This is a genomic window from Pseudolysinimonas sp., from assembly GCF_049651805.1.
In the GTDB taxonomy this organism is placed as follows: Bacteria; Actinomycetota; Actinomycetes; order Actinomycetales; family Microbacteriaceae; genus Pseudolysinimonas_A.
Genome location: NZ_JBASCU010000017.1, coordinates 1 through 55,612, shown reverse-complemented (window position 1 = coordinate 55,612; position 55,612 = coordinate 1). Strand labels below are relative to the sequence as shown.

Here is a 55,612-nt window from a genome sequence, read left to right as displayed (position 1 = left end):
GGTGCCGACCGACTTCGTGGTGATCTCGGTCGGCGGGGTGGAGACCGCCGCCGACATCGCAGTACGCTTGGCCGCCGGCGCAACCCTGGTGCAGGGCTACACAGCGTTCCTCTACCGCGGCCCCCTCTGGGCTCGAAGCATCAACCGCGGGCTCGCGGCTAGCTGGGGTACTGGCCGCGCTTGACCTGGGGCTTCGGCAGACGCAGGATCCGCATCTGGATGGCGCGCATCGCCGCGTACCAGCGCACCCGCTCCACCTTGTCCTTGCCGAACTTCGCGACGAGGCGACGCGTCACCTGGAATCCGAGCACCACGCAGTCGATGACGACGAGCAGGAAGACGCCCCAGAAGGCGAGGAACGCGTAGTCGGCGATCTGCGGCACGAACCAGGTGAGGATGACGAGCACGAGCGTCGGCATCAGGATCTCGCCGGCACTGAATCGAGCGTCGACGAAGTCACGTACGTAGCGCTTCTGCGGGCCCTTGTCGCGAAGCGGCAGATACTTCTCGTCGCCGCGCGCCATGCCGAGGCGAGCCTTCTCCCGCTCGTTGGCGACCGCCTGCTTGTTCTGCTGCGACGCGAGCTTGCGGTCTTTGGGCACCAGCGGGCGACGCTGAGCGGCCTCGCGCTCCTTGCGGGTGGGAGTCGCATGGCCCTTGCCGACCGGGGTCGGTTCCGGCTCGACCTCGGCAGAGGCGGGAGTGTTGGGGGTCTTGGCCACGACTTAAGATTACGGGATGCCTGCAACGCCGCCGTCGACCCCCTTCGCCGCCGAACTTCGGGAGACGATCGCGGCTGGCTTTCCGCTCGCCGTCGCCGATCTCTCGCGACTCGTGCGCATCCCGTCGGTCTCGTGGGACGGCTTCGACCCGGAGCGGGTGCAGGCGAGTGCGGAGGCAGTGAAGGCGCTGGCAGCCGAGACCGGGGTCTTCGACGAGATCGACATCGTGCAAGTGCCGATCGGCGACGCCGGCAAGCTCGGGCTCCCCGCCGTCATCGGCACCCGCGCTGCGCGCAACGGCCGACCGACGATCCTGCTCTACGCCCACCACGACGTGCAGCCGCCGGGGGAGGACGAGCACTGGGACTCGGTGCCGTTCGAACCGACGCTGCGCGGTGATCGGCTCTACGGTCGCGGGGCCGCCGACGACAAGGCGGGCGTGATTGCGCACATCGCCGCGATCCGGTCACTTGTTGCGGTCTGCGGAGAAGACCTGGATGTCGGCCTCGTGCTGTTCGCCGAAGGCGAGGAGGAGTTCGGGTCGCGGTCGCTGCCCGAGATCCTGCGCCGCTACCGCGAACGCCTCGCCTCGGACGTGATCGTCGTCGCCGACTCGGGCAACTGGGACCTCGCCACCCCGGCTCTCACGATTGCCCTGCGCGGAGCCGTCGCGTTCAACCTGCGGATCACGACGCTTGCCCACGCGTCGCACTCCGGGATGATGGGCGGCGCTGTGCCCGACGCTCCGATGGCCGCGATCGAGTTGCTCGGAACCCTGTGGAAGAAGGACGGTTCGGTCGCCGTGAAGGGCCTCACGAGTCACGACGAGGAGACGCCGAAGTACAGCGAGAAGAAGCTGCGCGCGGAGTCGGGTCTTCTCGAGGGAGTGAGCCCGATCGGCACCGGCGACATCCTCTCCCGGCTCTGGTATCAGCCCTCGATCACGGTCACGGGCATGGACATCCCCAACGTCCGCAACGCCTCCAACACCCTGGTGCCAAGCGTGCGGGTGCGGATCAGCGCGCGGGTCGCTCCCGGGCAGACCGCGCAGGAGGCGTTCGCAGCCATCGAGGCGCATCTGCTCGAGCACGTGCCGTTCGGCGCCGAGATCTCGATCGAAGACCTCGACACCGGCAACCCGTTCCTGGTCGACTCGAGCGGGTGGGCGGCAGCGGATGCCGTGGAAACCATGGGGGAGGCGTGGGGCACCGAGGCGGTCGAGATCGGAGCCGGCGGGTCGATTCCCTTCATCTCCGACCTGGTCGAGATGTTCCCTGCCGCGCAGATCCTCATCACCGGCGTCGAAGACCCCGACTCGCGTGCGCACAGTCCCAACGAGTCGCTGCATCTGCCGACCCTGCAGCGCGCGATCCTCTCCGAGGCGCTCCTGCTCTCGCGCCTCAACGCGAGGTCCGGCGAATGACCAGCCGGCTCGCATACACTCGATGACATGACCGACACCGCTCTCACCTCGACCGACGTTTCAACGCATGGCGTGAAGCTCACCGACACCGCGGCGACCAAGGTCAAGAACCTGCTTCAACAGGAGGGCCGCGACGACCTGCGACTGCGGGTCGCCGTGCAGCCCGGCGGATGCAGCGGCCTCATCTATCAGCTCTACTTCGACGAGCGCCTGCTCGACGGCGACGCGACCGTCGACTTCGACGGTGTCGAGGTGGTCGTCGACAAGATGAGCGTGCCGTACCTCGACGGTGCGGCGATCGACTTCGAAGACACGATCCAGAAGCAGGGCTTCACGATCGACAACCCGAACGCAGCCGGCTCGTGCGCCTGCGGCGATTCCTTCCACTGAGCTAGTTTTGCGCGCCGCCGCTCCTGCGGCGCGCGACGATCCAGGGGCCGAGCGCGGTCGCCCCCTTCCGCTAATTCAGTCCTGCGCCTGCGCGACTCTCCGTGGGCTGCTGCGGTTCCGACCCCTCGGCGGGTAGATAGACTGGGGCCCTGGTCATCCACGTTCCTGAGAGGTCACCGGTGCGCTCTACTCGCCCCCCCTCGCCGAAGCCGGCGAAGTCGAAACTGGCGCGTTGGGCGGTGGTGCCCATCGCGGCCGCCGTCACCGTCATCCTCGCCGGCTGCACGCAAGCGCAGCTCACCGGCTTCCTCCCCGAAGGCTCGGCCGGTGCCACCGACCACACCGACCGCATCACCGGCCTGTGGGTGACCTCGTGGATCGTGCTGCTCGCGGTCGGCATCGTGACGTGGGGCCTCATCATCTGGGCCGCGGTCGTCTACCGGCGCCGCAAGGGTCAGACCGGGTTCCCGGTGCAATTGCGCTACAACATGCCGATCGAGATCTTCTACACGATCGTGCCGCTCATCCTCGTCATCGGGTTCTTCGCCTTCACGGCACGTGACCAGTCGGCGATCGAGCAGCCGATCGCCGACCCCGACGTCAAGATCGAGGTCGTCGGTCAGCGCTGGTCGTGGACCTTCAACTACCTCGACGAGAACCGCTACGAAGTGGGCATCCAGGGTCAAGAAACAGAAGACGACTTCGCGGATGTCGACGCGCTGCCGGTGCTCTACCTGCCGGTCGACCAGTCGGTGGAGATCAAGATCGAGTCGCGCGACGTCATCCACTCGTTCTGGATCGTCGACTTCCTCTACAAGAAGGACATGATCCCGGCGCGGTCGAACTACATGTACTTCACCCCGCTCAAGGAGGGCGAGTACGCCGGCAAGTGTGCGGAACTCTGCGGCGAGTACCACTCGAAGATGCTCTTCACCGTCAAGGTCGTGTCCCAGGCCGAATACGACCGGCAGATGGCCCAGCTGCCCGAGGGCCAGATCGGCACCGAATACAACGTGAACCAGAATCTGCCGGGCACGGGCGGAACGGGCGAGGGAGACCACTGATGACGACCACGGCCACAGCCCCCCAGCAGGCGTTCGGCACCCCGCGCGTCGCGCGCAAGGGCAATATCGTCGTCAAGTGGATCACCACCACCGATCACAAGACGATCGGGTACCTCTACCTCATCTCGTCGTTCATCTTCTTCTGCCTCGGCGGCGTGATGGCACTCATCATCCGCGCCCAGCTCTGGGAGCCGGGCAGCACGCTGGTCGCCAGCGGTGAGCAGTACAACCAACTCTTCACGATGCACGGCACGATCATGCTGCTGCTGTTCGCGACCCCGCTGTTCGCCGGCTTCGCGAATGTCGCGATGCCGCTGCAGATCGGCGCCCCGGATGTGGCGTTCCCGCGCCTCAACGCCTTCGCCTACTGGCTGTTCCTCTTCGGCGGAATCGTCACCGTCGCCGGCTACCTCACCCCGCAGGGCGCGGCGTCGTTCGGATGGTTCGCCTACGCGCCACTGTCGAATACCACCTTCACCCCCGGGCTCGGCGGAAACCTCTGGGTGTTCGGCCTGGCGATGACCGGTTTCGGCACGATCCTCGGTGCCGTGAACTTCATCACCACGATCATCACCATGCGGGCGCCCGGCATGACCATGTTCCGCATGCCGATCTTCAGCTGGAACATCCTGGTCACGTCGATCCTCGTGCTGCTCGCCTTCCCGATGCTCGCGGTCGGCCTGTTCGCCCTCGGCGCGGACCGGGTCTTCGCGTCGCACCTACTCGATCCGGCGAACGGCGGTGCCATCCTGTGGCAGCACCTGTTCTGGTTCTTCGGGCACCCCGAGGTGTACATCATCGCGCTGCCGTTCTTCGGCATCATCTCCGAAGTGCTGCCGGTGTTCAGCCGCAAGCCGATCTTCGGATACAAGACCCTGATCTATGCGACGATCGCCATCGCAGCCCTTTCTGTGACCGTGTGGGCCCACCACATGTATGTGACCGGGTCGGTACTGCTGCCGTTCTTCGCCCTGCTGACGATGCTCATCGCGGTGCCGACCGGGGTGAAGATCTTCAACTGGGTCGGCACGATGTGGCGTGGATCGGTCACCTTCGAAACGCCGATGATGTTCGCGATCGGCTTCCTCATCACGTTCACCTTCGGCGGTCTGACGGGCGTCATCCTGGCCAGCCCTCCACTCGACTTCGCCGTATCCGACACCTACTTCGTGGTCGCGCACTTCCACTACGTCGTCTTCGGCACCGTGGTGTTCGCGATGTTCTCGGGCTTCTACTTCTGGTGGCCGAAGTGGACCGGCAAGATGCTCAACGAGAAGCTCGGCAAGGTGCATTTCTGGATGCTGTTCATCGGATTCCACACCACGTTCCTGATCCAGCACTGGATCGGCGTTCAGGGCGGTGCCCGCCGCTATTGGAGCTACCTGGAAGAAGACGGGCTCACCTGGATGAACCAGATCTCGACGATCGGCGCAATGATCCTCGCCGCCTCCATGGTGCCGTTCTTCCTCAACGTGCTCGTCACCGCCCGGCGCGGGGAGAAGGTCACGGTCGACGACCCGTGGGGCAACGCCCGATCGCTCGAGTGGGCGACCTCTTGCCCGCCGCCGCGCCACAACTTCGTGTCGATCCCGCGCATCCGTTCGGAGTCGCCGGCGTTCGACCTGCACCACCCCGAGTTGAGCGGCGCGCAGGTTGGAATCGGCCCGCTGAAAGATGCCCCCGACCGTCCCGTCGTCGACCTCGTCGACGGAGAGGTGAAGTAGCGTGCGCGTCAACACCAACCTGTTCTGGATCCTCGCGGTCTTCTTCGGCCTCTCGGCTGCGGGCTACACGGTCTGGTCGCTCATCGACTTCGCCAGCACCCCCGAACAGATCGAGCCGTTGACGCACACGGGTGTCGAGTGGGTCGGCACGATCGGCATCGCACTCGGGGCGCTGTTGTCGATCCTGATCGCCTTCTACCTGACGATCACGAAGCGGGCCCAAGGCGGCGAGCTGCCGGAAGACATCATGACCGCCGAGATCGACGATGGCGATCCCGAGGTCGGGCACTTCAGCCCGTGGAGCTGGTGGCCGATGGTGCTCGCGCTGGGCCTGGCCTTCATGTTCTTGGGCTTCGCCGTCGGCATCTGGCTGGCGTTCATCGGTGGGCCGATCGTGCTGATCGCCATCGTCGGTTGGCAATTCGAGTACTACCGCAACTTCTTCGCGCGCTGATCGGAGCTCGTTCTCGATGACCGAAGTCGTGATCCGTGAGGCGCGTCCAGGCGACGAAGACGCGATCTTCGACCTCGTGCAGATGCTGGGGCACGCCTTCACGCCGGACCGCGCGGCATACGATGAGACGATCGCCGGATACCTCCGCGGGGACCAGCCCACCGTGTTGCTGCTGGTCGTCGACGACGGGTCGCCTCGACTCGGCGGATACGCGCTGACGACGATCGTGCCGCTGCTCACCACCAACGGGCCGTCGGCTCAGTTGCAAGAGATCGTCGTCGACGAGGCGGCCCGGGGCCGCAACTTCGGAACCCTCCTGGTACGAGCGGTGGAGGCGGCCTGCGAGCAGCGCGGGGTGACCCAGCTGACGGTGGCGAGCCGCCGCGCCGGCGGGTTCTACGACCGTCTCGGTTTCGCTGACGCGGCCGAGTACATGCGTCGCTTCTTCCCGGCAGACCGGGCGGTCGCCGGGCGCGTTCTGCCCTGAGCGCCGATCCGCCGCTCTGGGCAGATCGTCGCTCGGCAGATCAACGTCGACGACTCAGTGGTGCGACTGCGACTCGATCTCGCTCTTGGTGACCGGCGCGATGCGGTCTTCGAAGAACAATCGCGAGGCGACGGCGCGCACCCGCTGCAGGATCGAGATGCGCCCGCGCTTGTCGGGTCGCACCATGAGGGGCTGGTAGTCGGTGTACGACACCAGACGCCACCGCTCGTAGTCGCTGAGCGGCTGGTGCACTTCGACGTACTCGCCGCCGGGCAGGCGCACGATGCGGCCGGACTCGTAGCCGTGCAGCGCGATCTCACGATCTTTCTTCTGCAGGGCGAAGCAGATGCGGCGGGTGACGACGAAGGCGAAGATCGGCCCGAGGATGAGCAGACCTTGCAGCGTATAGGTGACTCCCTCGATCGCCAGCTTGAAGTGCGTGGCGATGAGGTCCGACGATGCCGCAGCCCACATGACCGCGTAGAACGTCACGCCGGCGGCGCCGATCGCGGTGCGCATCGGGGCGTTGCGCGGACGGTCGGCGATGTTGTGGTGGCGCTTGTCGCCGGTCACCCACGCTTCGAAGAAGGGGTAGAGCGCCACCAGCACGAGGAAGAGCCCCAGTACGACCACCGGGATGAGGATGTACCACGTGACCGTGAAGCCGAAAATCTCCGACTCGAGCCCCGACGGAATGAGCCGCAGAATCCCGTCGGCGAATCCGATGTACCAGTCGGGTTGCGTTCCCGCCGAAATGGGGGAGGGGTCGTATGGGCCGTAGTTCCAGATCGGGTTGATCGTGACCGTGGCGGCGATCAGGACGATGACGCCGAACACGATGAAGAAGAACCCACCGGCCTTCGCCGCGAACACCGGCATGACGGGAACACCCACGACGTTGTCGTTCGTGCGGCCCGGGCCCGCGTACTGGGTGTGCTTGTTGACGAACACCATGATCACGTGGATGCCGACGATCGCGACGAGGATCGCGGGCAACAGCAGGATGTGCAGCGAGTAGAACATGCCGACGACGGTGACGCCCGGGAACTCTCCGCCGAACAGCAGATACGAGATCCAGGTTCCGACGATCGGGAAGCCCTTCACCATGCCGTCGATGATGCGCAGGCCGTTGCCCGAGAGCAGGTCATCGGGTAGCGAGTAGCCGGTGAATCCTTCGGCCATCGCCAGGACGAAGAGCGTGAACCCAAGAAGCCAGTTGATCTCACGCGGCTTGCGGAATGCGCCGGTGAAGAACACGCGCAGCATGTGCAGGCCGATCGAGGCGACGAAGAGCAGCGCCGCCCAGTGGTGGATCTGACGCACGAGAAGGCCGCCGCGCACATCGAAGGAGATGTCGAGCGTCGATGCCATCGCCGCCGACATCTCAATGCCCTTGAGCGGCACGTAGGAGCCTTCGTAGGTCGTTTCGACCATGGAGGCCTGAAAGAAGAAGGTCAGGAAGGTTCCCGAGAGCAGCACGACGATGAGGCTGTAAAGGGCGACCTCGCCGAGCATGAACGACCAGTGGTCCGGGAAGATCTTGCGACCGTAGTCGCGAATCCAGCCCGAGAGCTTGAAGCGCTCGTCGACGTAGCCGGCGGCCCAATTGGTGAACCGCATGCCGGCACCGACCTCGGCGGTGGCCGGCTCGGTACCGGGGCGGTTGGTGGTGATTTCGTCGGGTTCACTCCGACGGATATCGACGGTCACAGCTTGCGCTCCCAGAAGCTCGGGCCCACGGGCTCGGTGAAGTCACTCTGCGCGACGAGGTAGCCCTCGTCGTCGACCGTGATCGGCAGTTGCGGCAACGACCGCTTGGCGGGACCGAAGATGACCTTCGCCTCCTGCGTGATGTCGAACTGCGACTGGTGGCACGGGCACAGCAGGTGATGGGTGCGCTGTTCGTAGAGCGCCACCGGGCACCCGACGTGCGTGCAGATCTTGGAGTACGCGACGATGCCCTGGTAGTTCCAGTCTTCGCGCCCCTCGGAGATGTTCAGATCTTCGGGCTTGAGCCGGGTGAGCAGCACGGCCGCCTTGGCCTTCTCTTCGAGCTTGCCGTGGTCGAGGTCTTCGAGACCTTCCGGAATGACGTGGAACACCGAGCCGAGCGTGACGTCGGCTGCGCGGATCGGGGTGCCGTCGGGGTCCTGCGCGAGACGGGTTCCTTTCTTCCACAGCGTGTGCTTGAGCAGGGTCACCGGGTCTTCAGCCGGGGCGAGGTCGCGAAACAGTACGACGGCCGGGAGTGGGAAGACGACGAGCGCACCGATGAGCGAGTTGCGGATCAGCTTGCGGCGCGTGAAGCCCGACTCCTGGTTTCCCGCGGTGAACACGGCGGCAGCGCCTGCACGCTTCTCGTACTTCTCCTCCGGCGGGTGGCCGGCGTTGCGGTCCTCGACGAGATCGTGCCCGTCCATCAGCGACTTCGACCAGTGCACGGCACCGAAGCCGATCCCGAACAGCGCGAGCGCCATGCCGAGCCCGAGCAGAGCGTTGTTGGTCTGCACCGAGGCGGGGTTGTCGGTGTCGATCGGGAACACGAAGTAGGCGACGATCGCGAAGACGCTGCCGACGATCGACGCCCAGAAGAACCAGGCGACGCGGCGCTCGTTCTGGCGCTCCTTCTTGGGGTCGACGTCGCTGACGCGCGGTCGGTACGGCGGGAAGCCGGGGTTCTCGATCGCGTCCGTGGACACGACGGCAGTTCCGGGTGCGTCGGACGGGATATCCCGTCGCACGACCGCACGACCGGGTTCCGCGCTGCCGTGGTCTGCCATGCTCGTGTGCTCTCTTATCTCTTCGTGATTCGGAGTCTGGGAACCGGTGGGTCTCAGTTCGACTTCGCGGTGAGCCAGACTGTCACCGCGACGATCGCACCGAGAGCGAAGATCCAGACGAACAGGCCCTCCGAGACGGGGCCGAGGCCACCGAGGTCGAGGCCGCCGGGGGACGGGTTGTCGTTGAGGTACTCGAGGTAGGCGATGATGTCGGCCTTCTCCTCGGGACTGATGTTCATGTCGTTGAAGACCGGCATGTCCTGCGGTCCGGTGACCATCGCTTCATAGACGTGGGCGGGGTCGACATCTTTGAGGTCGGGGGCGAACTTGCCCTGCGTCAGAGCGCCACCGGCGCCTGCGACGTTGTGACACATTGCGCAGTTGATGCGGAAGAGTTCGGCGCCCCCGGCGACATCGCCCTCGCCGGTGAGATAGCGGGCGTCGGGAATTCCGGGGCCCTCACCGAGAGTGGCGACGTAGGCGGCGAGCGCCTGGATCTGTTCCGCGGTGAACTGAACCGGCTTGGCTTCGGCCTGGGGCCCCGAGGCGGCCATCGGCATCCGACCGGTGCCCACCTGGAAGTCGACCGCTGCCGCGCCGACGCCCACCAGGCTCGGGCCGTCGGTTGTTCCCACAGCGCCCCAACCGTGGCAGGAGGCGCAGTTCGCGACGAACAGTTTCTCGCCCTCTTCGACTCCGGACGCGGTCGCCGAGGTCGGACTCGCGGTCGCGCTCGAGGTGACGAGTGCGTAGGCGCCGCCGGTGGTCAGCAGCCCGATGACGAGCAGGGCGACCGAGGCGAGCGGAGAACGGCGGCCCGTGCGGCGAGTGCGTGACATGTGGGCTCAGACTCCGATTTGCGGGAAGACGTAGATGATGACGAAGAGGCCGATCCAGACCACGTCGACGAAGTGCCAGTAGTACGAGACGACGATCGCGGTCACGGCTTCTTTGTGCGTGAAGTGCTTCACCGCGAAGAACCGGCCGATCACGATGAGGAACGCCAGCAGACCGCCGGTCACGTGCAGGCCGTGGAAGCCGGTCGTGAGGTAGAACGCAGAGCCGAAGGAGTCGGAGGTGAACCCGACGCCCTCGGCGACGAGGATGGCATATTCGTAGACCTGACCGATGATGAACAGCGCGCCGAGAAAGAAGCTCAGGAAGAACCACTCGACGACGCCCCAGCGCCGCATGTTCCACCACGCGCCGGTGCGCCACTTCTGCAGGCGTTCCGCGGCGAAGACGCCGAACTGGGCGGTGAACGACGAAGACACGAGGATGATCGTGATGGTCGCGGAGAAGACGATGTTGAGCTTCGACGACTGGTCGGCCCACAAACCGGGTGACGTCGACTTCAGCGTGAAGTAGACAGCGAAGAGGCCGGCGAAGAACATCACTTCGCTGCCGAGCCAAACAATCGTGCCCACCTGCACGGAGTTCGGGCGGTTGATGACCCCAGCGGCAGGGCGGTGCGAAATCGGTGTCGAGGTCACGACTCCATTATGGCCGATATCCAGGGTCGCTACGATCGACGCCATGCCGACGGAACTCACCTGGCCAGCTCTGCTCACCCAACTCCTGGCCGGGGCCGATCTTTCGATCGCCGAAGCCTCCTGGGCGATGGAGCAGGTGATGGAGGGCGAGGCGTCGTCCGCACAGCTCGCGGGATTCCTCGTCGCGCTGCGTGCCAAGGGCGAGACGGTCGACGAGATCGTCGGATTCCGTGACGCGATCCTCGCTCACGCGCAGCCGCTCGAGGTCGACCCGATGGCACTCGACATCGTCGGCACGGGCGGCGACCGCTTCGGCACCGTCAACGTGTCGACGATGGCGTCGATCGTCGCCGCCGCCGCGGGGGCGAAGGTCGTCAAACACGGAAACCGCGCGGCATCGTCGGCGTCGGGCTCGTCGGACGTGCTCACGGCGCTCGGCGTCGATCTCCAGATCCCACCCGAGCGGGTCGCCGCCGTGCTCGATGAAGTCGGCATCACGTTCGTCTTCGCGGCACTGTTCCACCCCGGGTTCAAGCACGCCGGCGCGGTTCGCGGCGAGCTCGGCATCCCGACGGTCTTCAACTTTCTCGGGCCGCTCTGCAACCCGGCGCGGCCCGAAGCGTCGAGCGTCGGCGTCGCCGCGCTGGACAAGGTTCCCCTGATCACCGGAGTGTTCCGCACCCGAGGTGCGACCGCGCTGGTCTACCGCGGTGACGACGGGCTCGACGAACTCACCACGACCGGGCACAGCCGCATCTGGGAGGTGTCGCGCGGCGACATCCACGAGCACGACCTCGACCCCGGAGAGCTCGACATCGCGCGGTCGACGATCGACGACCTGCGCGGTGGGGATGCCGCACACAACGCGGCGATCGCGCGCGGGGTGTTCGCGGGCGACGCCGGTCCCGTACGCGACATCGTGCTGTTGAACGCGGCCGCGGGTCTCGTGGCCTGGGAGCTCGCGCACGACGCCACCCAGCAGGAGCGCGACATCCGCGAGCGCTTCACCGAGAAGCTCGTGGTCGCCGCCGAAGCGATCGACACCGGGGATGCGACAGCCAAGCTCGATGCCTGGATAGCGGCGACGACCCGGTAGGGTCTCGATGCGCCCGCTGCGCGGGCTACTCGACCCGCGGGGTGGGGTCGACCCAGTCGAACGTGCGGGTGACGGCTTTACGCCAGATGCGCATCCGCTCGGCTCGTTCCCCGGCATCCATCGTCGGCTCCCACCGGCGGTCTTCGCGCCAGTTCGCGCGCAGCTCGTCGCGGCTCGCCCAGAACCCGACCGCGAGACCCGCCGCGTAGGCGGCACCCAGCGCCGTCGTCTCGATGACCTCCGGTCGCACCACCGGCATCCCGAGTACGTCGGCCTGGAACTGCATGAGCGTGTCGTTGGCGGCCATCCCGCCGTCGACGCGCAGTTCGGCGATGGGGGCGGGCAGGTCGGCGCCGGCGGCGTCGAGCACGTCGACGGTCTGCAGTGCGACCGCCTCGAGGGCGGCGCGGGCGATGTGCGCCTTCGTGGCGAAGCGGGTGAGGCCCAGGATCGCCCCGCGCGCGTCGGGGCGCCAATAGGGGGCGAAGAGACCCGAGAAGGCCGGCACGAAGGCGACCCCGCCCGTGTCGGGTACCGAGAGCGCGAGCGGTTCGACATCCGCCGATTTCTCGAAGAAGCCGAGGTTGTCGCGCAGCCACTGGATGAGCGACCCGGTCACCGCGATCGAGCCCTCGAGGGCGTAGCGCGGCGCCTCGGCGCCGAGCTGGTAGGCGACGGTCGTGATGAGCCCGTTCGCGGAGTGCACGATCTGGGTTCCGGTGTTGGCGATGAGGAAGTTGCCCGTGCCGTAGGTGTTCTTGCTCCCGCCGGCGTCGAAAGCCGCCTGGCCGAAGGTGGCGGCCTGCTGGTCGCCGAGGATGCCGGCGATCGGTACACCCGCGAGGGGCGCGATCGCGGTGCCATAGATCTCTGACGAGGAGCGGATGTCGGGCACCAGCGCGCGAGGGATGCCGAACGCCGCCAGCAGGTCGTCGTCCCAGGAGAGGGTGGCGAGATCCATCAGCAGGGTGCGGCTCGCGTTCGTGACATCGGTCGCGTGCACGCCGCCGTCGACGCCGCCGGTCAGGTTCCAGAGCAACCAGGAGTCGGTCGTCCCGAACGCGAGCTCGCCTGCTTCGGCTCGCGCTCGGGCACCCGCGACCGAGTCGAGCAGCCAGGCGATCTTCGTCGCCGAGAAATAGGTGGCCAGCGGGAGCCCGGTCTGTGCGCGGAACCGGTCGACCCCGCCGTCGGCGGCGAGGCGATCGACGAGATCCTGCGTGCGGGTGTCTTGCCAGACGATCGCGTTGGCAATCGGTTCGCCGCTGAGGCGATCCCAGATGACCGTCGTCTCGCGCTGGTTGGTGATGCCGACCGCGGCGATGTCGTCGGGGTTCGCACCTGCGGCCGTCAGCGCCTCGGCGAGCACCTCGAATGTGTTGTCGCGGATCTCGATCGCGTCGTGCTCGACCCACCCCGACTGCGGGAAGATCTGCCGGTGTTCGCGCCGGCCGCTCGCGACGGGGATCCCGGTGTGGTCGAACAGGATCGCCCGCGTGCTGGTGGTGCCCTGATCGATCGCGACGACGTACCTCGACATGCCACAACGGTACGCCGCACGGCGCGTGTCGCTCGTAACCGATCGCCTCGCGGGCATGACCGACGTCGAAGCCGGCCCGCACTGGAAGCGCGACGTCGGGGTTTCCTGACCGGGCAGACCGTGTCGATGTTCGGCTCGATGCTCGTGCCCCAGGCGGTCGTCTCGATCTTCGGCGGGGGGTGGGCCGACCGGCTCAACCGCAAGATGCTCATCATCGTCGCAGACGCGGCGATCGCGGCGTCGAGGCTCGGGCTCGCGCTCTTCATGCTCTCGGGTGTCGACTCCTTGCTCCTGTTCGGCGTCATCTCTCGATCTGGGGCGGCACGAAGAACAAGGTGCTGATGATCATCGCGTCGTCGGTGGTGTTCGGGGTGCTCTCGGTCGCCCTGGGCCTGTCGACGAACCTGTAGCTGTTCTTCGGATTCATGTTCCTGGTCGGGCTGGCCGTGCCGTTCTTCTCGACGCCCGCGATGACCCTGCTGCAGTTGCGCGTCGAACCGGAGCGCCAGGGTCGCGTGTTCGGGTTCGTCGGCATCGTGATGGCGGTGTCGATGCCGATCGGAATGGTGGTGTTCGGTCCGCTCGCCGACGTGATGCCGGTCGAGACGCTGCTGGTGGTGGCAGGCATCATCACGTTCGTGGTCGTGCTGATCGCGGTCTTCGTGCCCGCGGCCCGCCAGGCGATCAGGGAGGGCAGTACCGAGACGCCGGAGGGCGAAGAGCCCGTCATGCCCGAGCCAGGTAAACCCCGAGTTTCACCAAGAGCCGGGCGCGTAGTCCTTCAAGAAGACGCCGAACAGGTCCTCGCCGGCTTCGCCGCGCACGATCGGGTCGTAGACCCGCGCGGCGCCGTCGACGAGGTCGAGCGGAGCGTGGAAGCCCTCTTCGGCGAGCCGCACCTTCGTCGGGTGGGGGCGTTCGTCGGTGATCCAGCCGGTGTCGACGCTCGTCATGAGGATGCCGTCGGTCTCGAACATTTCTCGGGAACTCGTCCGGGTCAGCATGTTGACGGCCGCTTTCGCCATGTTGGTGTGCGGATGCCCCGGTCCCTTGTAGCCCCGGCCGAAGACGCCCTCCATTGCGCTGACGTTGACGATGTAGGTGCGCCGGGCGGGGGAGGCGGCGAGCGAGGCGCGCAGCTTCGAGATGAGGATGAACGGGGCCGTCTCGTTCGCCAGCTGCACTTCGAGCAGCTCGAGCGGGTCGACGGCGTCGACGCTCTGCGTCCAGGAGTTGATCGACTCGAGGTCGGGCAGCAGACCGCCCGCGTCGATCGCGGTGCCGGCGGCGAGTCGCTCGAGCGAGGACGATCCCGGCGCCATCGCGGCTTCGGTGAGCTCGTCGGCTTTGGCTGCGGCCGCCGCGAGGATCGGATGCGCGGCCACCGAGCGGGCGAGGGCCTGCGGGTGCGCGTCGTTGGTGTGACCGAAGGTCTCCATCTCGGGAAGCGGGCCGTCGGGGAGCGGGGCGAGCTCGGCATCCACGAGTCGCGAATAGGCACCGGGGGAGCGGCGCACCGTCTGCGCGGCGTTGTTGATGAGGATGTCGAGCGGGCCCTGCTCGGCGACGGACTCGGCGAGCGCGATCACCTGGGCCGGGTCGCGGAGGTCGATGCCGACGACACGCAACCGATCGATCCAGTCGGGGGAGTCGGGGAGGCTCGTGAAGCGCCGTACCGCGTCGCGGGGGAATCGCGTCGTGATGGTGGTGTGCGCCCCATCCCGCAGCAAGCGAAGCGCGATGTACATGCCGATCTTCGCGCGGCCGCCGGTGAGCAGGGCGCGCTTCCCGGTGAGGTCGGTGCGGGCGTCGCGTTTGGTGTGACTCATCGCCGCGCAGGTCGGGCAGAGCTGGTGGTAGAACGCGTCGACGACCGTGTAGTCCTGCTTGCAGATGTAGCAGGGCCGCGGCTTGATGAACACGCCAGCGACCGCGTTGGTCGCCGCCCCCGAGATCGGGATGCCGCGCGTCTCGTCGTCGATCCGGTCCGGCGCTCCCGTGGCGGTCGCGGCGACGACGGCCTTGTCGGCTTCGGCGACCTGCGCGCGCAGTTCGAGCCGACGCTCCCGCTTGACCGCTTTGAACATCGCGGCGGTGGCGCGACGGACCGCGACGAAGTCGGGATCGGCGGGATCCACGCCGGGCATCGCCGCGAGAACGCGGAGGGTGGCCTCGAGATCCGCCGGGTCGATGCCGGTGCGGGAACGGGGGTGGTCGGAGGGCACGGGTGATTCTCTCACCACCCTGGATCGCGCGCCGCCCGACGGGCTCGGAGTCGCTCGGGCGCGTGCCTCGTCGACCACACCCTCGTTGGCGAGAACGACTAAACTCGCACACACATCATCGTCGCCCTGCCGGGGTCCCGACCGAGGCGGCCGAGGTCCCGCGACCAGTGTGTTTCGTGGCGCGGGGCCGCGATGTCCGCCGGAATTCGAGATAGAGCCAAGACGATGACCAATCACCACAAGCCGGGCAACTGGCAGCCAGGGGCGTCCTTCCAGCGGCGACCGGCGGCTTCTGCCACGAAGTCTTCCGCCACGAAGGTTGAGCCGAGCCACCCGGCACCTCCGCTGCCGGATCCAGATCGCGGCAGCGACGCCGCGCCGACCAACGCGTTGCGGGTTTCCGCGTTCAACTGCGATGCGTTGGCAGAGGTCAAACCGCATGCGTTGGGACTGACGTATGAGTTTCTCGCCGCGCCTGAGGGCGATCCGTATTCGGTGACCATCGCGTTCGAGGGGCGCCGCACCGGCGTCAAACACCAACCCCGTCCCGGTGACCGGTTCACCCTCTCCACGACCGTGGAGAAGGTGCTGCCCGGGAGCGGGCGGGTCGCGGTCACCACTCGAGTACCCGATGTGACCCCCGGTTCGTGGCATGTGGTGGCGCGCCCTTCGGTACACCCCATCGGATCCGATCGCAAGCCCTCCGGCGGTGCGCGCCCGGTGCTACCACGTCTGGCGGGGGGCTCCGCCGAGGGCTCGACCGGCTGGGCGCCGGTGATCGCCCAGAAGGCCCCGGGGGTGGTGCTGGGCTCCTGGGCCGCGCTGGTAGGTCTGGGGGCGGGGGTCGGGCTGATCGTCCAGGCGATTCTCGCCGGCCTCCTGGGGCTCCCTGTGTTCGGTGTCTTTCTGGTGTCGGTGTTGGCGAGCCTGATCGGGCTGGTCGGCGCGAAGGTCTACTACCTGGCCGTGTACCCGGCCGCTCGACGACAGCCGCTCAACGGCGGTGGGATGTGCATCCAAGGGTTCGTCATCGGTGCCGCTGTCGGATTGATCGTCGGGGCGTTGGCCGTCGGCGTCGGGATCGGTTCGCTGCTCGACATCACCGCGCCGCCGCTGATGTTCGGAATGATGATCGGGCGCTTCGGGTGCTTCTTCAGCGGATGCTGCGTGGGCCGGCCGACGGCGTCGCGTTGGGGTCTGTGGTCCTCGGACCGACGGCTGGGAGTGCGCCGGATCCCCACACAGTTGTTCGAGTCTGCGCTGGCGGCCACCGTCGGCGTGATCGCGCTGGTCGTACTGGTCACGGCCGGGCTCCCGGAGCTGGGCGGCACCATCTTCGTCGGAGCACTGGCCGCCTACGTCGGGGGTCGTCAGTTGCTGTTGCCGCTGCGTGCCGAGTCCAGCAAGACCCGGCACGGCCGGGCGATCACGCTCGCCGGCGCGGCAACTGTTCTGCTAGCCGCCATCGTTGTTGCGATCATCACGTACGCGAGCTGAGGTCGGGACCGGGACATCGACCGTGCCGGCTCGGGCGTCGGCGAATCGTCCTACCGCCCTTCGGGCGGGAGGACGCGGGCCTGATCCTGGCGGCTGTCTCGACGGCCGACAACGGAAGGCCAAATGCCGAGGCGGGTACCACGGGGGACCGTGCGCGACGCGTGCCGATGCCGGGACTTTCGACACTTGCTCTCCACGCCCGGAGGGGGCGGAATGGTCATGCCGGTCGGGCATTTGCCAAGCCGAAGAGACGGATCGCAAGAAGGGGGCCATGAGCGCGGACGGGACGAGGCCCTCAACAGGGCACCGATGGATGGGGCTGTCCGCGATCGCGATCGCGATCTTCCTCGCGGTAGAGGCTGTGACCAAACTCACGATGGGCGCGCGCCCGGAACTCGATGACTCCCTGGCGCTCGTCGAATACATCCGGGAAAGGTCGACGCAAACCTTCATCGTGATTCTCGCTGACACCTTCTTGTTGGCGTTTCTCATCGTGTTTCTGGCATGCTTCCAACACCTCGTCACGGCTTCGCGGCCCGACCTCGCGTGGGTTGCTCAGATCACTTTTGGCGCTGGGCTCGTCTTCGTCGCTGTGACCCTGGTGGGCGATTCGATGGAGGGCGGGGCAGCGCTCGATGTCATCGCGCTAGAGCCCGACCCTTCTGTCATCCGTGCGCTGATCGTCGGGCAGAGCATCATGTTCGGCTCCACAGGGGCTGTTCTCTTGGCGCTCGTTTCGGCAACCGCGGCCTATCTGACCTTTGCGTCGGGCGCCCTCCGGAGATGGACGGGGATCCTTGCCACACTGACGGCGGCCGCAAATCTTGCCCTGGCTGTCCTCGGCTTCGGTGGTACCTCGCCGAGCAGCTTCTTTGCGTCGGGGGGCATCGGCAACGCCCTCCTCGGGATCTTTCCGTGGTTGGTCTGGGTGTTCTGCGCGGGTGTGACGACTCTGCGTGGGCATGGAACTGATGTCGGGCATCTCGCCGACCCACCGTCGTCGGTCGGGGGTGAGAGCGATGCGCACCGGTGACGACGCGCCCGGGGGTGCCATTGTCGATGGGTGCTCGGTTCGGCACCCGCGGTCGATTTGACGTTCCTCGGCTCTTCGGACATTCGGTGGGCCGAAGGAGCTGGTGCTTCGGTGCAAGTGACCAATCCCGGGTCGCTCGGCCGCGGTGATCGTCCCAGTGGGTGGCAGCGTGTTGGACGGACTGATCGCGTGGGAGGCGCATTCGGCTCACACCGACTGGGAGGGGTTGCGGTCAGTCAAGCGGGTGGTGTCTCCACCACAAACTGACATAATGCTGCTTATCGGAGACTGAGATTCGCTGGGAAACGGGACGGCTCAGCCGACGGCTCGCTTCACGAGCGCCGTGATCGCGTTCTCGTGTTCGGGTGTCATCTCCAGCAGTGCCCAGGCGGTCGGCCACATCGTGCCGTCATCGAGTTTGGCGGGTTGTTCGAACGCGAACGTGCCGTAGCGAACCTTGAACTTCGAGGCGGGCTGGAAAAAGCAGACGATCTTGCCGTCGTCGTTCGCCCAACCCGGCATGCCGTAGTAGGTCTTCGGCACGAGCGTCGGGGCCGCTTCGGAGATGATCTCGTGAAGACGGGTGGCAAGTTTCTGATCGGAGCCGTCGAGTTTCGAGATCGCGGCCAGCACGTCTTTCAGGCCGGCTTCACGCTTGTCGGCGGCTTTGGATTGGGCACGCAATTCGGCGGCGCGCTCTTTCACGGCGGCGCGTTCCGCGGCACTCAACCCGTCTGAGGTCGTCTTCTCGGCCATGTTGAATCCCTTCGTTGCCCGGGCATCCACCCGACTCCCCCACGATAGGCAGGGTGCGGTCGGGTCGCTTCTTCGGATCTGCTCGATCAATCCGGTCGGCGGGGATGCTCAGAATCCGCCCCTGCAACACCACGGTCACCGACTTCCACTAGGTGGGAACGAAGGATTGACAACGTGCCCGGTCCCTTAGCGTCATCGAATACTGCGACCGGGGGCTGAACGACTCGGACAGATGTTGTGATTCCAACAGCCTCCCTTTCACCGTAGGATCGTCTACGAGATTGTCGCCAATATTGTCGGCTACTCCGGATCTTTCCCGCGACGCTGGGTGAAACCGAGGTGGCTGACCCGCACGACGGAGCGCGAGGAGGCCTTCATGGGTAGTCGACTGACACTTGAGAACGTCAGCCTGCTATTCGGTGGGGTGCATGTACTCGAAGAAGTGAGCTTCGTTGTCGAGCCAGGTTCGGTCGTCGGTCTCGTTGGCCCGAATGGCGCCGGTAAGACGAGCCTCTTCAACTGCATCTCGGGTCACTATCGGGCGAGCGCGGGCTCGATCCGGATTGACGATTCCGAGGTGCTCGGTCTCGAACCGGCCAAGCTAGCCAAGCATGGGCTCGCCCGAACCTTCCAGCATCCCGCGCTCCGACTTGAGGCGACGGTGCTCGACAACGTCTTGCTTGGCGCCCACACCCGGTCCCCCGGCACTCCGATGGCGTGGGCACTCAGGATGCCGGGCACCGTGCGCGCGGAGCACGCACTGCGTGCGGAAGCGCTCGAGCGCCTCGATCGCGTCGGCCTGGGCTGGGCGGCCGACATCGCCGCCGACGAACTCAGCCACGGGCTCCACAAGTCGATCGAGCTCGCTCGCGCACTCATGCTCCATCCGACACTGCTCCTTCTCGACGAACCCGCGGCGGGCCTCAGCCACGGCGAGGTCGATCAGTTCATCTCGAACCTGAAGTCTTTGCGCACCGAAGAGATCACGGTCATCGTCGTTGAGCACAACATGTCGGTCATTTCCCAGGTGACCGACCAGGTCGTGGTGCTCGATCACGGCAAGAAGCTCATGGAGGGCACGGCAGCGGCCGCGCAATCCGATCCTCGAGTCATCGAGGCGTACTTGGGGGCTCCCGATGCTGCTTGAGCTTTCGCACGTCGCCGCCGCGTACGGTCCGGTTCAGGTCATCGAAGACGTCTCGCTTACGGTTCCCGAGGGTGGCGCGGTCGGGATTCTCGGTGCCAACGGTGCCGGGAAGACGACGACGCTGCGCGCCATCAGCGGCACCGTGCGCGTGCCGCGCGGGTCGATTCAGTTCGAAGGCCGTGACATCCGCGGCAAACGACCCGAAGAGGTCGCGGCGCTCGGGATCGCGCACGTTCCCGAGGGTCGCGGAACGCTGGGCAACCTCACCGTGCAAGAGAACCTGCGCGTCGGTGCGTATCTGCGTAAGGATCGCGCCGGCATCGAGTCGGACATCGCCTTCATTCGAGAACTTTTCCCGCATCTCGCACGCCGCTACGCCTCGAATGGATCGGCGCTCTCCGGAGGCGAGCAGCAGATGCTGGCGATCGGTCGAGCGTTCATGGCGCGGCCTAAGCTCCTCGTTCTCGACGAGCCGTCGCTCGGCCTCGCACCTTCGACCGCGCGCGACGTGTACGCGGCCATCTCGCGGCTTCGCACCGAGACCGGCATTTCGATGCTGGTCGTCGAGCAGAACGCGAACCTCGCCTTCTCGGTCGTCGAGAGCGCGGTCGTCCTCGAGACCGGACGGAGCGTCCTGAGCGGCGCGACTGCCGAGCTCCGCGGCAACGACGAGATCCGTAGAGCGTACCTAGGAGGCTGAGAGATGAACGAATTCGGCACCTTCGTCCAGCTCGTCGTCGACGGGTTGGCCCAGGGCTCGCTCTACGCAGCCCTCGCTCTCGCTCTGATCCTGGTTCATCAGGCGACCGGGCTGATCAACTTCGCACAAGGTGGCATGGCTGTGCTCGGCTCCTACATCGGGATGACGGTCGGAAGCCTGGTGGCGCCGGCGAACCCGTTCGCCGGGGTGCTGCTCGGGGTCATCGTCGCCGTCGTCGCGTCGTTCGGCATCGGTGCCTTCATCGAACGGTTCGTGATGCGGCGTTTCCAGAACGGCGAGGAAGACACCAAAGTCGTCGCGACGATCGGGCTCCTCACCCTCATCACCGGGCTGATCGGCATCGTGTGGAGCTACAACTTCATCCCGTATCCGTTCTTCTTCAACACCAGCGCGAGTTTCATGGTCGGCGGCATCGCGATCAGCGTGTGGTCGCTCACCACGTTCCTCACCATCGTCGCGCTCATGGTCATCCTCCAGCTGCTCTTCACGAAGACGAAGCTGGGTCTCGGTCTCCGCGCAGTAGCCGACAATGCGTCGTCGGCTGCGCTCTCCGGCGTCAAGGTGGGCGGGATGCTCATGGTCGGCTGGGGCCTCGCGGCGGCGCTCGGCACGATCGCCGGCATCCTGCTGGCGGCGAAGGCGCAGCTCAACCCCGGCAACTTCGACGCGATTCTCGTCTACGCGCTCGCGGCGGTCATCATCGGGGGCTTGAGCTCTCCGATCGGCGCCGTCGCGGCGGCAATGGGGATCGCCGTGCTGGAGAACCTCGCAGGAACCTACGTGCCGTGGATCGGTCACGACCTCAAGATCGCGGTGCCGTTCATCCTGTTGTTCGTCATCCTCATCCTGAGACCACAGGGGCTCTTCGGCCGCAAGGTGGTGGTGCGGGTATGAAGAACGTGCGCGCACTTCTCGACAAGACCGGGGTGCGGTGGGCGATCGGAGCGGTCATCGCTGTCGTGCTGCTCGTGCTGCCGCTCATGGCGACCGAATTCTCCAACCAGACCGTGACCCGGATCGCGGTCTTCGCGGTCGCGGTGCTCGGCCTCAATATCGTGATGGGCTACACCGGGCAGGTGTCGCTGGGCCACGTCTTCTTCGTCGGTGTCGGCGCTTACTGCGCGATCATCCCCATTCGCGCCTGGTGGGGCGGGCCGCTCGCCGAGGGTTCGATCGCCATCGGTTTTGTGCTGGCAATCATCATCCCCGGGGTCATGGGGCTTGTCGTCGCACTGGTGGCGGTCCGACTGCGCGGTCTCGCCTTGGCCATGGTTACCATCGCGCTGCCGATCATCGGGGTGCCCCTCGCCAAGCGACTCTCGGATCTGACGGGTGGCAACGAAGGCATCTCGATTCGTCGACTCGACTATCTCGCCTCCGACGGGCAGACCTACAAGGGCAACCCCTTCGCGGCACCGAGCTGGACCGGTCTCGATGATGACCAGTGGCAGTACTACCTGGTCATGATCATCGCCGCCATGCTCTTCGCCCTCGCGTTCTTCCTCGTTCGAGGCAAATACGGCCGCGCGTTCGCGATTGTCAAAGAGAACGAGGCCGTCGCGGCGTCGATGGGCATCTCGCCGTATCGCTACAAAGTGCTCGCCTTCACGATCGCGTCAATGTTCGGCGGTGCAGCCGGGTTCCTCTATGTCGTCGCGCTCCAATACACCTCGAGCGAGACGCTGTCATTCGGGCACTCGATCGAACTCGTCATCGCGTCGATCGTCGGAGGCGCCGGCAGCATCGTCGGAGCGATCCTCGGCGGCATCATCTACGTACTCGTGCCGCAAGTCACGAACACGATCAGTCCCGGAAGCACCACGGTCGTGCAGGGCATCGTCATCCTGCTCGTTCTCTTCCTGCTTCCGGGCGGTCTCGCCAGTCTTCCCCGCGCCATCCTGCGTCGAGTTCGACGCGGGCGCGGCGGGCACAACGTCGGCTCCAGCACCGCTGAAGCGACAACAGAAACACCGAGTGAACCAACCCCTCGAAGGAGAGGCACCACATGAAAACCACAGTGAATCGCAAGCGCACGCTCGCGATCGTCGCGTCGGCAGGTGTGCTGGCGCTGGCGCTGGCCGGCTGCGCACGCGGCGGAGAAGCTCCATCCGACGGTGGAGACGCCGTGTCCCCGGGTATCACCGATGACAGCCTGGTGTTCGGCATCTCGACGCCGCTCACCGGCACGACGGCCGGACCCGGCAACTGCACCGCCGATGGCGCGATCGCCTACTTCGGGATGCGCAACGCCGAGGGCGGCATCACGTTCGGCGACGGCAAGACCCGGACGGTCGAGATTCGTACCTACGACGACGAATACAACCCGGAAAAGTCTGCCGCGAACTTCCAGCAGATGGTCGCAGATGAAGTCTTCGCCGCGGGAATCGGCCTCGGCACCCCGACGAACCGTGCCTGGCGCGACGCCGCCGCCGAAGAAGCCTTTCCGCAGGTGCTCGTCATGACCGGTGACCCGGTCTTCAGTAACCGCGAAGACGGCTACCTGACGCTCGGGCTCGTACCGACGTACCTGCAAGAGGGTGCTGCGTTCGGCGAGGCTCTCGTCGCCGATGGCCAGCCTCACAAGATCGCCGTTCTGTACCAGAACGACGACTACGGCAAGGGCTACCTGCAGGGCCTGAAGGACGCGATCGAAGGCGAAGACAACATCGAGATCGTCAAGGAGCTCAGCTATGAGCCCACCGCAACGAGCCTCGAAGGTCAGATCACCGAGCTTTACGCCACGGGAGCCGACGTGCTCTTCCACGCTGTTGCGATCACGCCTCTTGCGATCGCCGATCTCCAGAAGGTCGCAGCGCTCGGCTGGAAGCCCATCGTGTTCCTGCCGTCGAACACCGCATCGCCTGGTGGCATCCTCACTCCTGCCGGCGTGACCGGTGACACCTTCGCCGGTGTCTACGCAGCCGGGTTCGCCCAGGCCGCCGCCGCTCCGCCGTTCGCGGAGTCGGAGGCTGGCGCGGTCTACTTCGACGCGATCGCCGAGTACGTGACCGGGCACGAGCAGGACGGCAAGGCGTTCCCGCACTGCGTGTGGTCGTGGATGGCTGGCGAGATCCTCGAGGAAGCCTTTACGAAGATGACCGAGCCGACGCGAGAGTCGTTCTACGAAGCGCTGACGTCGATCAGCAACCTCGAGACCGACTTCTCGTTCGGTCCGATCGACACGACCGTCGACGGCGCTCCGGCGGTGCAGACGGTCATCCTTCAGAAGTTCAACGGAGCCGGATACTCCAACGTGGAAGTGGTCGGCTGATCACCTTCTGACAGTTGAGGCCCGGTCCGCCAATGGGGCCGGGCCTCAGCCATTCCCGGGGGCGTCGTACCCCGTGTCGGCAGATCCGTCCAACGTCACGGGATGGGAAGAATCACGTTCGACACCGCGACGACCATCAATGGCTTCATCGCCGACGAGCGCAACTCCCTTGCCTGGCTGTTTGCCGTCGAGGATGGTGAGCATCCCGATGAGGGGCTGTTCCCGTCAGGTGCCTCGGTGCTAGTCGAGGGCTCGACGACCTACGAGTGACTGCTCGACGAGTCTGACATCCTCGCGCATCCCGAAAAGTGGAGCGAGTTCCACGGCGATTCGCCCGACGTTCGTGTTCACGACTCGCGAGCTGCCTGTGCCGACCGGGGCCGACATCCGCTTCGCCAGCGGTTCGGTCGCCGAGGCCCTGCCGGCGATTCGAGAGGCTGCGGGCGACGGCGACATCTGGGTCGTCGGCGGAGGCGACCTGGCGGGACAGTTCCTGGATGCCGGGCACTCGACGAGATCGCACTGTCGGTGGCGCCGGTCGCCCTCGGCGGGGGCGCTCCCCTGTTCCCGCGACGGGTCGAGTCCGATCGCCTTCGGCTGATCTCAGCCGAAAAGGTCGGCCAGTTCGCCCGACTCGTCTATACGGTCACGTCGGGGGCGGTCACGCCAGGCACGACGGCAACTGCCGACGGATGAGGTCGATCAGCTCCCGCGGCTCGAACGGTGGGCGCTCGGCCAGCAGCTCCCCCAGGGTCCACCAGCGGTGTTCGGTGACGTCGACACGCTCGTCGTCGGTCCAGTTCGCATCGGACGGGTCGAAGGCGTCCACGACGGCCGTGTAGAACTCGGCGTGACCGGTGTCGTGGTCGGCCGAGTCCCATTCGACATCGAAGTCGTGTGACCACACCGGCCCGGTCAGGGTCTCGAGGCGCAACCCGGTCTCTTCTTCGAGTTCTCGCACCGCCGCCTGTAGGTGCGTCTCTCCGGGGTCCACTCCCCCGCCCGGCGTGATCCACCGCGGGAGACGCGACGAGTCCGGCGCCGCCGTGAGGAACAACAGCACGCGGTCATCGCGGTCGAACAGCAGCACCCGGGAGGTGAGCCGATGTGCGTGGATGTTGGGCACGACGCTACCGGTGCGGGTTCAAGAAGCCGCTCACATCGCCCACGTAGCGGATGCGGCCCTCCGGCAGCGGGTCGACGGCGGCGCGCGCGACCTCGGACGCGAACTCGCTCACCGTGTAGAGGCGGCCGGCGTCCTCGCGGCGGGCGTCGATCGCGCCCGGTCGCGCCCGGTCGAGCAGGGTCGCCGTGATGGTGCCCTCGATCATGTCGCCCGAGACGACGACGAAGCCGACGCCGGCGGCATCCAGCGCGGGGATGCGCTCGCGCAGGGCGTCTTCACCGGCGCGCTTGCTCTCCGCCACCTTCTGGTACTCCGGCATCGTCGGAACGGTGTGGATGAAGTGGGCCTGGTGGCTCGTGACGAACACGACCCGTGCGCCGTCGCCGAGCAACGGCAGCGCGGTCTCAAGGGCGCGCACCTGGGCGTCGCGATTGAGCTGCAGCGCGTAGTCCTCAGCCATGCCGCCCTCCATGCCGCCGGAGGCGTTGAGGACGAGGATGTCGAGGCCGCCCCAGGCGTCGCCCACGGTCCGGAACATCGCCTCGACCGATGCGGCCTCGGTGAGGTCGCCGCCGATCGCGATCGCCTCGCCGCCGGCATCCGCGATCTCGGCGACGAGCTTCAGCGCTCGCGCCTCCTTGTTGCGGTAGTTGATCGCGACCTTCGCGCCGGCCGCAGCCAGGTACCGGGCCGTGTCGGCGCCGATCCCGCGGGACGATCCGGTGACGAGGGCGCGCTTTCCAGAGAGGGATCCGGCGGGCAGGACGGGGTCGATACTCACGGTCATCGAGACTAGCCGGTCTGCTAGTTTCGACACATGTCGGAGCTCCTGGTCGAGTGGGGTTGGGTCCTCTGGCTCGCCCTCGTTCTGGTCTTCGTGATCATCGAGGTCTTCACCCTCGACTTCACGTTTCTCATGCTCGCCGGCGGAAGTCTCGGTGGTCTGGTGGCCGGCTTCTTCCCAGCCCCGATCTGGGCGCAGGTCGTGATCGCCGGTGTTCTGGCGCTGCTGCTGCTCTTCGTGGTACGCCCCCCGCTCTTGCGCGCATTCCGAAAGGGCGGTGATCCGACCCTGAGCAACGTCGCGGCCCTGCCGGGTCTCACGGGCACCGTCGTCAAAGACTTCGCCGACGCGCGCGGCCAGGTGAAACTCGCCAACGGCGAAACCTGGACCTCCCGCCTCGCCGACGGACTCGATGGCGAGCTCGTCGAAGGCGAGCGCGTCGTCGTCACCGCCATCGAAGGCGCGACCGCCGTGGTCGTTCCCGCGTCGGCACCCCAAAAAGAAGGACTGGTTCCATGAGCGATGCCGACATCTTCAGCACGGTGATCCTGTGGATCGTCGTCGCGGTCGTGATCATCTTCGTGTTCACGATCATCGCGCGGTCGATCCGCATCATCCCTCAGGCGTATGCCGGCATCGTCGAGCGGCTCGGCAGATATCACAAGACCCTCTCCCCGGGCCTGAACATCCTCGTGCCCTTCATCGACCGGCTTCGCCCGCTCGTCGACATGCGCGAACAGGTTGTCTCATTCCCCCCGCAGCCCGTGATCACCGAAGACAACCTGGTCGTCTCGATCGACACCGTCGTCTTCTTCCAGGTGAACGACGCCCGTGCCGCGACTTACGAGATCGCGAACTATCTCGGCGCGGTCGAGCAGCTCACCACCACCACCCTTCGTAATGTCGTTGGTGGCCTGAACCTCGAGGAAGCGCTCACCTCCCGCGACAACATCAACACGCAGTTGCGCGTCGTCCTCGACGAGTCGACGGGCAAGTGGGGTATCCGTGTCGGACGCGTCGAGCTGAAGGCGATCGACCCGCCTGTGAGCATTCAGGATTCGATGGAGAAGCAGATGCGCGCCGAGCGGGACCGCCGCGCCGTCATCCTCACCGCCGAAGGCACGAAACAGTCGCAGATCCTCGAGGCCGAAGGAGCGCGCCAGTCGGAGATCCTCCGCGCTGAGGGTGACGCCAAGGCGCAGGTGCTGCGCGCACAGGGTGAAGCCGAAGCGATCACGACGGTATTCGGCGCCATCCACGCCGGCAACCCCGACAGCAAGCTTCTCGCCTACCAGTACCTGCAGACGCTTCCGAAGATCGCCGACGGTGAATCCAACAAGCTGTGGATCATTCCGAGCGAACTCACCGAGGCACTGAAGGGGATCACGCCGGGTTTCTTCGCGCCTCGTGACACCCCCTCAGCCAAATAGCGGGTTCTTCACCCCCGCTCCCCCGCGGGTGCTCGCCCACCGCGGGCTCGCGCTCGAGGCACCTGAGAACACCCTGCTCGCGTTCGCCAAGGCGCTCGCGGTCGGGGTGACGCACCTTGAGACTGACGTGCACGGCTCCGCGGATGGCGTGGCGATGATCAGTCACGACCCCGACCTGACGAGGCTCGCCGGACGCAAGGTGCGGGTCGGCCAGTTGACGTCGCACGAGTTGCGCCGCATCCCACTCGGCGAGGGACAAGGATTCTGTTCGCTCGCCGAGGCACTGGACGCCTTCCCGACCGCGCGCTTCAACATCGACATCAAGTCGACGGATGCCGTCGCGCCGACCGTCGCCGCGATCCGGGATTCGGGCGCAACCGATCGGGTGCTGGTCGGATCGTTCAGCCCCGTCCGGCGATTGGCGGTCGTTCGCGCCCTGCCCGGCGTCGCCACGTCGATCTCGTCGCGCGGTGCCGTCGCCGCCGTCAGCGCGGCGCGCAGCCCCGGTAGCCTGCCGGTGCTGCGGCGCATCCTGAGGAACGTGCACGCCGTGCAGCTCCCGCTCTCGATCCTGCGGATGTCGACGATGACGCCGCGCACGATCGCCGCGTTCCACGCGGCCGGCGTCGAGGTGCACGCCTGGACCGTCAACGACGAACCGTCGATGGTGCGGCTGCTCGACCTCGGTGTCGACGGGCTCGTGAGTGATCGAGCCGATCTCGCGATTTCTCTCCTCAGGCGGCGTTCCGGACGTCGTTTCTGAGGCCTTCTCGCGACCCCCTTCGCATCCGACCGACAACGGCTGTGAATGCACTGGGAACAGGTGTGCGTGGGGATCGCTGACGCCAGCCTGTCGTTATACCTGTCACGGGTGTTGTTCCACCGAACGCGCGCCCCTGACTTGAGCCACACAGGAACAGGAAGAAGGCCACACGATGGCAGAACGAAACCTGCGGGGCATGCGACTCGGATCGCAGAGCCTCCAGAGCGAAGAGGGCGTCGAGTTCGTCTCGCGCCGCAAGAGCCTCTACCGTACGGATGACGGCTCTACGTTCGAGGTGACGTTCGCCTTCGATGCCGAGATCCCGGAGACCTGGGAGTCGCCGCGCAGCGGTCAAGAGGGTCGCCTTGTCGCCGAAGATGGCACGCTCGTCGAGACCGAGACGGTCGAGACCAAGGCTCCCCGCACGCACTGGGACATGCTGCTCGAACGACGCACACGCCCGGAGCTCGAGGAACTGTTGCAGGAACGCCTCGCACTGCTCCGCGCCCGCCGCGGCGAAGAGGCGTCGAAGAACTCGAAGAAGAAGTCGGCTTAGCGAGTCATTTAGCGGGTCAGCGTCGGGCTCGGCGTCCCCGCACACCGACGCCGGCGATCAGCAGCCCCGCGAGGCCGATGATCGCAGCGAGCCACTCGAGCTGGCGGCCCACCACCACCGCAGGCGTCACTGTGGTGAGCAACGGTACGTCAGCGACCATCACCCCCGGTTCGTACCAGGGCAACTGCTGGTCGATCGTTCCGTCCGGCAATACGATCGCGCTCGTGCCGACCGTCGAGATGTTCACCACGGTGCGCGCGGTCTCGATCGCCCGGATGCGCGCGATCGCGAGCTGCTGAACGCTCTCGTCAGTTCGTCCGAAGTCGGCGTTGTTCGTCTCGGCGAAGACGATCTGGGCGCCCTGTTCGACCATCTCGGTCAGCAGCTGATCGTCGACGATGTCGAAGCAGATGGCGTTGCCCACGATCACGCCGTCGCCGAGGTCGAACACCGAGTCGGTCGTGCCCGGCGTGTATTCGCGCTGGATGAGGTCGATGAGGTCGGGAGCGAACTGGCGCCAGAAGGCGCGATCGGGGACATATTCGCCGAACGGCACGGGATGCTTCTTGTCGTAGTAGTCGAGCACTCTCGACTCCGGTGAGCCCTCGCCGGCCTGCCAGAGCATGACGGTGTTGAAGTACTCGGGCACCGGCTCACCGTTCGCATCGACCTTGTCGAGTTGACGGGTGGTGATCGCGCCACCGATCAGCGGCGCATCGGCGCGGCGCGACACCTCGTCCCAGAGGTCGGCCGCCCAGGGGTAGGCCAGGGGGTTCGCGTCCGACGCCCCTTCCGGCCAGACGACGACGTCCACGTCTTGGCTGTAAAGCGGTTCCGTGGCCGCAACCTGCGCGATGAGGTTGTCGCCGAACGCGTCGGGAGGGTCGAAGTATCCGGCCTTGGTCGCTCCCTGTACCGCGCCGACACGCAGGGTCGGCGTGTTCGCCGGCGACGTCCCCGGCAACGCGGTCCACGGCGGGATGACCACGAGCACCAGAGCGCCGACCGTCACCAGCGCGCCGAGTGCCACGCTCTGTCGCGGGTTCCGGATCGCCTCCTGCGCGGCAGCGACGGCCATCGCGACGACGAACACCATCGCGAACGACACCCCCGAGACCCCCACCCAGGCGAACAGCGGCGCGATCGGGCTGTCGGACTGTGAGAACGCAACCCGCCCCCACGAGAACCCGCCGTAGGGCCAGACGCTCGCGATCGCCTCGCGCGCCGTCCAGAGGCCGGCCACGACCGCCGGCACCAGCAGCAGGCGGGCCTTCGCGCCGCCCCACACCCGCGGGACCCACCGATAGGTGAGTGCGATGAGGGCCGCCGCGGCGCCGTTCCACAATGTCATGACCCCGGCCAGGGCCGACCACGGCAACACGCCGAGGAACTCCGACGCCCACTCGATGTGCGGCCAGTAGAAGGTCCCGCCGAAGACGAGCCCGACGAGGATCGCCGCCCCGATCCGGCGCCCCTGCATCGCGATCAGGGCGAGTGCGATGGCCGGAAACGCGGTGAACCACCAGCCCTTGTCGGGAAACGCGGTGTCGAGCAGCAGCCCTGCACCGGCAGCGACGACGAGCGCCGGCAGCAGTGGCAAGGTCGCCGGTTGGGGGGCACCGCGAAGCGACGGCCCGGCCGCGCGGTCGGGAGCGAGGTTGGTCATCACGAGAGCCCAGAGTAGTCGACGATGCCTCGGCGGATGCTGTCGATGGCCTGACGTGCGCGTCGCCCCACGGGACCGTCGGCGACGAGCGAGATCTGATCCAACAGATCGACGGCTTGCTTCATCCAGCGTACGAAGTCGCCGGCGGCGAGTTCGGCATCCCGGAGCACGAGATCGAGGGCCGCGCCCTGCGCCCACCTCTGCGTGGCGAGCGCCATGCCGGGCGAGGGGGCCGTCCCCTCGGGCAGCCGGTGGGCGAGTTCGAGCGACTGGATCTCCTCCCACACCGCCTCGGTCGCCTCCAGGGCGGCACGGAAGGTCCCGCGCGGAAGCCGCTCGCCGGCATCCGATCCTTCGCGTCGCGGCTCGTAGACCAGACTGCTCGCAAGCGCCGCGAGCCCTGCCGCGTCGAGATCGTCCCACAGGCCGCGGCGCAGGCACTCCGAGACCAGCAGATCGCGTTCGCCGTAGATGCGCATGAGGACCCGGCCGGATGCGGTCACCTCCAGTTCGCCACCGCCGGGCTGTTCGGACGCCGTGAGGTAACCCAACTCGAGGAGCACGTCGGTGACCCGGTCGAAGATCTGTGCCACGGCCCCGGTTCGTCCCGAGATCTGGGACCGCAGCTGATCGGTATCGCGCTTCAGCCGCCACCAGCGTTCGGCCCAGCGCGCATGGGCCTCGCGTTCGGCACAGGCGTGACAGGGGTGCTGCTTCATCCGCTTGCGCAGGTCGGCGATCTGCCGTTGCCGACGGTCCCGGTCGCCGCGCCGCTCGTGCTCTCCCGGCCCTCGACCCTCGGAGCGGGCGTTCTTGCGCTCCAGGTCGGCCAACTCGCGACGGAGCGACGAGTACTCGCGGAAGTCGCCGAGGTGACAGGTCATCGCCTCGGCATAACCGCTGAGCGCCTCCTCCTGCTTGCGCACTCGATGCGCCAGATCGACGACGGCGCGGTCGGCCTGGAACTGGGCGAACGACTGCTCGAGGATCTCGCGGGTGCGGGTGCGCCCGAACTGTTGGATGAGGTTGACCGCCATATTGTAGGTCGGGCGGAACGAGGAGTGCAGCGGGTAGGTGCGCCGGGACGCGAGCGACGCGACGGCGCGCGGGTCGACGCCCCCGGCCCACTGGATGACGGCGTGGCCCTCAACGTCGATGCCGCGGCGACCGGCGCGGCCGGTGAGCTGGGTGTATTCCCCCGGCGTGAGCGGTACCCGGGCTTCGCCGTTGAATTTCTCCAGCTTCTCGATGACCACCGTGCGGGCCGGCATGTTGACGCCCAGTGCCAGGGTCTCGGTGGCGAAGACGACCTTGAGGAGCTTGCGCTGGAACAGCTCCTCGACGATCTCTTTGAAGATCGGCAGCATCCCCGCGTGGTGGGCGGCCAGGCCGCGCTCGAGCCCGTCGAGGAAGCCCCAGTAGCCGAGCACGGCGAGATCGGAGTCGGGAATGGCCCGGCAGCGCTCCTCTACGAGGGCGCGGATCTCGTCGCGTTCCCAGCCCTCGGTGAGTCGGATGCCGCTCCGCGCCACCTGCTCGACGGCCGCGTCACAGCCGACCCGGCTGAACACGAAGAAGATCGCGGGCAGCAGGTTGCGCGACCGCAACAGCTTCACGATGTCACCGCGCCCCATCCGGTCGCCGAACAATCGGGTCGCATCCTCGTTGGTCGAGGAGCCACCGGAGGTGGCGTGTCGAGACCTATGGTCCAACTCGCGTCGTTTGCTTCTTCCGGGCCGTCCGCCGTGGCTGCTCCGGTACCCGCTGTCGGCACGAGACGACGCCCCCGTGAGCCGGGTGAGTTCCGGGTTGACTCGCGCGTCGCTCCCCTCGCCGTGCACGAGCGTCGACGTCTCGAACAGGTCGAGCAGCTTGCTGCGCACCAACACGTGTTGTTCCAGCGGCACGGGGCGCTCTTCCGAGACGATCACGTCAGTGTCGCCGCGCACCGCCTGCAACCAGTCGCCGAACTCCTCGGCGTTCGACACGGTCGCCGAGAGCGACACCATGCGCACGTCCTGCGGCAGGTGGATGATGACCTCCTCCCAGACGGCTCCGCGGAACCGGTCGGCGAGGTAGTGCACCTCGTCCATGACGACGTAGGCGAGGTCGCGCAACAGCGGGCTGTCGGCGTAAAGCATGTTGCGCAGCACCTCGGTCGTCATCACGACGACCCGTGCTTGGCTGTTGATGTTGCTGTCGCCGGTCAGCAGGCCGATCTTGTCGGCACCGTGCTCGGCGGTGAGTTCGGAGAACTTCTGGTTGCTGAGCGCCTTCATCGGCGTCGTGTAGAAGACCTTCGCGCGGTTGTGAGCCAGCGCGAGGTGCACGGCGAACTCCGCGACGATCGTCTTGCCGGCTCCGGTCGGGGCCGCGACGAGCACGCTGCGCCCCGCCTCGAGCGACTGACAGGCCTCGATCTGGAACGGGTCGAGGTCGAATCTCAGACCCTCGCGGAAGTCCTGGAGCCGAGGCGTTCCGCGGCGGGACTTCGCGGCGGCGAAGCGCTCAGCCGGAGTCGACTCGGCAGAAGCGCTCACTCCACCAGGCTAGCTGTCGCCCGGCGGTCGGCGACGCGGTCGTGCCAGACCGAGATGCCGACTGCAGCGAAGTACAGCACCGTCATCGGGATTGCCAACAGCACCATGGAGAGCACGTCGGTGGCGGGGGTCGCGATGGCGGTGAACACCACGATCGCGAGCACCGCCCAGCGCCAGCCCTTCAGGATCGTGATACCGCGGAGGACGCCGACGAAGTTGAGCAACACGAGGAACACCGGCAGCACGAAGGCGACGCCCGCAGCCAGCAGCAACTTGAGCACGAAGTCGAGGTAGGTCTTCGCTTCGAAGAACGTCGTCGCATCCCGGGGGACGAAGCGGAACATCACCTCGACGATGCGGGGTAGTACGAACCAGCCGGCCACGCATCCCGCGAGGAAGAGAGGCACCGCGGTGAGGAAGAAGCCGAGGGTGTAACGCTTCTCGCGCCCGGTGAGGCCCGGCACGAAGAAGGCGAACAGCTGATATAGCCACACCGGGCTCGAGACCACGATGCCTGCGGCGAGGGCCACCTGGAACTGGATGTCGAAGGCGCCGGTGACGTTCGTGAAATTGATCGCGATCTTGTCGGGATCCAGTCCCTGCTCGGCGGCGATCGAGAACACCGGGTCGCTCAGCGCTTTCCACGTCCCCTCGCCGCGCAACAGCGCGGCAGCACCGGGCAGAATCGGTTCGAGGGCGTCTCCGATCCAGGTGAGGTCGTAGATCATCCAGCCGATGACGGTTCCGCCGACGATCGCGAGGGCGGCGCGGGTGAGCCGCTTGCGCAATTCGACGAGGTGTTCGCCGAGCGACATCCGCCCTTCGGGGTTCCGCCGGCGTGGGGCGGCCACTCGGGCTACTTCTTGTCGGCGGGTTGGTCCGACTCGGCCGTCGGGGTCTCGTCGGTGTCGTCCGACTTGATCTCCTTGCGGAAGACCTTCGCCGACTGACCCAGGCTCTTGGCGAGCGCCGGCAGACGGGTCGCGCCGAACAGCAAGAGCACGACGACCAGGATGATGACCCAGGTCTGCCACTGGTTCACCAGAAGGATGGTTGTGAACACGCGGGTCTCCTCAAGTCTCGGCGTCAGGACTGCGATCAGTGTATCTCAGCGATACCGCGCGACTCCGGCTGACGCCCACTCGGCGACGGCGCTTCGTGCCTCCGGCGGCGAGACGACGGTCACGACGCCGGGCATGCTCGCGATGAGGCGCTTCAGTCCGTGGAAGTGCGAGACTCGCAGTGTCGTACGGATGCGCCCGCCATCGGGCTTGGTGCGCGCGCCGTCGGGAATGAAGTCGGCCAACAGGGGCATCGCAGAGGCCTCGATGTCGATGACGACCTCGAGATCGTCGGGCGAGGCCTCGAACAGTTCCGGCAGTCGCACGTCGCTCGCGCGGTGCTCAATGGCTGCGTCGGTGACGACCGCGTCAGAGATGCGGTCGAGCCGGAAGGTGCGCACCGCCTCGCGCAGATGACACCAGCCGCGCAAGTACCAGTCGGCGTCGATCGATTCGACCTGAAGAGCGTCGACCCGGCGGCGCTCGTGATCGCCGCGTGCGTTGAGGTAGTCGAACTCGAGTTGCAGCCCCTTGTCGACCGACTCGCGAATCAGCGCGATCGAGGGGGTGAGACTCTCCAACGACTCCGCTCCCCCGACACTCACCGGAGCGAGAGCGCCGGAGGCTCCTCGGGACAGCTTCGCGATGAGGCTGGCGATCGAGGCGCGGTCGGCATACTCGGGCAGGGCCGAGAGGTACTGCAGCCCCATGATGAGCGCCGACGCCTCGCGGGCCGAGAACCGCGGCGAATCGTCGATGGCGACGCGGTTCGTGAGCACGATCTCATCGTCGTTCTCGAAGGCATCCCAGTCGATGTCGAACAGGTCGTCGTGCTGGTATGCCGAGGTGTCGCCGGGCAGTCCGCTCACGGCGATGAGGTTGACGGCATCCCGAATCTGTTGCGGATCGACAGCGAAGTGCTGGGCCGCTTCGGTGACGGTGACCCGGTCGTGGTCCATGAGGTAGGGCACGAGGGCGAGCAGGAACGCCAGCTTGTCGCGCGCTTGGACCGGCTGCGGTCGGGGTCTATCCATGTGCGGCCACCACCCCTCGGAGGCGCTCGATCACGGCATCCCGTAGCGCGGGCGGGGAGACCACCAGAACCTCGGGGCCGAACCCGCTGAGCTCGTCGGCGAGGATGTTCACGTCGACGAAGTGCAGCACCACCCGGTCGCCGGTCACCTCGGCACCGTCGCGATTCGCCAGCCGGGTAGCGGCATCGGAGCCGGGCACGACCTCGACTTCGGCGACGTTGCGTTCCCAGACCTCCTCGAGCCCGGCGAGCGCGTCGGCCGCGTGGTCGCCCCCGGGCATCGTGACCGCCTTGCCGGTCGTGATGCCCCCGACGATGCGGCGCAGCAGGAACATCTTGCGCTCGCCGTTGAGCTCTTCGGCCGACAGGTGCCAGCGCCCCTGATACTGCACGAGCGCGAGGGGGATGGCGTCGCGATCGGTGGCGCGCTCCTCCCCCGGCTTCAGGTACCGGAAGCGCACGCGAAGGCTCTTGCGGATGGCGGCGTCGAGCGGGTCGAACGCGGCGTCGCGCAGGCGGATGCGGGGGGCGTACCCGAGCAACGGTTCGTCGGCGGTGACTCCGAGCGAGCGCAACTTGAGCACCGCACGGCGAGACTCCCCCGAGAGCGATCCTTCCCGCCACACCATCGCCGCGAGATTGAGCAATGCCGTCTCTTCGGGGCTGAACGTGACGTCCGCGGGCAGCTCGTAGGCTCCCTTCGGGATGCGATAGCGCAGGGTCTGGTTGTTGCCCGCGTCCCCCGGAGAGTCGACGGTCTCGAGCGGCACGCCCAGGTCGCGGATGTCGTCTTTGTCGCGCTCGAACTGGCGCTCGAGGTTCGCGTTGTCGCCGCCGGACTGGTACCGCTGCCGGTAGCCCTGCACGGTCGACAGGATCTCGTTCTTGGTCAGCCCGGTTTCGGTCGCCAACAACGCCAGAACAAGACTGAAGAGCCGCTCCTCGACCGGTACGGCAGCCTGTGTCACGCCGTCACGTCCGATCCCCTATTCGTCGGCGAGGATGCCGAGGACGTCGAGGACGTACACGGTGGCGGAAGACGGCGTCTCCGGGTCGGGGATCACGACGAGAACCTGTGAGCCGACCTTGGCGCCGATGAGGGCGTCGACGAGGGTCTCATCGCCCAACGTCTCGACGGACGGAACGATCGGGTAGGGCGACCCGGTGGCCCACGAGTTGATGTCGCCGACGGTGACCGTGTTCGTCGAGCCCGAGGACCAATCCCAGCTACGGGCATGGAACACGACCGTGTCGCCCTCGGCAACAGTCGCCCCGCCGCCAGCCTTGATGGTGGCGATGCGCGGCTCGTCGGTGGCCGGCACATACGTGGAGCTGATACCCGGCGTGCCGTCGACTGCGGTGACGACCGTGGGCATCCCGTCTTGCGGAAGCTGGTTGATGCCGTTCGCTTTACCCAGGTAGATCGCCGTGATGTCGAGCACAGCGACGATGGTGTCGGTGGTCTCTTCGGGAACGTCGGGGAAGAGATCGGTCGCGGGTCCGACGACGACGACGCGGGAACCGACGGTGACGCACTCCAGCGCCTGGCCGAGGTTCTTGGCGACATCGCTCGCGGTCAACAACCCCGTGGTCTCGGTGCCCGCAGCTCCGGTCGAGCCATCGAAATAGACGTAATTGGCGCGCACGATCGCCCCCGCGGCTGCCGGGGCTCCCTCTCCCTCGACGAGCACCGAACGCTGCGTCTCTTCGGCGATGAGCGGCGTCGGGAACTCCACTGCCGGCGAGTCGCCGACGTCGCCGGAAGCCGTGACGGCCTTCGACGCGTCACCGGGCAGGAAGGCAGGCTCGCATCCGCGGTCGATCGAGAAGCCTGTACATCCGGCGAGAGCACCCGAGACCAGTACAGCGGCGATGACGGCCGTCAGGGGCCGGGCAAGGGGGAAACGACGCACGCCAGACACTCTACTTGGCGAGAGGCTCTCTACTTGCCGTCGGTATCGTCGTCGAGGGGTGCCATCGCCCGGTCGGCGAGCGCGCGGGCCTCGCGGGCGACCTTGCGCATCCGCTTGTCGCTCTTCACCCGTTCGCCCACCGCCCCCGGGGTCCAGAGTTCGACATCGTCGTCGCTGAACTCGGTCTTGGAGGTGCGTCGCGCGGGCGGCGGCAACACCGCGCCCGGAGCGAGTCGGCGGGCGGTGAGCAGAAACCCGGTGTGGCCCACCATCCGGTGGTCGGGACGCACCGCGAGACCCTCGACGTGCCAGCCGCGGATCATCGTCTCGCTCGAATCCGGTTGCGTGTAGAGACCCGTGGCACGGATCGCCTCCGCGACGCGCGAGAGCTGGGTGACGGTGGCGACGTAGCAGAGCAGCACGCCCCCGGGGGCCAGCGCGGCGCTGACGGCAGGCAGGCACTCCCACGGCGCGAGCATGTCGAGGATGACGCGGTCGGCCTGGATGCCGCGCACCGGCAGCGCCTCGGAGAGGTCGCCGAGGGCGATCTCCCAGTTGGCCGGCACCTCGCCGAGGAACCCGGCGACGTTGCCGCGCGCGATGTCGGCGAATTCCTCGCGCCGCTCGAACGACACGAGGCGTCCGTCGGGGCCGATCGCGCGCAGCAGCCACAGCGACAGCGCGCCCGATCCGACTCCGGCCTCGACGACCGTCGCCCCGGGAAAGATGTCAGCGAGCCCGACGATCTGCGCCGCGTCTTTCGGATAGATGATCGCCGCTCCGCGGGGCATCGACATGACGTAATCGCCAAGGAGCGGTCGCAGGGCGAGATACGCGTCACCGTTCGACGCCGAGACCACCGAGCCGTCGGGCTGGCCGATGAGCACGTCGTGGGCGAGGGTTCCGCGGTGCGTGTGGAAGATCTTGCCGGGTTCGAGTGTGATCGTGTTGAGGCGACCGCGTGGACCGGTGAGCTGCACGCGCTCCCCCGCCCGGAACGGCCCGACAGCGTCAGCCCGAGTCATGCGAGAACCGCGACGAGGTCGGCGAGAGTCGGCACGGTCTCGCGCAGCCGGTACGCGGGACTCGGCGGAATCGGGATGTGCAACGGCAGCGCGAACACGGTGGCTCCGGCGGCAACCGCGGACGCGACGCCCGGCTCGGAATCTTCGAGCGCGATGCACTCCGTGATCGGCACCCCGAGCTGCACGGCGGCCGACAGGTACGGCTCGGGATGCGGCTTCGCGTTCTGCACGTCGTCACCGGCGACGATGACATCGAACCCGTCGAAACCCAGGGCTGCGACGACGTCGAGGGCCATGTAGCGCCGCGACATCGTGACGAGGGCGGTGGGGATGCCGGCACCCTTCAGCTCCCGGAGCAATTCGCGCGAGCCCGCGCGCCACGGTACGGCGTCGGCGATCTGATCGCGCACCCGGTCGGTCAGGGTCTCGATGATCTGTTCGACGTTCAGGTCGACGCCGCGGGATTGCAGGATGAGGGCGGACCGTTCGAGCCCCGACCCGACCAGCTGGAGGCCGTCCTCCGGGGTCCACACCCCGCCGGCGGCGTGCACCAGATCGCTCTCGGCCTGAAGCCAGTACGGCTCGGTGTCGACGAGCGTGCCGTCCATGTCCCACAGGACGGCGGCGGGATGCCGGGAGGCTGATGGCGGGGTGGCGGCGATCACAACGCACCAGCTTAGGTGTCGGGTGCGGCCTATCCTGGGGGGATGGCCGAGTCGGGAGATCAGCACCCGTTCCGCGGGGGGTCGGTGCTCGTCGTCGCCTTCGAGGGCTGGAACGACGCGGGCGAGGCTGCGAGCGGGGCTGTGCGTGCGGTGCGTGACCACCTCTCCCTGGTGCCCCGCCTCGAGATCGAGCCCGAAGACTACTTCGACTACCAGTTCAACCGGCCCAGCGTCTCGACGAACGACGAGGGCCAGCGGGTGCTGGAGTGGCCGAGCGTGACGCTCTACGCCCCGGTCGACGGCGCCGGCGTGCACGTGCTGCTCGGAACCGAACCGTCGCGCGGCTGGAAGACGTTCAGCGGCGAGATCATCGATGCCGCCGAGGCGGCGGGGGTCACCGGCATCGTGTTCCTCGGGGCGATGCTCGCCGACGTGCCCCATACCCGCCCGATCTCGGTGTTCGTGGGCAGCGACAACGACGCGGTGCAGGAGTTCTGGGAACTCGAGGCGAGCACCTATGAGGGGCCGGTCGGCATCCTCTCGGTTCTCGGCATCGCCGCCGAGAAGGCCGGCATCCCGACCCTCGCGATCTGGGCGTCGGTGCCGCACTACGTGCACAACTCGCCGTCGCCGAAAGCCACGCTCGCTCTGCTCGACCGGCTTGAGGAGTTCGTCGACGTCGTCGTCGACCGCGGCTCGCTCGTCTCCGACGCCTCCGCCTGGGAAGACGGCATCGACGCGCTCGCCGAAGACGACGAAGACATGGCCGCCTACATCAAGCAGCTCGAGCAGGCCCGCGACACCGTCGACTCCCCCGAGGCGTCGGGCGACGCGATCGCCGAGGAGTTCGAGCGCTACCTCCGCCGTCGCAACGGCCGCGACGACCAGCGCCCCGGCGGCCCGTGATCCCGGCGTAGAGGGTTCTATGACATTGCAGAGCCCCGCGCGCGGGGGTCCGCGGTGTCGAAGTGGCCTCCGTCGACCACCGAGGGGCTACGGCTGAAGCACGCCCGTGGACAGCAGGGCGATCAGCACGCCGCCGAGCAGGATGCGGTAGATCACGAACGGCAGGAACGATCGCGTCGAGATGTAGCGCATCAGGAAGGCGATCACGGCGAGCCCCACCCCGAAGGCGACCACGGTCGCCGCGATCGTCTCGAGTAACCCGTAACCGGCGCCGCAGCCGGCGTCGACGCCCGGCTCGCAGGTGAACGCCGTGTAGGTCTCGTAGAGCCCCGAACCGAACACGGCCGGCACGGCGAGCAGGAACGAAAACCGGGCCGCCGAGGGTCGGTCGTAGCCGAGCACGAGTCCCGCACTCGTCGAGGCACCCGAGCGCGAGACGCCCGGCACGAGGGCGAGCATCTGCGCGAGGCCGATGAGGATGCCGTCGCGGTAGGTCACGTCGGCGACGGTCTTCACGCGGCGGCCGAGGCGGTCGGCGAGACCGAGCAGGATGCCGAACACGATGAGCACGATCGCCGTGATCCACAGCGACCGCAGCCCGGTGCGGATGTAGTCCTGCAGGAAGAACCCCGCGAGCACGATCGGGACAGTGCCGATGATGATGATCCAGCCGAGGCGCACATCCGGGTCGCCCTTCTGGATTCCCGCGGAGTGCGAGCCGCGCGAGGATCCGAAGGAGCGGAACCATTTGCCGACGATGCGGAAGATGTCGCGCCGGAAGTAGATGAGCACGGCGAGCTCGGTGCCGAGCTGGGTGATCGCGGTGAAGGTCGCCCCCGGGTCGCCCCAGCCTGCGAGGTCACCGGCAATGCGCAGGTGCGCGCTCGATGAGATCGGCAGGAACTCGGTGAGACCCTGCAGGAGGCCCAGGATGATCGCCTCGAGAAAGTCCACCACGCGATTCTGTCAGCAGTTCGCTGAGGGATTCGTCACGAACACCACGACGACGCGAAGCCGGCGACGGCGCGATTCGCCTGACCGGTCTCGAGGTCGAGGCGGCCAGCGAGACGGTGACGAAGTCCTACCCGATGTCGCCGAGCTGGATGCCGCCCGTGGCGGGCGCGAACACCCGTAACGCCGCCATCCCCTCGGGTGGGCTGTTGCGTCGTGTCGGCAGAGTGGGCGGCGCCGTTCCGGTCGAGATCGACGCCCGTCAGCAGGTCCGCAGGAAGTCGGCCAGCACGGTGCGGCCGAACGCGAGGGCGTCGAGCGGCACGCGCTCGTCGACGCCGTGGAACATCGCCGGGAAGTTGAGCTCCGGGCCGAGCTTGAGCGGCGCGAAGCCGTAGCCGGTGATGCCCAGCTTGGCGAGCGCCTTGTTGTCGGTGCCGCCGCTCATCAGGTACGGCAGAACGGGCGCGCCGGGGTCGAAGCGATGCAGGGAGGCGACCATGGCATCCACCAGATCTCCCGAGAACTCGCCCTCCATGCCGATGTCGTGATGCACGATCTCGATCTCGATCTCGGGCCCGACGATCTCGCGGATGCGGGCGAGCACCTCGTCTTCGCGGCCGGGGAACGGGCGGGTGTCGATGAGCGCCTCGGCGCGGTCGGGGATGACGTTGTGCTTGTAGCCCGCCTCGAGCACCGTCGGGTTGGTCGTCACACGGATGCCGGCCTGCAGGAATCCGGCCGCCGTCCCGGTCGAGAGGATGAGCTCGTCGGGCTCGTCGATGTCGCCGCCGAGGATCTCCGCGAGTCGGGCGAGCTGATCGCGCGTCGTGGCCGTCAGGTGCACGGGCCACTCTTCGCGACCGAGCTTCGCGACGGCGTCGGCGAGTTTGGTGACCGCGTTGTCGTGCATCACTCGGGAGCCGTGCGCTGCCGTACCGCGCGCGATGAGCTTGATCCAGAGGAGCGCCTTCTCCCCCGTCTGCAGCAGATAGGCACGCGTGCCGCCGAGGTCGATCGAATAGCCGCCGACCTCGCTCACCGCTTCGGTCGCTCCCGCGAACAGTTCGGGATGCTCGTCGACCAGGAAGTGCGAGCCGTAGACGCCGCCGTTCTCTTCGTCGGCGAAGAACGCGACGATCAGCTCGCGTGCCGGCAGTTCGCCCGCCGAGAGGATGTCGCCGAGCGACGTCAGGATCATGGCATCCATGTCCTTCATGTCGACCGCGCCCCGACCCCACAGCATGCCGTCTTGGATGACGCCCTCGAACGGGTCGACGCTCCAGTTCGCGGCGTCGGCGGGAACGACATCGAGATGACCGTGCAGCACCATCGCAGGACGCTCGGGGTCGCGACCCGGCACCCGCGCGACGACGCTCGTGCGACCGGGCTCGGAGTCGAAGAGCTGCGGCGTCAGGCCGAGGGCCTCGAGTCTCGCGGCGCAGTACTCGGCGGCTTCGGTCTCACCCTTGCTGCGCCCGCCGCCCCAGTTGACCGTCTCGAAGCGGATCAGGTCGCGCGCGATCGCGGCGGTCGGCTCGAGCTCGCCTGACTCGTGACCGCTCGTCGCCATGGTCTCGAGAGTAACCGAGGCCGGATGCGAGACCGGGGTCAGGCGCAGGCCGCGGCGCGGAAGTCGTCGAGAGTCCCGGCGAGGGTGGCGACCTCGGGCTCGATGACCCGGTAGAACACGTCGCCGTCGTCGAGTCCGGCAAGATCGGCCGCCGTGAGATTCGGGCCGCGAGCTGAACGGGAGTCGTCGTGGGGCTCCGCGCTGGTCGAGTACGACACGTCAGGGTCGAGCGCCGACCCGAACGCATCGAGGTCGCCGATGTCGAGCCGGTACTCGTTGCCATCGGCGGGCGATAGGTCCCAGAACTGTCGCTCGAAGAACCCGTCGCTCACGTCGCCCTCTGGGACGATCTGCAACTGCTGTGCCGTTCCCTCGCACATGTGCACGATCGCGACGAGTCGGCCCTTCTCGACCGAGAAACCGATCGCCCCCGTCACCGGTGGGCTGCATGCCGTGAGGAGTGTGAGCGCGGCGACAGTCGGCGCGACCAGAGTGATCGGAGGCCTCATGGCGGCAGGATACCGAGCCACTGCGGCTCAATAGAAGGTTTCGCCACGGGCGAGCATGTCGATGAACTTCTCGATGTTGCGGGTGACGGTTTCGGGCCTCTTCGCCTGGTGCAACCGAAAGTAGATCGCGAACCGGTTCTGCGCGCTCAGGGTTTCGTAGGTCGCCTGTGCCGCGGGGTTCTTCGCGAGGGCCGCGAGGAAGTCAGGATGCGGCTCGGCGGCCGCCGAACCGGAATAGGCCCGATCCCAGCGCCCGTCGGCTTGAGCCTTCTCAACTTCGGCGAGGCCGCGCGGCTTCAGCTCCCCCGCGGCGATCTTGCGGGTGACGGTCTCGACGTTCTTGACCGACCACGTGCTCTTCGGCCCGCGCGGGGAGTAGTACTGCTCGAACAGGTGCTCATCGATGCCTTTGCGGCGGCCGTCGATCCAGCCGTACTCGAGGGCGGCATCCAACGACTCGTCGACGGTGTGCGTGGTGATCGGGGCGCCCTTCTTCGCGATCTCGAGGCGGATGCCCTGCGCCGTCTCGTGATTCGCGTCGAGCCAGGCCCGGAACTGTGCGATCGTCTCGAACCGCATCCGCGGATGATCGTCGATCGCCATGTTGCCAAGCTACCGGCGACCACCGACCGGTCGGAGCGCACCGGGGGTGCGTGCTAATCTCTATCCTCGGTCGTCCTTGTGGGCGGCGCACTCGCGCGGGTGGCGGAAATGGCAGACGCGCTAGCTTGAGGTGCTAGTGCCCGAAAGGGCGTGGGGGTTCAAGTCCCCCCTCGCGCACGCGAGTGTGAAGGCCCCCGATCATCACGGTCGGGGGCCTTCCTCGCGTCCGGCCGGCACGGAGCCGGCGTGGGGTATCGCCTGTCGGCCCCGAGTGACAGAATCGAACACATGTTCGAGTCCGGAGCAGCAATGGCGGCCGTCGTGCTCGACGCGCCCCCGAGCAACGCCGAGGTGATCCGCGACCTGCAGGCGCGCATCCGCGGGATGCAGCGCAACCGCCTCGACACCCGCGCCATCCCGACGCACCAGGCGCTCGTCGATCTGCTCCCGGGTGGCGCGCTCGCGGCCGGCGGCCGGTATCAGGTAGCGGCATCCACGACTCTCGCCCTCGCGCTGTTGCAGGGGCCGAGTGCAGCCGGCGCGTGGTGCGCGGTCGTCGGCGTCCCCGACCTTGGGGCCGAGGCTGCGGCCGGGCTCGGTATCGACCTCGAGCGGCTCGTGCTGGTGCCGCATCCCGGCGAGCAGTGGATGGCGGTGGTTTCGGCACTCGTCGACGTCGTCTCGGTCGTGCTCGTGAAACCGCCGGTGCGCGACGGCCGTTCCCGAGTGCCCGAGGCGGCGGCGGGCAAACTCGCGGCGCGGCTGCGGCAACGCGAGGCGGTGCTCGTCGCGCTCGGTGAGTGGCCGCAGACGGATGCTGCCCTCTCGATCTTCGAAAGCGCCTGGGTCGGCCTCGGGTCGGGATTCGGACACCTCATTGCACGGCAGGTCACCGTGGGATCGGTGGCGTCGGCATGGCAGGGGCGGATGAAGTCGCGGCGGTTGTGGCTGCCCGGTGCCGACCAGCAGGTCGCCGGTGTGGGGCCGCGCGTGCGCGACGTCGTTCCTCTCCGTAGCGTTGTTCCGTGATCTATCTGTTCGACGCCGAAGCATGGCTGTGGGATGCGCGCCAGGGCGACTCGTGGGTGTTCGTCAGCCTGCCGGAAGAGGCATCCGTCGAGATCCGTGAGGTTGCCGGGGCCCTCCCCCGCGGGTTCGGGTCGGTGCGAGTCACCGTCACGCTCGGGGCGACGGTGTGGAAGACGTCGATCTTTCCCGACGCGAAGGCCGGCGTGTACGTGCTGCCGCTCAAGAAGGCGGTGCGCAAAGCCGAAGGCGTCGAGGCGGGCGACACCGTGACAGTGAAGGTCGAGCTCGACCTCTAGGCCGTCGCCTAGATTCCGCCGCCCCCTCCCCCGCCTCCGGGCTTCTCGGCACGGGGCTTCTCGGCACGGGGCTTCTCGGCACGGGGCTTCGTGCGCGGTTTCGCGGGCTTCGACGCGGCCGTCAGGGCGGCCTCGTCGGCGAGGTCGATCGCGGTACGCACCCAGTCGAGCCATACCCCGTTCGCCGCCAGTGGCATCCCGACCCAGTCGGTGAAGCCGTTGCGGCTCGGCTGCGGCGACCACGTCGCGGCGCCAGGGACCGCGAGGGCTTCGGCGTGCTCCGGGCGGTCGCGACCGAGCTTCACGGCGAGCAGGTCGCCGTTGAGGCAGGCGACCATTCTGCCCTCGCGCATCAGGACCGCCGACCCCATCATCCGTTTGCGTTCCACCTCGGGCCCGAGGGTCTCCACGATCCGGTCGAACTCCGGCATAGCGTCGGTCATGCCGCCAGTTTCCTCTCCCGCAGCGCCAGGAACAACGGCATCGCGAACGCGGCAGCCGTCACCGCGGAGAGCGGCAGGAAGAGCCACGCGTGGCGCATCCCGATGCGACGGCCCTCGATCACCAGGAAGACACCGACCGCGACCGCGAGAATCAACAGGTCGACCTGCAGCGACTGGGTGGCGAAGCCGTTCGAGCCCCACTCGACGAAGAAGTCGCTGCCTGCCCGGATCGCGAGGATGTTGAACGTCCAGGTGGTGATGAGGCCGACGATCGCCAGCACCAGGTAGACGAGCGCGAGGGGGGTCCAGCGCGGGGTGGCGGGGCGCTCAGGACGCGACATGTCGGTCCTTTCCGATGCGACCGAGGTGGGTGTGGGTGAAGCCGTCGACGAGTTTCAGCCCGTAGCCGAGCACGAGTCCCGCGATCACCAGGCCCGCGGGCCCGATGTAGGAGTGCACGGCGTTGTAGGCCGCGGCGCCCACCCGGCGGCCGGCGAGATAGCCGAGCGCCGAGAGGTCGAAGGCGAGGAACGCCACGAGCGGCCACCACCAGCCCGCGTCGGCCACGAAGAAGGCGACCAGGATGGCGACGGCGAGCAGGCCGTTCTCGATCCGTTGGGTGGGGATGGGTGACATGCCGGTGAGCCGAGAGTCGGGCTCAGACCTGCACGATGCAGAAGCGGTTGCCGTCGGGGTCGCTCAGCACGACGTAGTCGGCGTCGGGCTCGTACTCCCAGTCGACGGGATCGGCGCCGAGTTCGAGAAAGCGCTCGACGTCGGCGGCCTGATCGTCGCTGAACAAGTCGAGATGGTGGCGATGCGGCCCGTCGGAGTTGGTCAGCTTGAGTGAGAGCTGGATGCCCTCCTGCCCTTCGTGCGGCACGAGCATCGCCCAGTCGTCGTCGGGCGGCCGCGAGAGTTCGTAGTCGAGCGCCGCCGCCCAGAACTCGATGGCGCGCGGGATGTCGCGCACTCCCCACACCACGGACCCGATGGTGGCCATGCCCCCAGTTCACGCCGTCGGTGGGGCGTGGCACAATCGAACACATGTTCGAGTCATCCCGGCAACCCCGTCTGCTGGTGCTGTGGTGTCCCGACTGGCCGGTGCACGCGCACGCCCGGGAGGCGCGGTTGCCCGCCGACGCCCCGGCGGCGCTCATCGAAAAGAACATCGTGCTCGCCTGCTCGCCCGCAGCTCGTGCAGAGGGAGTGCGCCGTGGGATGCGGCAGCGCGAGGCGCAGGCGCGGTGCCCCGCCGTGCAGGTGCTGCGCTACGACCCGGCCCTCGATTCCCGGGCGTTCGAGCCGGTGCTCACCGCGCTCGAGGGGGCGCTTCCGGGTGTGCATCCGCTCCGGCCCGGGATGCTCGCGGTGCGTGCGCGCGGCCCGGCCCGGTACTACGGCGGCGAGACCGCGGCCGCACTCGCGCTGCTCGGAACCCTCGCCGAACTCGGGGTGCCGTCCGCGCGGGCGGGGATCGCCGACGGCTTGTTCGCCGCGGAACGCGCCGCGCGGTGGTCGGCGCCCGGCTCTGACGCGGTCACGATCGTCCCCGCCGGTGAGACGGGGGCATTTCTCGCCCCGCTGCCGGTCGGGCTGCTCGAAGATCCCGAGCTGGTGTCGCTGCTCCCCCGGCTCGGCATCCGTACCCTGGGCGCATTCGCCGCACTCGACGAGGCGGATGTCGCCGCGCGGTTCGGCCCCCTCGGCGCCCGGCTGCACGCCCTCGCCGCCGGCCGTGACCCGCGGCCGGCGACCCCGCGCATCCCACCGCGTGATGTCGACGCTGTCGTGGATTTCGAGCCCCCGCTCGCCCGGGTCGACCAGATCGCCTTCGGCATGCGCACGGCATCCGAACGCTTCCTCGACGAGCTGCTCGACCAGCGGCTGGTTTGCACGGCGCTGCGCGTCGAGCTGTTCGGCGCTGACGGCGAGAGCACCGACCGGGTCTGGCTGCATCCGCGGTCGTTCACCGCGGCGGAGGTCGTCGATCGGGTGCGGTGGCAGTTGGATGCCATCGCGGGCGAACTGCGCTCCCCCGTCGCCCGGGTGCGGCTCACCCCCGAGACCGTCGACCCGGTTGGCGCGCACGAACGCGGCATCTGGGGCACCGGGCCCGACGAGGGCGTGCATTCCGGGGTGAGCCGGGTGCAGGGCATGCTCGGCCACGGGGGCGTCGGCACCGCCGTTCCGGCGGGCGGGCGGATGCCGGCCGACCGCCAGCAACGGGTCGCCTGGGGCGATCGACCGGTGCTCACGCGCGACCCGCGGCGTCCGTGGCCCGGAGCGGTACCTCCGCCCTATCCGGCGACGGTGTACGAGATCCCCCGGCAGATCAGCGTCGAAGACGTGCGCGGCGCGCAGGTGTCGGTGACCGAGCGCGGGGTGCTCTCCGCGTCGCCGGCGGTCATCGTGTCGCCGACCGGTTCCCGCCGCGACCTCACCGCGTGGGCGGGGCCGTGGCCGCTTGAGGAACGCTGGTGGGATGCGTCGAGTGCCCGGGCGGCGCAGCGGTTCCAGATGGTGGATGCGCAGGGTGAGGCGTGGCTGCTCGTTCTTGACGCCCGGGGGTGGTGGGCGCACGGGAGGTATGACTGATGGGCGGCTGGCACAACCCGCCGTTCGACTGGAGCGAACTCGAACGACGGATGTCGGGGCAGGCTCCGAAGGCCGACGGCGCGACGGCGCACAACCACCGGCCGCGGTACCAGGCGCCCATCCTCGAGGCCCCCGACGAACCCGTCGTGCCCTACGCCGAACTGCATGTGCACTCGGCGTATTCGTTCCTCGACGGCGCGAGCATGCCCGAGCACCTCATCGAGGAGGCGAAGCGCCTGCGGCTGGAGGCCATCGCGCTCACCGACCACGACGGCTTCTACGGCGCCGTGCGGTTCGCCGAGGCCGCCTTGGCCCACGGGATGCCGAGCGTCTACGGCGCGGAACTCTCGCTCGGCCTGCGCACGCCGCAGAACGGCATCCCCGACCCGGAGGGAGCTCACCTGCTCGTGCTGGCCCGCGGTACCGAGGGGTATCACCGGCTGTCGAAGGCGCTCACCAAGGGCCACCTCGACGGCGGCGAGAAGGGCCGGCCGCTATACGACCTCGACGCGCTCGGCGACACCGCAGGCGGGCACTGGGCGGTGCTGAGTGGATGCCGCAAGGGCACGGTGCGGCAGGCGCTCGAGACGCACGGCCGGGATGCCGCCGGGCGCGAACTGCGCGCCCTCGTCGAGCGGTTCGGCCGCGACAACGTCATCGTCGAGCTGACCGACCGCGGCGATCCGCTCGACTCCGACCGCAACGACGCCCTCGCCGGGCTGGCGCGCGACCTCGGCCTGCCGATCGTGGCGACCGGAAACGTGCACTACGCCCGGCCGGAGCGCGCCCCGCTCGCGACCGCCCTCGCCGCCGTGCGGGCGCACGCGAGCCTCGACCAGCACGAGCCCTGGCTGCCGGCGGCGGGCGGCGGGTTTCTGCGCTCGGGCTTCGAGATGGCCGCCCGGTTCTCGCGCTACCCCGGTGCCGTCGCGTACTCGGTCGAACTCGCCCGTGAGACGGCGTTCGAGCTGCGCAGCGTCACCCCGCGGCTGCCGCAACTCGACGTGCCCGCTGGCTTCGACCTGATGGGCTGGCTGGCGCACGAGACCTGGCAGGCGGCCGCTCGCATCTACGGGCCGGGCATGCCCGACTCCCACCGCCGCCGCATCCAGAACGAGCTGGACGTCATCGCCGCGAAGGACTTTCCCGGCTACTTCCTGCTCGTGAAAGACATCGTCGACTTCGCGAGGGGGCGCGGCATCCTCTGTCAGGGCCGCGGCAGCGCTGCCAGCAGCGCCGTCTGCTACCTGCTGGGCATCACGGCGATCGACGCGATCTACTACGAGCTGCCGTTCGAGCGGTTCCTGTCGAGCATCCGCGACGAGGAGCCCGACATCGACGTCGACTTCGACTCCGACCGCCGCGAGGAGGTCATCCAGTACGTCTACGAAAAGTACGGGCGTGAGAACGCCGCTCAGGTCGCGAATGTCGTCACCTACACGCCGCGCAACGCCATCCGCGACATGGCGAAGGCGTTCGGGCACGGACCGGGACAGCAGGATGCCTGGTCGAAGCGGCTCGAACGGTGGGGCGACCCGATCGCGGAAGACCTGAAAGACATCCCGCTCGGGGTGCGGCAACTCACCGGCGAACTGCTCGGCTTCCCGCGGCATCTCGGCATCCACTCGGGCGGCATGGTGATGACCGAGCGCCCGATCGGCGAGGTGGTGCCGATCGAGCACGCGCGGATGGACAAACGCACCGTGTTGCAGTGGGAGAAAGACGACTGCGCCTGGATGGGGCTGGTCAAGTTCGACCTGCTGGGCCTCGGCATCCTGTCGGCGCTTCAGCACTCGTTCGATCAGATCCGCGCCGCCTTCGGCCGCGAACTCACCCTGGCGACGATTCCGAAAGAGGAGCCCGGCACCTACGACGCCCTGTGCCGGGCCGACGCGATCGGGGTTTTCCAGGTGGAGTCGCGGGCGCAGATGGGGCTGCTCCCCCGGCTGCAGCCGCGGTCGTTCTACGACCTCGTCATCCAGGTCGCGCTCATCCGGCCCGGGCCGATCCAGGGCGGCGCGGTGCACCCGTTCGTACGCCGTAAGCTCGGCGAACCGTTCGAGTACCTGCATCCCGACTTCGAGCCGATCCTCGGCCGCACCTTCGGCGTTCCGGTGTTTCAAGAGCAGGTCATCAAGATGGCGCGGGATGTCGCCGGTCTCGATCCCGAAGAAGCCGACCTGCTGCGCCGCTCACTCGGGTCGAAGCGCGGCACGATCCGCATCGGCACCCTGCGCGAGAAGCTCGAAACGGGGCTGCACGCGAAAGGCATCGATGAGCAGGGCATCGCGACGATCTACGGGCAGATCGAGGCGTTCGCGAACTTCGGATTCGCCGAAAGCCATGCCCTGAGCTTCGCGCTGCTCGTCTACGCCTCGTCGTGGCTCAAGCTGCACTATCCGGCGGCGTTCCTCGCCGGGTTGTTGCGGGCGCAGCCGATGGGCTTCTACTCCCCTGCGACCCTCGTCGCCGACACCCGGCGGCACGGCGTGGAGGTGCGGCGGCCCGACATCCTGCGTTCCGGGGTGTTCGCGCTTCTGGAACCGGTGGAAGGCGAGGGTCTGGCGGCCGAAACGGGGCTCGAGGGATGCTTCGGCGAGCAGTCACCCGTGCCGGTGTTCAATCAGAACGCTTCCGACACGACGGCCGAGCACCGGCGGGACGGCAACGCCGCGGTGCGGCTCGGGCTCGCCGGGGTGCGGGGCATCGGCGAGTCGGTGGCGAAGCGCATCGTCGCCGAACGCGACGGGTCGCGCGGTCCGTTCATCTCGATGGAAGACCTCGTGCGTCGGGTCGGGCTCACCACCGCGCAGCTCGAAGCTCTGGCGACCGCCGACGCGTTTGACGGGTTCGATCTCGCGCGCCGCGAGGCGCTGTGGCGGGCGGGCGCCGCGGCGGGTGACCGCGCGGAGTTCCTGCCGTCGAGCATCGTCACCGTGCAGCCGCCGCTGTTCGCCGACCCGACCTCATTCGAGACCCTGCGCGACGACCTGTGGGCCACCGGCATCTCGGTCGACGATCATCCGGTCGCACACCTGCGTGCCGCCCTCGACGAACGCGGCGTGCTGCCGTCGTCGGCGCTACGCACCCACGAGTCCGGACGCCGGGTGGAGGTCGCCGGCCTCGTCACCCACCGGCAGCGGCCGGGCACCGCGAGCGGCATGACGTTCATGAACCTCGAAGACGAGCACGGCTGGGTCAACGTCATCTGCTCGGTCGGCGTCTGGAAGCGTTACCGCCGCATCGCCCGCGAGTCGCCCGCTCTGCTGGTGCGCGGCATCCTCGAGCGCTCCGACGAGGGCGTCACCAACCTGCTCGCCGACGCCTTCGAGCCGCTCAGCGCCGGCGTGTTGCACCGCTCCCGCGACTTCCACTAGCCGGCGGGCTTCAGCCGAGTCGCCGCAGCCGCATCCGGGCGAAATCCTGGGCCCGCGGGCCGGAGCCGATCGCCCGCTGTGCGAACCAGAGTGCGGCGCCGGTGAGCGCTCGAACCGGCAGCACAGAGCGGCGCACCCCGAGCAGCCGACGGTACGGTGCCGGGATCGTCGACACCGCCGCAGCGAACAGCACCCGGTAGGCGATGCCGAGCGTGCCCGTGAACGGCGGCTTCCTGAGGAACCGCACGACGTCGGCCACGCGTTCGTCACCGCGGAGTTCGCCCCGCTCGAGATAGCCGTCGCGTCGCGCGCGCAACCCGTCTGCCGTGACCGGTGGCGCCTCGACGCCCATGAGCCGGCCGGCGGTGGCCCAGTCGCGCGCGTACGCGTCGGCGCCGCCGGGAATGGGCCGACCCCACACCTCGTGGCAGGTCAGGAACGCGTCGGCGAAGGTGACGTGCACCCAGTCGACCAGGTCGCCATCGGTCGCCGAATAGCGGCGCGCCGAGCCTTCCGTCGTCGTGTACTCGCCGGTGACCCGAGAGTGGAACCGCCCCACCCGCGCCACCTCGGCGTCGGCCTGCGCGGTCGAGCCGAAGGTGAGCATGACGATCCAGCGCACCGTGCCGGAGAGGCGTCCCAGCGGATCCTCCCGGTACCGCGACCAGTCGTGAACGCCCGCCATTGCGCCGGGGTGGAGGGCCTGCATGAGCAGCGCGCGGATGCCGGCGACGAAGGTGCCCATCCCGGCATGCACGATCCACGGCGCCGAGTCCTCGGCGAAGTACCCGGCATCGTCGCCCTCGGCGAGCTCGAGAACGTACGGTGCGGTGCCGTCGGGATGCCCGGCGACTGCGGTCAGCAGTTTCGCCCGGAGGGATGGTGCCACCCCTTCAGTCCATCACGCCGACGCGGGGCATCCTGACGTCCCGCCGTCGCCCACCCTGCGTCGATCGCCAGGCTATGACTCATCGTGCACCTCGCGCCCGGAGTCATCGACCGTTGATCCGTTTGCGCAGGATGTCGACCCGTGCCTGCAACTGGGCGACCGTCGCCCGCCCGACCTCGGGCCCGCCGCCGAGACGCCGCACCTCGGAATGGACTTGGGCGTGCGTTTCGCCCGTCGTGCGCGCCCAGATCGACACGAGGCTGTTGAGCAGCCGGCGTTGTTCGGCGAGCGACCGGTGCAGCGGCATCGGCGCCTGCCGGTCGGGCTCGTCACGAGAACGCTCGACACCACGTCGCTGCTGACGCGCCTGCCGCAGTTTGAGAAGGCGGCTGACGTCTTCCGGCTCGAGGATGCCCGGAATTCCGATGAACTCCCACTCCTCCGGGCTGCCGGGCTCGGCGAGCGTGCCGAAGTCCTGCCCGTCGTAGAGCACCTTCTCGAAGGTCGCGACCGAACCCAGGGCCTGCCATTCGTACTCGTCGAGCAGCTCCGCCGATGCGGCCTCGCGCTCCTGCGCGCGCTCCAGGCTCTCGTCGTCGAGCAGTTCGTCGTCGGCGCGCTCCCGATCGAGAGCGTGGTCGCGCTCGCGTTCGAGCTGCGCCGCGAGCTCGAGGAGAACCGGCACGCTCGGTACGAAGATCGACGCAAGCTCACCCCGCCGTCGCGTGCGCACGAAGCGCCCGATCGCCTGGGCGAAGAAGAGCGGCGTCGACGACGAGGTCGCGTAGACCCCGACCATGAGGCGCGGCACGTCGACGCCTTCCGAGACCATCCGCACCGCCACCATCCAACGTTGCGTGCCGTTCGTGAAGTTCTGGATCTTGTCGCTGCCACCCACCTCGTCGCTGAGCACCACCGTGGGAACGTGGCCGGTGAGGTCGGTGAGGATCGTCGCGTAGGCGCGGGCGGTGACGTGGTCGGTCGCGATGACCAGACCACCGGCGTCGGGAACGTCGCGGCGCACTTCCGAAAGCCGACGATCGGCGGCAGCGAGCACCGCGGGGATCCAGTCGCCGTCGGGGTCGAGAGCCGCACGCCAGGCCTGGGCGGTCACATCGGCGGTGTCGCCCTGACCGAGCGCCGCCTCCATCTCGTCGCCCTGCCGCGTGCGCCAGCGCATCGAGCCCGCGTAGGACAGGAACATGACGGGCCGCACGATGCCGTCCGCAAGTGCGCGCCCGTAGCCATAGGCGTAGTCGGTCTGCGACAACCGGATGCCGCGCTCGTCACGCAGGTAGCTCACGAAGGGAATGGGGGCGGTATCGGAGCGGAACGGCGTGCCGGTCAGCGACAGCCGACGGGTCGCCCCCTCGAACGCCTCCCGGATCGCATCGCCCCACGACAGCGCGTCGCCCCCGTGATGCACCTCGTCGAGGATCACCAAGGAGCGCTTCGACTCGGTGAGTGCCTTGTGCAGTGACGGCCGCACGGCCACCTGCGCGTAGGTGACGGCGACCCCGTGGTACGGCCGGGATTCCCGCGAGTGCTTGTTGCTGAACCGCGGATCGAGCCGGATGCCGGCGCGGTGCGCGGCATCCGCCCACTGGATCTTGAGGTGCTCCGTCGGGGCGACGACGGTGACTCGGTCGATGACTTTGCGTTTCAACAACTCGGACGCGAGCCGCAACGCGAATGCGGTCTTACCGGCGCCCGGGGTCGCAGACACGAGAAAGTCGCGAGCGTCGCGCCGCAGGTACTCGGCGAGGGCCTCCTCCTGCCAGGCTCGCAGTTTGGCGACGGTTCCCCAGGGCGCGCGTTCGGGGAAGCTCGGAGAGAGGTGCTCGGCCGCCGCGGTCGCCCGGAACACGGGCACCTCCGACGACTCGCTCACTTGATGAGACGTTACCCGGTGCCGCCGACAGGAGCCCTAGGGTCGAGCAATGACTGAAGACACCGCGCCCCGTCGCTATCTGAAGCCGGGTGGTTTCACCAGCCGCGTCTTCAACCCGTTCGTCGCCTGGTTGGTACGCAGGGGCGTGAACGTCGCGGGCGCGGCGATCCTCGAAGTCGTCGGACGGCGCAGCGGCGAGCCGCGTCGCACACCGGTCAATCCACTTCCGCTCGCCGGCGAGCGCTACCTTCTCGCACCTCGCGGCGAGACCGAATGGGTGCGCAACATCCGCGTGTCGGGCGCCGCCGCCTTGCTCCGGGGTCGGCACCGTGAACCGATCACCGTCGCCGAGGTGCCGGATGCCGACAAGCTTCCGATCATCCGCGAGTACCTCCGGGTCTGGGCCTGGGAGGTCGGAGCCTTCTTCGAAGGGTTGTCGGTGAAGTCCTCTGACGACGACGTGCGTGCCGTTGCGGCCGACTTCCCGGTCTTCCGCATCGCGAGGGCCAACTAGGCCGGCTCGCCCCGCATCGGCATCCGGCGGTCGGGGTCGTCACCGAGCAGCGTGGCGGGACGCACCAACGAGCGACCGAATTTCGCGGTGATCGCGTCGACCGCGTGCTCGGCCTCGCGCCAATCCCCGTCGTCGTCCCAGAGCCCCGCATCGACAACCCGACCGACGAGTTGCTCACCACGCACGCCGAGCAGTCGCACAGGTTCGCCCGCCCGACCGGATTCCGCATACAGCGTGCGGGCCTCCTCGTAGAGGCGACGCCCGAGGTCGGTGGGCTCCGGGAGGGTGCGGGAGCGGCTGATCGTCGAGAAGTCGGCGAAGCGCAGCTTGAGGGCCACTGTGCGGGCTTGAACGCCCGCTCCTCGCAGACGCGCCCCGACCGCGTTCGCCAGGCGCAGCATCTCTTTCTCGAGCTCTGCGACGTCGGCGATGTTGGTCTCGAAGGTGCGCTCGTGCCCGATGCTCTTCTCGAACTGTTCGGTCACCACCTGACGAGGGTCGCGTCCCCACGCCAGCGCGTGGAAATGGGCGGCCATCGCGGGGCCGACCGCTCGGGTCAGCGCGTCCAGCGGCACGTCGGCGACATCCGCCACGGTGCGCAAGCCGAGCCTTTCGAGCTTCTCTGCCGTCTTCGCGCCCACGCCCCACAGCGCGGAGATCGGTTGCGGGTGCAGGAACGCCAGCGTGTCGGCTTCGGGGACGACGAGCAGTCCGTCGGGCTTGGCTCGGCTCGACGCGAGCTTCGCGACGTACTTCGTCGCCGCAGCTCCGACCGAGCAGCGCAAGCCGGTCTCGGCGAACACGCGCTCCCGGATGAGCGTGCCGATCTGCCACGGGGCGCCCATCAGACGCCGAGCCCCCGCGACATCCAAAAAGGCCTCGTCGATGCCGAGCACCTCGACCATCGGGGTGACGTCGCGAAAGATGTCCATCACGATGCCGGAATACTTCGTGTAGCGGTCGTAGTGCGGCTCGAGCACGATCGCCTGAGGGCATCGACGCAGGGCGACGGCCATGGGCATCGCCGAATTGACCCCGAACTTGCGAGCCTCGTACGTGGCGGCGGTCACGACCGAACGCGCAGAGGGGTGCCCGACGATGACAGGCTTTCCCACCAGCTCGGGATGCTCGAGCAGCTCGACCGACGCGAAGAACGCGTCCATGTCGACGTGCAACAGGTGTGCGGTGAGGTCGTCGACGGGCGACGCGGTGACCTGCCGCCCGCTGCCGTCCTGCTTGCTCACCCCGCCATCCTGTCACCGGCCGCCGTCACCAGGCCGCGACCGGTGACGACGTTCACGCCTTCGAGCGGTTGCGGGTGATGAGCCCGAAGAGGAGCAGCACGATGACGGCACCGCCGATGGCGAAGAGCCACGAGGTGATCGACCAGAAGCCGTTGACGCCGTAGATATCTTCGCCCGTGACCATTCCGCCGATCCAGCCGCCGAGGGCGGCCCCGGCGAGGCCCAACAGGATCGTCACGATCCAGCCGTGCTTCTGCTTGAGGATCACCTTGGCGATGATGGCGGCGATCAGACCGAGGATGAGGAACGGGATGAAACTCACGGCAACCTCCTGACGGGGCGCGCGTCTCGCGTCCGCTGCTGTAGTCAAGCAGCTGCGGCCGCGCAGCCAGAGGGGGCCGGGC

The 55,612-nt window shown here is 67.9% G+C and carries 57 protein-coding genes, 1 tRNA gene and 2 pseudogenes (1 of these 60 cut by a window edge); 29 read left to right on the top strand and 31 right to left on the bottom strand.

The features are described from left to right. A protein-coding gene (locus WBL06_RS03285) for a quinone-dependent dihydroorotate dehydrogenase (RefSeq protein ID WP_424454547.1) crosses the window boundary here: on the top strand, window positions 1–184 show its 3' end. 842 nt of this gene lie to the left of the window's left edge; the window shows 184 of its 1,026 coding nt (coding positions 843–1,026); the start codon falls outside the window, past its left edge; the stop codon is at window positions 182–184. Here the strand turns inward: WBL06_RS03285 and WBL06_RS03280 are convergent. Further along, on the bottom strand, window positions 159–722 hold the full coding sequence (locus tag WBL06_RS03280; RefSeq protein WP_424454546.1) for a DUF3043 domain-containing protein: 564 nt from the start codon (window positions 720–722) through the stop codon (window positions 159–161). The genes WBL06_RS03285 and WBL06_RS03280 overlap by 26 nt on opposite strands. A gap of 16 nt (window positions 723–738) precedes the next feature. Between WBL06_RS03280 and WBL06_RS03275 the strand changes: the two genes are divergently transcribed. The 6 genes from WBL06_RS03275 (at window position 739) to WBL06_RS03250 (ending at window position 6,264) form a co-directional block, all read left to right on the top strand. Further along, a complete protein-coding gene (locus WBL06_RS03275; RefSeq protein ID WP_424454545.1) occupies window positions 739–2,145 on the top strand; it encodes a dipeptidase in 1,407 nt (468 codons plus the stop codon). Window positions 2,146–2,172: 27 nt separating this feature from the next. Further along, window positions 2,173–2,535, top strand: a complete 363-nt coding sequence (erpA, locus tag WBL06_RS03270) for an iron-sulfur cluster insertion protein ErpA (protein ID WP_424454544.1) — start codon at window positions 2,173–2,175, stop codon at window positions 2,533–2,535. A gap of 248 nt (window positions 2,536–2,783) precedes the next feature. Further along, complete coding sequence (coxB, locus tag WBL06_RS03265) at window positions 2,784–3,599, top strand: cytochrome c oxidase subunit II (RefSeq protein WP_424454674.1); 816 nt, start codon at window positions 2,784–2,786, stop codon at window positions 3,597–3,599. Further along, on the top strand, window positions 3,599–5,323 hold the full coding sequence (ctaD, locus tag WBL06_RS03260; RefSeq protein ID WP_424454543.1) for a cytochrome c oxidase subunit I: 1,725 nt from the start codon (window positions 3,599–3,601) through the stop codon (window positions 5,321–5,323). The genes coxB and ctaD overlap by 1 nt, the downstream gene beginning before the upstream one ends. 1 nt (window position 5,324) lies before the next feature. Next, window positions 5,325–5,777: a cytochrome c oxidase subunit 4 gene (locus tag WBL06_RS03255; RefSeq protein ID WP_424454542.1), complete on the top strand. Its 453-nt coding sequence runs from the start codon at window positions 5,325–5,327 to the stop codon at window positions 5,775–5,777. Between the two features lie 16 nt (window positions 5,778–5,793). Further along, window positions 5,794–6,264 (top strand): GNAT family N-acetyltransferase, encoded by a 471-nt coding sequence (locus WBL06_RS03250; RefSeq protein WP_424454541.1) that lies wholly within the window; start codon window positions 5,794–5,796, stop codon window positions 6,262–6,264. Between the two features lie 54 nt (window positions 6,265–6,318). On the opposite strand, the gene WBL06_RS03245 is transcribed toward WBL06_RS03250, so the two are convergent. From WBL06_RS03245 to WBL06_RS03230, 4 genes are all read right to left on the bottom strand, one after another. Continuing rightward, on the bottom strand, window positions 6,319–7,884 hold the full coding sequence (locus WBL06_RS03245; protein WP_424454673.1) for a cytochrome b: 1,566 nt from the start codon (window positions 7,882–7,884) through the stop codon (window positions 6,319–6,321). An 86-nt stretch (window positions 7,885–7,970) separates the two neighbouring features. Next, entirely contained in the window at window positions 7,971–9,044 is a 1,074-nt protein-coding gene (locus WBL06_RS03240; RefSeq protein WP_424454540.1) for a Rieske 2Fe-2S domain-containing protein, read from the bottom strand. A 53-nt stretch (window positions 9,045–9,097) separates the two neighbouring features. Continuing rightward, window positions 9,098–9,883: a c-type cytochrome gene (locus tag WBL06_RS03235; protein WP_424454539.1), complete on the bottom strand. Its 786-nt coding sequence runs from the start codon at window positions 9,881–9,883 to the stop codon at window positions 9,098–9,100. Window positions 9,884–9,889: 6 nt separating this feature from the next. Further along, complete coding sequence (locus WBL06_RS03230; RefSeq protein ID WP_424454538.1) at window positions 9,890–10,582, bottom strand: cytochrome c oxidase subunit 3; 693 nt, start codon at window positions 10,580–10,582, stop codon at window positions 9,890–9,892. Between WBL06_RS03230 and trpD the strand changes: the two genes are divergently transcribed. Continuing rightward, window positions 10,581–11,633 (top strand): anthranilate phosphoribosyltransferase, encoded by a 1,053-nt coding sequence (gene trpD, locus WBL06_RS03225; protein WP_424454537.1) that lies wholly within the window; start codon window positions 10,581–10,583, stop codon window positions 11,631–11,633. The genes WBL06_RS03230 and trpD overlap by 2 nt on opposite strands. A 25-nt stretch (window positions 11,634–11,658) precedes the next feature. Here the strand turns inward: trpD and glpK are convergent, their stop codons facing one another. After that, complete coding sequence (glpK, locus tag WBL06_RS03220; protein ID WP_424454536.1) at window positions 11,659–13,173, bottom strand: glycerol kinase GlpK; 1,515 nt, start codon at window positions 13,171–13,173, stop codon at window positions 11,659–11,661. Window positions 13,174–13,299: 126 nt separating this feature from the next. Between glpK and WBL06_RS03215 the strand changes: the two genes are divergently transcribed. Together WBL06_RS03215 and WBL06_RS03210 are read left to right on the top strand one after the other, a co-directional pair. Continuing rightward, window positions 13,300–13,515: a hypothetical protein gene (locus tag WBL06_RS03215; RefSeq protein ID WP_424454535.1), complete on the top strand. Its 216-nt coding sequence runs from the start codon at window positions 13,300–13,302 to the stop codon at window positions 13,513–13,515. Window positions 13,516–13,598: 83 nt separating this feature from the next. After that, window positions 13,599–13,847: pseudogene (locus tag WBL06_RS03210) on the top strand (PucC family protein); the annotation flags it as partial. An 81-nt stretch (window positions 13,848–13,928) separates the two neighbouring features. Here WBL06_RS03210 and WBL06_RS03205 read toward each other — a convergent pair. Beyond that, complete coding sequence (locus WBL06_RS03205; RefSeq protein ID WP_424454534.1) at window positions 13,929–15,398, bottom strand: SDR family NAD(P)-dependent oxidoreductase; 1,470 nt, start codon at window positions 15,396–15,398, stop codon at window positions 13,929–13,931. A 225-nt stretch (window positions 15,399–15,623) separates the two neighbouring features. Here WBL06_RS03205 and WBL06_RS03200 point away from each other — a divergent pair, with 225 nt between their 5' ends. Continuing rightward, a complete protein-coding gene (locus WBL06_RS03200; protein ID WP_424454533.1) occupies window positions 15,624–16,895 on the top strand; it encodes a prolipoprotein diacylglyceryl transferase in 1,272 nt (423 codons plus the stop codon). Window positions 16,896–17,166: 271 nt separating this feature from the next. Then, window positions 17,167–17,928 (top strand): hypothetical protein, encoded by a 762-nt coding sequence (locus WBL06_RS03195; RefSeq protein WP_424454532.1) that lies wholly within the window; start codon window positions 17,167–17,169, stop codon window positions 17,926–17,928. A gap of 315 nt (window positions 17,929–18,243) precedes the next feature. Here the strand turns inward: WBL06_RS03195 and WBL06_RS03190 are convergent, their stop codons facing one another. After that, window positions 18,244–18,684: an iron chaperone gene (locus WBL06_RS03190; protein ID WP_424454531.1), complete on the bottom strand. Its 441-nt coding sequence runs from the start codon at window positions 18,682–18,684 to the stop codon at window positions 18,244–18,246. 376 nt (window positions 18,685–19,060) lie between these two features. Between WBL06_RS03190 and WBL06_RS03185 the strand changes: the two genes are divergently transcribed. From WBL06_RS03185 to WBL06_RS03160, 6 genes and pseudogenes are all read left to right on the top strand, one after another. Further along, complete coding sequence (locus tag WBL06_RS03185; RefSeq protein ID WP_424454530.1) at window positions 19,061–19,831, top strand: ABC transporter ATP-binding protein; 771 nt, start codon at window positions 19,061–19,063, stop codon at window positions 19,829–19,831. Then, a complete protein-coding gene (locus WBL06_RS03180; RefSeq protein ID WP_424454529.1) occupies window positions 19,821–20,531 on the top strand; it encodes an ABC transporter ATP-binding protein in 711 nt (236 codons plus the stop codon). The genes WBL06_RS03185 and WBL06_RS03180 overlap by 11 nt, the downstream gene beginning before the upstream one ends. A gap of 3 nt (window positions 20,532–20,534) precedes the next feature. Then, window positions 20,535–21,446: a branched-chain amino acid ABC transporter permease gene (locus WBL06_RS03175; protein WP_424454528.1), complete on the top strand. Its 912-nt coding sequence runs from the start codon at window positions 20,535–20,537 to the stop codon at window positions 21,444–21,446. Then, window positions 21,443–22,561, top strand: coding sequence for a branched-chain amino acid ABC transporter permease (locus WBL06_RS03170; RefSeq protein ID WP_424454527.1), 1,119 nt, complete (start codon window positions 21,443–21,445; stop codon window positions 22,559–22,561). The genes WBL06_RS03175 and WBL06_RS03170 overlap by 4 nt, the downstream gene beginning before the upstream one ends. Continuing rightward, the gene (locus tag WBL06_RS03165) at window positions 22,558–23,823 is read left to right on the top strand and encodes an ABC transporter substrate-binding protein (RefSeq protein ID WP_424454526.1); all 1,266 of its coding nucleotides are present in this window, start codon (window positions 22,558–22,560) and stop codon (window positions 23,821–23,823) included. The genes WBL06_RS03170 and WBL06_RS03165 overlap by 4 nt, the downstream gene beginning before the upstream one ends. Before the next feature lie 102 nt (window positions 23,824–23,925). Then, a pseudogene (locus WBL06_RS03160) lies at window positions 23,926–24,519 on the top strand (dihydrofolate reductase family protein). On the opposite strand, the gene WBL06_RS03155 reads toward WBL06_RS03160, so the two are convergent. Next, window positions 24,485–24,949: an NUDIX hydrolase gene (locus tag WBL06_RS03155; RefSeq protein WP_424454525.1), complete on the bottom strand. Its 465-nt coding sequence runs from the start codon at window positions 24,947–24,949 to the stop codon at window positions 24,485–24,487. The pseudogene WBL06_RS03160 and the gene WBL06_RS03155 sit on opposite strands and share 35 nt — an antisense overlap. 4 nt (window positions 24,950–24,953) lie before the next feature. Beyond that, a complete protein-coding gene (locus WBL06_RS03150; RefSeq protein ID WP_424454524.1) occupies window positions 24,954–25,736 on the bottom strand; it encodes an SDR family oxidoreductase in 783 nt (260 codons plus the stop codon). 30 nt (window positions 25,737–25,766) lie between these two features. On the opposite strand from WBL06_RS03150, the gene WBL06_RS03145 reads away from it, so the two are divergent. The 4 genes from WBL06_RS03145 (at window position 25,767) to WBL06_RS03130 (ending at window position 28,482) form a co-directional block, all read left to right on the top strand. Further along, entirely contained in the window at window positions 25,767–26,252 is a 486-nt protein-coding gene (locus WBL06_RS03145) for an NfeD family protein (protein ID WP_424454523.1), read from the top strand. Further along, entirely contained in the window at window positions 26,249–27,163 is a 915-nt protein-coding gene (locus WBL06_RS03140; RefSeq protein WP_424454522.1) for an SPFH domain-containing protein, read from the top strand. The genes WBL06_RS03145 and WBL06_RS03140 overlap by 4 nt, the downstream gene beginning before the upstream one ends. Continuing rightward, the gene (locus tag WBL06_RS03135) at window positions 27,141–27,926 is read left to right on the top strand and encodes a glycerophosphodiester phosphodiesterase family protein (protein ID WP_424454521.1); all 786 of its coding nucleotides are present in this window, start codon (window positions 27,141–27,143) and stop codon (window positions 27,924–27,926) included. Before WBL06_RS03140 ends, WBL06_RS03135 begins: the two co-directional genes overlap by 23 nt. A gap of 172 nt (window positions 27,927–28,098) precedes the next feature. Beyond that, window positions 28,099–28,482: an RNA polymerase-binding protein RbpA gene (locus tag WBL06_RS03130; protein ID WP_424454520.1), complete on the top strand. Its 384-nt coding sequence runs from the start codon at window positions 28,099–28,101 to the stop codon at window positions 28,480–28,482. A gap of 16 nt (window positions 28,483–28,498) precedes the next feature. On the opposite strand, the gene lnt is transcribed toward WBL06_RS03130, so the two are convergent. From lnt to WBL06_RS03085, 9 genes are read right to left on the bottom strand one after another with little or no spacing between them, the layout of a single operon-like run. Beyond that, on the bottom strand, window positions 28,499–30,148 hold the full coding sequence (gene lnt, locus WBL06_RS03125) for an apolipoprotein N-acyltransferase (protein WP_424454519.1): 1,650 nt from the start codon (window positions 30,146–30,148) through the stop codon (window positions 28,499–28,501). Continuing rightward, a complete protein-coding gene (locus WBL06_RS03120) occupies window positions 30,148–32,688 on the bottom strand; it encodes a DEAD/DEAH box helicase (RefSeq protein WP_424454518.1) in 2,541 nt (846 codons plus the stop codon). The genes lnt and WBL06_RS03120 overlap by 1 nt, the downstream gene beginning before the upstream one ends. Continuing rightward, entirely contained in the window at window positions 32,685–33,539 is an 855-nt protein-coding gene (gene tatC, locus WBL06_RS03115; RefSeq protein WP_424454517.1) for a twin-arginine translocase subunit TatC, read from the bottom strand. The genes WBL06_RS03120 and tatC overlap by 4 nt, the downstream gene beginning before the upstream one ends. A 5-nt stretch (window positions 33,540–33,544) precedes the next feature. After that, a complete protein-coding gene (gene tatA / locus WBL06_RS03110) occupies window positions 33,545–33,751 on the bottom strand; it encodes a twin-arginine translocase TatA/TatE family subunit (protein ID WP_424454516.1) in 207 nt (68 codons plus the stop codon). A 45-nt stretch (window positions 33,752–33,796) separates the two neighbouring features. Further along, window positions 33,797–34,783, bottom strand: a complete 987-nt coding sequence (locus tag WBL06_RS03105; RefSeq protein ID WP_424454515.1) for a helix-turn-helix transcriptional regulator — start codon at window positions 34,781–34,783, stop codon at window positions 33,797–33,799. After that, window positions 34,776–35,750, bottom strand: a complete 975-nt coding sequence (locus WBL06_RS03100) for a helix-turn-helix transcriptional regulator (RefSeq protein WP_424454514.1) — start codon at window positions 35,748–35,750, stop codon at window positions 34,776–34,778. Before WBL06_RS03100 ends, WBL06_RS03105 begins: the two co-directional genes overlap by 8 nt. Window positions 35,751–35,768: 18 nt before the next feature. After that, the gene (locus WBL06_RS03095; protein ID WP_424454513.1) at window positions 35,769–36,695 is read right to left on the bottom strand and encodes a hypothetical protein; all 927 of its coding nucleotides are present in this window, start codon (window positions 36,693–36,695) and stop codon (window positions 35,769–35,771) included. 29 nt (window positions 36,696–36,724) lie between these two features. Beyond that, window positions 36,725–37,720, bottom strand: coding sequence for a tRNA (adenine-N1)-methyltransferase (locus WBL06_RS03090; protein ID WP_424454512.1), 996 nt, complete (start codon window positions 37,718–37,720; stop codon window positions 36,725–36,727). Continuing rightward, window positions 37,717–38,385 carry an HAD family hydrolase gene (locus tag WBL06_RS03085; RefSeq protein WP_424454511.1) on the bottom strand — a complete coding sequence of 223 codons (669 nt, stop codon included), beginning with the start codon at window positions 38,383–38,385 and terminating at the stop codon, window positions 37,717–37,719. The genes WBL06_RS03090 and WBL06_RS03085 overlap by 4 nt, the downstream gene beginning before the upstream one ends. Window positions 38,386–38,427: 42 nt before the next feature. On the opposite strand from WBL06_RS03085, the gene WBL06_RS03080 reads away from it, so the two are divergent. Beyond that, window positions 38,428–39,291, top strand: coding sequence for a proteasome assembly chaperone family protein (locus WBL06_RS03080; RefSeq protein WP_424454510.1), 864 nt, complete (start codon window positions 38,428–38,430; stop codon window positions 39,289–39,291). An 87-nt stretch (window positions 39,292–39,378) separates the two neighbouring features. Here WBL06_RS03080 and WBL06_RS03075 read toward each other — a convergent pair whose 3' ends face one another. The 4 genes from WBL06_RS03075 to WBL06_RS03060 all read right to left on the bottom strand — a co-directional run bounded on the left by WBL06_RS03075 (window position 39,379) and on the right by WBL06_RS03060 (window position 42,927). After that, complete coding sequence (locus WBL06_RS03075) at window positions 39,379–40,245, bottom strand: undecaprenyl-diphosphate phosphatase (RefSeq protein WP_424454509.1); 867 nt, start codon at window positions 40,243–40,245, stop codon at window positions 39,379–39,381. Window positions 40,246–40,504: 259 nt separating this feature from the next. Further along, a complete protein-coding gene (locus WBL06_RS03070) occupies window positions 40,505–41,815 on the bottom strand; it encodes a M20/M25/M40 family metallo-hydrolase (RefSeq protein ID WP_424454508.1) in 1,311 nt (436 codons plus the stop codon). Between the two features lie 38 nt (window positions 41,816–41,853). Beyond that, window positions 41,854–42,324, bottom strand: a complete 471-nt coding sequence (locus WBL06_RS03065; RefSeq protein WP_424454507.1) for a hypothetical protein — start codon at window positions 42,322–42,324, stop codon at window positions 41,854–41,856. Window positions 42,325–42,351: 27 nt separating this feature from the next. Beyond that, window positions 42,352–42,927, bottom strand: coding sequence for a YdeI/OmpD-associated family protein (locus tag WBL06_RS03060; RefSeq protein WP_424454506.1), 576 nt, complete (start codon window positions 42,925–42,927; stop codon window positions 42,352–42,354). Window positions 42,928–43,020: 93 nt separating this feature from the next. Between WBL06_RS03060 and WBL06_RS03055 the strand changes: the two genes are divergently transcribed. The 3 genes from WBL06_RS03055 (at window position 43,021) to WBL06_RS03045 (ending at window position 44,252) form a co-directional block, all read left to right on the top strand. Continuing rightward, window positions 43,021–43,104: transfer RNA gene (locus WBL06_RS03055), tRNA-Leu, on the top strand. Window positions 43,105–43,215: 111 nt separating this feature from the next. After that, window positions 43,216–43,956 carry a hypothetical protein gene (locus tag WBL06_RS03050; RefSeq protein WP_424454505.1) on the top strand — a complete coding sequence of 247 codons (741 nt, stop codon included), beginning with the start codon at window positions 43,216–43,218 and terminating at the stop codon, window positions 43,954–43,956. After that, entirely contained in the window at window positions 43,953–44,252 is a 300-nt protein-coding gene (locus WBL06_RS03045; protein WP_424454504.1) for a DUF1905 domain-containing protein, read from the top strand. Before WBL06_RS03050 ends, WBL06_RS03045 begins: the two co-directional genes overlap by 4 nt. An 8-nt stretch (window positions 44,253–44,260) precedes the next feature. Here the strand turns inward: WBL06_RS03045 and WBL06_RS03040 are convergent, their stop codons facing one another. The 4 genes from WBL06_RS03040 to WBL06_RS03025 are packed head-to-tail and all read right to left on the bottom strand — an operon-like array spanning window position 44,261 to window position 45,698. Continuing rightward, on the bottom strand, window positions 44,261–44,695 hold the full coding sequence (locus WBL06_RS03040) for a hypothetical protein (protein ID WP_424454503.1): 435 nt from the start codon (window positions 44,693–44,695) through the stop codon (window positions 44,261–44,263). Next, window positions 44,692–45,036: a DUF2834 domain-containing protein gene (locus WBL06_RS03035; protein WP_424454502.1), complete on the bottom strand. Its 345-nt coding sequence runs from the start codon at window positions 45,034–45,036 to the stop codon at window positions 44,692–44,694. Before WBL06_RS03035 ends, WBL06_RS03040 begins: the two co-directional genes overlap by 4 nt. Beyond that, a complete protein-coding gene (locus WBL06_RS03030) occupies window positions 45,023–45,331 on the bottom strand; it encodes a DUF4260 family protein (RefSeq protein WP_424454501.1) in 309 nt (102 codons plus the stop codon). The genes WBL06_RS03035 and WBL06_RS03030 overlap by 14 nt, the downstream gene beginning before the upstream one ends. A gap of 22 nt (window positions 45,332–45,353) precedes the next feature. Then, the gene (locus tag WBL06_RS03025; RefSeq protein WP_424454500.1) at window positions 45,354–45,698 is read right to left on the bottom strand and encodes a VOC family protein; all 345 of its coding nucleotides are present in this window, start codon (window positions 45,696–45,698) and stop codon (window positions 45,354–45,356) included. A 44-nt stretch (window positions 45,699–45,742) separates the two neighbouring features. On the opposite strand from WBL06_RS03025, the gene WBL06_RS03020 reads away from it, so the two are divergent. Both WBL06_RS03020 and WBL06_RS03015 read left to right on the top strand, forming a co-directional pair. Continuing rightward, window positions 45,743–47,293, top strand: coding sequence for a DNA polymerase Y family protein (locus WBL06_RS03020; protein WP_424454499.1), 1,551 nt, complete (start codon window positions 45,743–45,745; stop codon window positions 47,291–47,293). After that, entirely contained in the window at window positions 47,293–50,670 is a 3,378-nt protein-coding gene (locus tag WBL06_RS03015) for an error-prone DNA polymerase (RefSeq protein WP_424454498.1), read from the top strand. Before WBL06_RS03020 ends, WBL06_RS03015 begins: the two co-directional genes overlap by 1 nt. 10 nt (window positions 50,671–50,680) lie before the next feature. On the opposite strand, the gene WBL06_RS03010 is transcribed toward WBL06_RS03015, so the two are convergent. Further along, window positions 50,681–51,559, bottom strand: coding sequence for an oxygenase MpaB family protein (locus tag WBL06_RS03010; RefSeq protein ID WP_424454497.1), 879 nt, complete (start codon window positions 51,557–51,559; stop codon window positions 50,681–50,683). Between the two features lie 103 nt (window positions 51,560–51,662). After that, complete coding sequence (locus WBL06_RS03005) at window positions 51,663–53,450, bottom strand: DEAD/DEAH box helicase (protein WP_424454496.1); 1,788 nt, start codon at window positions 53,448–53,450, stop codon at window positions 51,663–51,665. A gap of 49 nt (window positions 53,451–53,499) precedes the next feature. Here WBL06_RS03005 and WBL06_RS03000 point away from each other — a divergent pair, with 49 nt between their 5' ends. Next, complete coding sequence (locus WBL06_RS03000) at window positions 53,500–53,964, top strand: nitroreductase family deazaflavin-dependent oxidoreductase (RefSeq protein ID WP_424454495.1); 465 nt, start codon at window positions 53,500–53,502, stop codon at window positions 53,962–53,964. Here WBL06_RS03000 and dinB read toward each other — a convergent pair. Together dinB and WBL06_RS02990 are read right to left on the bottom strand one after the other, a co-directional pair. After that, window positions 53,961–55,208, bottom strand: a complete 1,248-nt coding sequence (gene dinB / locus WBL06_RS02995; RefSeq protein ID WP_424454494.1) for a DNA polymerase IV — start codon at window positions 55,206–55,208, stop codon at window positions 53,961–53,963. The two genes, WBL06_RS03000 and dinB, sit on opposite strands and share 4 nt — an antisense overlap. Before the next feature lie 52 nt (window positions 55,209–55,260). Continuing rightward, window positions 55,261–55,530 (bottom strand): GlsB/YeaQ/YmgE family stress response membrane protein, encoded by a 270-nt coding sequence (locus WBL06_RS02990; protein WP_424454493.1) that lies wholly within the window; start codon window positions 55,528–55,530, stop codon window positions 55,261–55,263. Between the last annotated feature and the right edge of the window lie 82 nt (window positions 55,531–55,612).

Bases quoted from the DNA above. Each gene is read 5' to 3' on its own strand.
- WBL06_RS03105 (WP_424454515.1), bottom strand. From the start codon at position 34,783: ATGGATAGACCCCGACCGCAGCCGGTCCAAGCGCGCGACAAGCTGGCG.
- WBL06_RS03175 (WP_424454528.1), top strand. From the start codon at position 20,535: ATGAACGAATTCGGCACCTTCGTCCAGCTCGTCGTCGACGGGTTGGCC.
- WBL06_RS03140 (WP_424454522.1), top strand. From the start codon at position 26,249: ATGAGCGATGCCGACATCTTCAGCACGGTGATCCTGTGGATCGTCGTC.
- WBL06_RS03145 (WP_424454523.1), top strand. From the start codon at position 25,767: ATGTCGGAGCTCCTGGTCGAGTGGGGTTGGGTCCTCTGGCTCGCCCTC.
- glpK (WP_424454536.1), bottom strand. From the start codon at position 13,173: ATGTCGAGGTACGTCGTCGCGATCGATCAGGGCACCACCAGCACGCGG.
- WBL06_RS03165 (WP_424454526.1), top strand. From the start codon at position 22,558: ATGAAAACCACAGTGAATCGCAAGCGCACGCTCGCGATCGTCGCGTCG.
- erpA (WP_424454544.1), top strand. From the start codon at position 2,173: ATGACCGACACCGCTCTCACCTCGACCGACGTTTCAACGCATGGCGTG.
- WBL06_RS03190 (WP_424454531.1), bottom strand. From the start codon at position 18,684: ATGGCCGAGAAGACGACCTCAGACGGGTTGAGTGCCGCGGAACGCGCC.
- WBL06_RS03000 (WP_424454495.1), top strand. From the start codon at position 53,500: ATGACTGAAGACACCGCGCCCCGTCGCTATCTGAAGCCGGGTGGTTTC.
- WBL06_RS03245 (WP_424454673.1), bottom strand. From the start codon at position 7,884: ATGCGGTTCACCAATTGGGCCGCCGGCTACGTCGACGAGCGCTTCAAG.
- WBL06_RS03150 (WP_424454524.1), bottom strand. From the start codon at position 25,736: ATGACCGTGAGTATCGACCCCGTCCTGCCCGCCGGATCCCTCTCTGGA.
- WBL06_RS03065 (WP_424454507.1), bottom strand. From the start codon at position 42,324: ATGAGGCCTCCGATCACTCTGGTCGCGCCGACTGTCGCCGCGCTCACA.
- WBL06_RS03015 (WP_424454498.1), top strand. From the start codon at position 47,293: ATGGGCGGCTGGCACAACCCGCCGTTCGACTGGAGCGAACTCGAACGA.
- WBL06_RS03070 (WP_424454508.1), bottom strand. From the start codon at position 41,815: ATGGCGACGAGCGGTCACGAGTCAGGCGAGCTCGAGCCGACCGCCGCG.
- WBL06_RS03180 (WP_424454529.1), top strand. From the start codon at position 19,821: ATGCTGCTTGAGCTTTCGCACGTCGCCGCCGCGTACGGTCCGGTTCAG.
- WBL06_RS03170 (WP_424454527.1), top strand. From the start codon at position 21,443: ATGAAGAACGTGCGCGCACTTCTCGACAAGACCGGGGTGCGGTGGGCG.
- WBL06_RS03040 (WP_424454503.1), bottom strand. From the start codon at position 44,695: ATGACCGACGCTATGCCGGAGTTCGACCGGATCGTGGAGACCCTCGGG.
- WBL06_RS03230 (WP_424454538.1), bottom strand. From the start codon at position 10,582: ATGGCGTCGATCGTAGCGACCCTGGATATCGGCCATAATGGAGTCGTG.
- WBL06_RS03025 (WP_424454500.1), bottom strand. From the start codon at position 45,698: ATGGCCACCATCGGGTCCGTGGTGTGGGGAGTGCGCGACATCCCGCGC.
- WBL06_RS03235 (WP_424454539.1), bottom strand. From the start codon at position 9,883: ATGTCACGCACTCGCCGCACGGGCCGCCGTTCTCCGCTCGCCTCGGTC.
- WBL06_RS03050 (WP_424454505.1), top strand. From the start codon at position 43,216: ATGTTCGAGTCCGGAGCAGCAATGGCGGCCGTCGTGCTCGACGCGCCC.
- WBL06_RS03195 (WP_424454532.1), top strand. From the start codon at position 17,167: ATGAGCGCGGACGGGACGAGGCCCTCAACAGGGCACCGATGGATGGGG.
- WBL06_RS03215 (WP_424454535.1), top strand. From the start codon at position 13,300: ATGTTCGGCTCGATGCTCGTGCCCCAGGCGGTCGTCTCGATCTTCGGC.
- lnt (WP_424454519.1), bottom strand. From the start codon at position 30,148: ATGACCAACCTCGCTCCCGACCGCGCGGCCGGGCCGTCGCTTCGCGGT.
- ctaD (WP_424454543.1), top strand. From the start codon at position 3,599: ATGACGACCACGGCCACAGCCCCCCAGCAGGCGTTCGGCACCCCGCGC.
- WBL06_RS03090 (WP_424454512.1), bottom strand. From the start codon at position 37,720: ATGACTCGGGCTGACGCTGTCGGGCCGTTCCGGGCGGGGGAGCGCGTG.
- WBL06_RS03020 (WP_424454499.1), top strand. From the start codon at position 45,743: ATGTTCGAGTCATCCCGGCAACCCCGTCTGCTGGTGCTGTGGTGTCCC.
- WBL06_RS03035 (WP_424454502.1), bottom strand. From the start codon at position 45,036: ATGTCGCGTCCTGAGCGCCCCGCCACCCCGCGCTGGACCCCCCTCGCG.
- WBL06_RS03185 (WP_424454530.1), top strand. From the start codon at position 19,061: ATGGGTAGTCGACTGACACTTGAGAACGTCAGCCTGCTATTCGGTGGG.
- trpD (WP_424454537.1), top strand. From the start codon at position 10,581: ATGCCGACGGAACTCACCTGGCCAGCTCTGCTCACCCAACTCCTGGCC.
- WBL06_RS03275 (WP_424454545.1), top strand. From the start codon at position 739: ATGCCTGCAACGCCGCCGTCGACCCCCTTCGCCGCCGAACTTCGGGAG.
- WBL06_RS03030 (WP_424454501.1), bottom strand. From the start codon at position 45,331: ATGTCACCCATCCCCACCCAACGGATCGAGAACGGCCTGCTCGCCGTC.
- WBL06_RS03250 (WP_424454541.1), top strand. From the start codon at position 5,794: ATGACCGAAGTCGTGATCCGTGAGGCGCGTCCAGGCGACGAAGACGCG.
- WBL06_RS03130 (WP_424454520.1), top strand. From the start codon at position 28,099: ATGGCAGAACGAAACCTGCGGGGCATGCGACTCGGATCGCAGAGCCTC.
- WBL06_RS03240 (WP_424454540.1), bottom strand. From the start codon at position 9,044: ATGGCAGACCACGGCAGCGCGGAACCCGGTCGTGCGGTCGTGCGACGG.
- WBL06_RS03060 (WP_424454506.1), bottom strand. From the start codon at position 42,927: ATGGCGATCGACGATCATCCGCGGATGCGGTTCGAGACGATCGCACAG.
- WBL06_RS03080 (WP_424454510.1), top strand. From the start codon at position 38,428: ATGGCCGAGTCGGGAGATCAGCACCCGTTCCGCGGGGGGTCGGTGCTC.
- WBL06_RS03200 (WP_424454533.1), top strand. From the start codon at position 15,624: ATGACCAATCACCACAAGCCGGGCAACTGGCAGCCAGGGGCGTCCTTC.